Here is a 54,441-nt window from a genome sequence, read left to right on the forward strand (position 1 = left end):
GGCAAACGACCCGATATCAGTCGCTGACCGGTTCCTTGCCGGTCCCCGAAAGCTGGCCTTCATTCCGGCGGCCCCGTCCTTTGGTGAAATAGGGCGGCAAGCAGAAAGATGCGACGGCGCCGCCATATTCGGCAAATGCCTTATAGCCCGATCCGAAATTAAGTTGAGTTTGGTGTCAGCAGCTCCGCGAGAGCCCACCGGTAGACATCTCGACTGTTCATCGAGCGCCCTTGGCCGCCGGCGCTACAGAAGGTGACGATATCTTTTGAATGCCCTGTATCGATCGACGATGACGGCTCATGACGTTTTCTTTCCATATGATTGTCTCTGGATCGACAGATTTCCAGTCGATCCTGGTGCCTTATTCCTGACGCACCCAAATCTGCGAGCGACCGAACATTGAGACACCAATGTAGCCGCGCACGTTGAGCTTCTTGCCGCCGTCCGTCAGTTGGATCTTGCTGCTGTAGACCTTGCCGCTGAAGTGTCTGCCGGCTAACGGTCTGCGGCAGGAGTGCTCTTGTCGAGAGCAATGCGGCTATCGGCGGTGGTTGGGTGACTACCTTGGAGAATACCGCGCCGTAGCGTGCAGTCAGCGGGGTTCGCGAACGGCTAAGGGCGCAGTGAGCGAGATTTTTGAGCGCCGGCCCGGCAAAAGCCATGATCTCCGCTATGTCAGTCGGGCATGACCGTTGCCAAAATCGAAAATTCCGGTGCCCGATCAAGCTTTAACAGGCGAATGCTATTTAGAGCTGCCGGCCTTGCTGCACTGGCCGGGCTCGCTGCCTGCGCCACTGTGCTGCCCACCGGCGAAGGCGCCGGGGTCTCCGCCTCCGCCGTCGGCACACTGGCGGGCATCCGTGCCTCAGCCGGCCTCGGGCCGCTTCTCCCCGACCCTCAGCTCGAACAGGCAGCCCTGCAGCAGTCCGGCTATATGGCGCGCGGCGGCCGCATGACCCATACCACAGGCTGGGGCAAGGGATTCGCCTCGCGCGTCAAGGGCAACGGCATTAGCGGTGCTGCCGCCGAAAACATCGCCGAGGGCCGTTTCGATCAGCAGAAGCTGTTCGACATCTGGATGCATTCGGCCGGCCACCGCCGCAACATGCTCGACCCGCGCTTCACCCGCTTCGGTCTGGCCTATGTGCGGCACGGCCGCGACAGCTCGCTGCGCTACTGGAGCCTTGTTCTGGGCAGATAGGGGGTGTGTCCGGCAAGTCGACAAGCCGTCAGCCCATATGCGCAGCGGGACCGGCGGTCGGACCAGCCTTTGGCTTGCGCAGCAGGAAAACAAACGGGATGGCAAGCGTCATCATCATCAGCAGCTTGAAGTCATTGACGTAGTCTCAGGCTTCATCATCCGATGGACCGAGGTGGTCTATTGCGCCTCACCCGCCGTGGCGTGGCCGAAGATGCTCGGAAGCCCGCGGGAAACGCCGGTGTCCACCGTGACGGTCGCACTCATGCCGGTGCGCAGCGCCATCTTGGCGTCGGCATCGGCCAGTTGCAGGCGTACCGGAATGCGCTGGGTGACCTTGACCCGGTTGCCGGTGCGTTTTGGGCGGGCAACAGCGAGAACTCGGCCCCCGTGCCGGCGCCGATCGCCTTGACCGTAGCTTCGAACGTCTTGCCCGGACAGGTGTCGACCACGATTTCAGCCTTCTGGCCGCGCTTCATATTGGTGAGCTGGATTTCTTTGAAATTGGCATCGATCCGGGTTTCGCCGGTCTCGGCCAGCGAAAACGGCGGCGTACCCGAGCCGACATACCGGCCGACCTTGAACGAGGCAGCCTGGCTGATGATGCCGGCTGCCGGCGCCCTGACCGTAGTCTGCCCCAAATCGTAGGCAGCCTTGTCGCATGCGGCGAGCGTCGCCATCACGGTCGATGCTTTGTCGGTCTCGATATCGGGGATTGCCGCCAAGCGCAGCCCTGGCGCTGAGGATGCCCTGCTCGGCCGCGGCCAGTTGCTGCTTGGCCTTGTCGAGATCGTTCCTGGCCTCCTCCAGCGACGATTTGGCGTTAATGCCCTTGCGGGCAAGGTCGGCGGCCCGGTCATATTGCGACTGCGCGTAGTCGACCTGGCTGGCGTCGAAGTTCTCCTGCGCTACCAGTGTTCTCGTTTTTCCCTGGGCGTCCCATTCGAGGACCTTTCAAAGGGACAGCATGGAAAAGGTCGGTCGCCAAAACATCGGAAAATTTTCAGAATCCGATCGGGATTTCAGCGCCTGAAAAGCCGAATGAAAGCGTGCTGGTGAACGGGCGAATTGACCCTGTTTTCGCGCCAAGGCGTCCCCGTCTCCAGCCAAGGATCATAGCCGGCTTTCGCACCCATTCCGGCGCCGGCCGCAACATGGATAGGAGATAACATGAGTGCCGCATTCCACAGCAGGTTGAAACGTGGCCTCGTCGGCGTATCGATCGCGGCGCTCGCCTGCGCCGCCGCCGTCACCTGGTACGCTGCCAAGGGCGAGGCCGCGAGCGCAAAGCCGGATGTGCCGGAAGCGAAGCTGGTCAAGGCCGTGACGGTGAAGCCGGCACCGCAGGCGGACAGCCGGCTCGCGATCGGCGAAATCCGCCCACAGCGCGAAAGCGACCTTGGGTTCCGGCTCTCCGGCAAGCTCGTGCAGCGCACGGCAGCAGTAGGTCAGATGGTCAGGAAAGGCGAAGTGCTCGCCCGCATCGAGGACCAGGATTATCGCAACCGCTTGCGCAGCGCCCAGGCCGATGTCGCGGCGGCGCAGGCCGTGCTGGTCGAGGCGAGTGCCGCAGAGGTCCGCCTCGGAGCGCTGCTTGCCAAAGGCTTCACGACGCGCGCCAGCTATGATGCGACGTTGAAGAACCTCCGCTCGGCGCAAGCCAAGCTGGACTCGGCAAAGATTGGCTTGGAGATGGCCAGGGATCAGCTCGCTTATACCGAACTGCACGCCGATTTCGACGGCGTGGTGACGGCGACTGGCGCTGAGGAAGGCCAGCTCGTCAATGTCGGGCAGATGGTCGTGCGCATCGCCGATCCGCAAGCCCGCGACGCCGTCTTCTCGATCGCCGAGGCAGCTTTCTCGGACGGCCGCAGGGCCGGGCATCCGCCGGAGATCATGGTCTCGCTGCTGAGCAACCCGGCGATCTCGACATCCGGCGTCATCCGCGAGGTGTCGCCGGTGGCCGATGCCGCCACCCGCACCTTCCAGGTGAAGGTTTCGCTGCGCAACGCCCCGGATGAAATGCGCTTTGGCAGCAGCGTCGCGGGCCGTGTCAACGAATCCAGCGCGCCTGTCGTGGTGCTGCCGGGAAGTGCGCTGTTCGACAAGGACGGTAAGCCGGCCGTGTGGATTGTGAGCGCTTCGTCGGCGGTCGAGCTGAAGCCAGTCGTTATTGATCGCTATGAGACGGAGCGCGTCATCGTCAGCGGCGGCCTGGCCGAAGGCGACGTTGTCGTAACCGCCGGCATCAACCGGCTGCGCGAACACGAAAAGGTTCGCGTCGCGGCAGGAGAATCCAGATGAGCCCGTCACAAACGAAAATCCTGATCGCCGGCGCCGGACCAACCGGGCTGACACTTGCCCTCTGGCTCGCCCGTCTCGGCGTGCCGGTCCGCATCTTCGACAAGGCCGCGGGTCCGGGCGAGACATCGCGCGCGCTCGCCGTCCAGGCCCGCACGCTCGAGTTCCACCGCCAGATCGGCATCGTCGAGGACGTGCTTGCCGCCGGCGTGCGGCTGGAGCAACTCACTTTGCGCACGCCGGCCGGCATTGCCGCAAAGCTGCCGCTCTCCGACTTCGGCCGCGGCATCAGCCCGTACTCCTTTGCATTCGCGCTGCCGCAAGACATTCACGAGCGCATCATGATCACGCATCTCGAGCGCGCCGGGGTTCGGGTCGAGCGCAACACCGAGCTGGTCGCCTTCGAGGACAGGACCAGTTCGGTTGTCGCCACATTGCGCAATGGCGGTGTGACCGAGACAGTCTGTGCCGCCTATCTCGTCGGTTGCGACGGCGCCCGCAGCGCCGTGCGGCATGGGCTAAATATCGGCTTCCCGGGTGGCACTTACGAACAGGCCTTCTACGTCGCCGACGTGACGGGCAGCGGCGCGGTCACCCGCAACGGCATGGACACCACGGTCAGCGCTTACGGTTTCGCGATCGCCATGCCGGTCAGGCAATCCGGTTCACTGCGTCTGATCGGCATCGTGCCGAAGGCGCATGAAGCCGATGAGACGATCACCTTCGAGGCGATCCGCGCCGATGTCGAGCGCGACACCGGCATCAAGGTCAGCGAAGTCAACTGGTTCTCGACCTACCGCGTCCACCACCGCGTTGCCGAACGCTTCCGCGTCGGCCGCGTGTTCCTCTGCGGCGATGCCGGCCACATCCACAGCCCGGCCGGCGGCCAGGGCATGAACACCGGCATCGGCGATGCCGTCAACCTGGGCTGGAAGCTCGCTGCCGTGGTTCAAGGCCGTGCCGATCAGCGCCTGCTCGACAGCTACGAGCCGGAGCGCATCGCCTTTGCCCGGAAGTTGATCGAGAGCACCGACACGGCGTTCCGCTTCATCACCAGCCGCTCGCGCCTGGTCGGCCTGTTTCGCCGCTATCTGATGCCAAAGATCCTGAACGTCCTGTTGCACACGTCGTTCGGCTCGCGCGCCTTCTTCGGCCTAATCTCGCAGGCCGCGATCCAGTACCGTTCCGGGCCGATCAGTTCCGGCACGGCCGGGAAAATCAGCGGCGGCGACCGCCTGCCCTATGTCCTCACCGCCAGCGGCAACAATTTCGAGCCGCTGCGCTCGCTGGACTGGCAGGTGCATGTCTATGGCGCGGCGAATGCCGAGTTCCGGGCGATGCTGGCTCCCACCGGCATCCCGATCCACAGCTTCGCCTGGTCCGACATGGCCAAAGCTACGGGCCTGCATCGCGACGGTGCCTATTTGGTGCGGCCCGACGGCCATGTCGCGCTGGCCTCGCCGGTGCAGGAGGCAGCAGCGTTCCAGCGCTATCTCGCAGCGCTCTCGCTCCGGCCAAGGCTGGCCGAGCGCGCGCCGTACCGCATCCCAGGCACCATGCACAGCCTGGCCTGACAGTTGCTGCGCCCGCCGACCCGCGGGCGCAGCACCGACAGACCCTCAACAGCACAACGTAGCCGGCGTCGGCCGGCCGCGCGCCAGACTGCGCGCGACATCAAGGAGTTGCATCATGACCAGCTTCAACCTTTCCGAATGGGCGCTGCGCCACAAGAGCTTCGTCATCTACCTGATGATCGCGGCCGCGCTCGCCGGCATGTTCGCCTATACGGGCCTCGGCCGCGAAGAGGACCCGCCCTTCACCATCAAGACCATGGTGGTCAAGACTTTATGGCCGGGCGCCACGACCAGCGACACGGTCGAACAGATCACCGATCGCATCGAGAAGAAGCTCGAGGAGCTTCCCAACCTCGACTACGTCAAGAGCTACACCAAGCCCGGCGAATCCGTGGTCTTCGTCAACCTGAAGGACACGGTGGCGGCCGATCAGGTGCAGCCGCTCTGGTACCAGGTGCGCAAGAAGCTCGACGATATAAAATCGACAATGCCTTCAGGCGTCCAAGGCCCCTTCTACAATGACGAGTTCGGCGACACCTATTCGCTTATCTACGCGCTCACCTCCGACGGCATCAGCCATCGTGAGCTGAAGGACCTGGCCAGCAGCCTGCGCGCCGGGCTGCTGACCGTGCCCGACGTCGCCAAGGTCGAGCTGATCGGCCAGCAGGACGAGAAGATCTATCTCGAATTCTCGACGCAGAAGGTCGCCGCACTCGGGCTCGACGTCGGCACGCTGTCGCAGGCGCTGCAGGCGCAGAACGCGCTGACCCCGAGCGGCACGGTCGATGCCGGCCCCGAACGCATCGCCATCCGGGTTTCCGGCAGCTTCACCTCCGAAGAGAGCCTGAAGGCGATCAACTTCTATGCCAACGGCCACTATTTCAGGCTGGGTGATATTGCCGAGGTCAGGCGCGCCTATTCCGACCCGCCACAGCCGATGTTCCGCTTCAACGGCAAGCCGGCTCTCGGCATCGCCATCTCGATGACATCAGGCGGCGACGCGCTTGCGCTCGGCGAGAACGTCAAGGAAAAAATGCACGAGATGGCGGCCGAGCTGCCGCTCGGCGTCGAGCTCGGCCTGGTCGCCGACCAGTCGCATGTGGTCGAAGAATCCGTCGGCGAGTTCACCAAGAGCCTTGGCGAAGCCATCGCCATTGTGCTCGCCGTCAGCTTCCTGGCGCTCGGCTGGCGTCCGGGCATCGTCGTGGCCGTCGCCATCCCACTGGTGCTCGCCATCACCTTCGTCACCATGGAGTATTTCGGCATCTCGCTGCAGCGCATCTCGCTCGGCGCGCTGATCATCGCTCTTGGCCTTCTGGTCGACGACGCCATGATCGCGGTCGAGATGATGATTTCCAAAATGGAGGAAGGCTACGACCGGATCTCGGCCGCCACCTATGCCTACACCTCGACCGCCTTCCCGATGCTCACCGGCACGCTGGTGACGATTGCCGGCTTCGTGCCGGTCGGCTTCGCCAAGAGTGGCGCCGGCGAATATTGCTTCTCGCTGTTCGCGGTCGTTGGCATAGCGCTGATCGTTTCCTGGGTCGTCGCGGTGCTGTTCACGCCACTGACCGGCGTCGTCCTGCTGCCTGAGCGCATCAAGGGCCATGGCAGCCACCAGCCGTCGCGCCTGGCGCGCGGCTTCCGCGTGCTGCTCGAAACGGCAATGCGGGCGAAGTGGCTGGTGCTGTCGGCGACCGCCGGGCTGTTCGCGCTCTCGGTCGTGGCCATGGGCTTTGTCGGTCAGGAGTTCTTCCCGAAATCCGACCGGCCCGAAATCATGGTCGATCTCACCTTGCCGCAAACGGCGTCGATCAAGGCGACCGACGAGGTCGTGGGCCGCGTCGAGAAGCTGCTCGCCGCCGATCCCGACATCGAGCACTGGAGCTTCTATGTCGGCCAGGGCGCGGTCCGCTTCTACCTGCCGCTCGACGCGCAGCTGGCCAACGACTTCTTCGCCCAGGCGGTGGTCGTGACCAAGGGCCACGCCGTGCGCCAGGCCGTGATCGATCGGCTGGAAAAGTCGCTCTCCAGCGGCTTCGACAACGTCATGACCCGTGTCACGCCGCTCGAACTCGGACCGCCAGTCGGCTGGCCGTTGAAGTTCCGCGTCAGCGGACCGAATCCGGACAAGGCGCGCAGCCTGGCACAGCAGTTCGCACAGGTCCTGGGCAGCAATGGTGCCGTGCGCAATATCAACTACGACTGGAACGAGCCTGCCAAGGTCATCAAGGTCGAGGTCGACCAGGACAGGGCGCGCGCGCTGGGCATCTCCTCGCAGCAGCTTGCCGACACGATTAATTCGATCCTGTCGGGGTCGAAGATCACGCAGATGCGCGACGATACCTACCTGGTCGACATCGTGGCCCGTGCCGTGCAGTCGGAACGTGCCGACATCGACACGCTGCGCACGCTTACGGTCAGCGCCTCGGGCGGACGCCGCGTGCCGCTCGACCAGGTCGCCTCGTTCTCCTACCAGACCGAGGCGCCGCTGATCTGGCGCCGAGGCCGTCTGCCGACAGTGACCGTGCAGGCCGACGTCGTGCCGGGCGCCGATCCCTCCTCCGTGGTGCGCAAGCTCGACAGCGCGATCGCTGCTTTCAAAGCGGGACTGCCGGCCCGCTACAGCGTCGAACAGGGCGGCGTCATGGAGGACAGCGCCAAAGCGCAAGCGAGCATCTTCGTCGTCTTCCCGCTGATGCTGTTCATCATGATAACCGTGCTGATGATTCAGCTGATGAGCTTCCAGCGCCTGGTGCTGGTGCTGCTCACCGCTCCGCTGGCGCTGATCGGCGTTGCTGCCGCGCTGCTGATGTCGGGAGCACCGATGGGCTTCGTCGCCATCCTCGGCGTTATGTCGCTGATCGGCATGGTGATCCGCAACTCGGTCATCCTGATCGCGCAGATCGACCAGCACATCGCCTCGGGCGAGGAGCCGTGGTCGGCGGTGATCAGCGCCACCGCGCATCGGCTGCGGCCGATCCTGCTGACGGCAGCCGCGGCCATTCTCGGCATGATCCCGATCGCACCGACGGTGTTCTGGGGCCCGATGGCCTATGCGGTGATGGGCGGCCTCATGGTGGCGACCGCGCTGACGCTGATCTTTCTGCCGACCCTCTACGTCGCCTGGTTCGGCATCAAGGCACCGGCGGAGTCGGCGGCTGAACCCATCGAGTCCGTCGCCGAACCGCAGCCGCTGGCCGCTTAAAGGCGACCCCTCCCAACAAACGCCACGGCGGCGGAACCGCCGTGGCAGCCGCTCGCAAGATTTAAACTGAAAGGACCGAACATGACACCCGTTTTCGGAAACCTTCTCATCCGCGTCAACGCCAGCTTCCTGATTCTCGCATCGGCAGGCGGCCTGATAACCGACATTGCCGGCTCCTTCTTCGGGCGCAGCGCCGAGGCAGCCCTGCTCGCCAATGCACCCGGGACCGGCATCGGCTTCATCGAGGCGCACGGGCTTGCCCTGATCATCGGGCTGACCATGTGGCGCAGCGCCTATTCCCTGAACTGGCACGCTGTCCTGGCGGCCGTCCATGCACTGCTCGGAACCGCAAACCTCTTGTTCTGGCAGTTCTTCATCGCCGCCGACGTGCTCATCGTCGGCTACGCGACGACCGCGGCACATTGGCTGTTCGTGGTTGCCCACCTCGCGGTTCTGGCGGGCACTGCCCGGCCAGTCGCGTCATCGCACTGACCTTCGATCAACATCAGGAGAAACGAAAAAAATGCCTCTGAAATCCGCGAAGAAATTCCGCTCGGCCGCTGCATTGCTCGCGGTCGGCCTCGCCGCCGTCGAGATCATCGGCATCGCCGCGCCGGCGCTGTCGCTGGTCAGCCAGGCCGAGGCCCGAGTCGGCCAGCCCTGGACGCCCCGGAGTGCCGCAGGCGTCGCACGGCGCACCACATGGCGCGTGCTCCGGCACACTACAGCCTGGGTTCCCGCGCTGCCCGGGGGCTGCGTGCGCACCAAGGTCAACGGCTTCGCCGTCTGGCGTTGCGGCGGCACCTACTATCGAGCCTATCAAGGCCGCTATATCGTCGTTGTCGTCGATTAACCGACCCCGGGCGCAGCCTGCCGCCCAAGCGCAAGCATGACGCCTTCGGCGAGATGATCCGCGTCGGCCTGATTCTCGAACGGGACGCCGCGCAGCGCATAGTCGACCGGCGAAAACGGATCGCCCTCGTCGATGAGGGCGATCTGCCGCCTCGCCCGTTCCATCTCGCCCATCTGGGCGTAGCAGGCGGCGAGTCGCGTGCGGATCCACGGCGCCGGGCGTGTGGCAAGCTCCAACGCCTCCGCCGCTGGCCGGTATTCGCCCATCATGTAGAGCGCCAGCGCGCGATCGAACTGGTACCAGTGCGGGTGCAAGGGGTCGATGCGTATGCCGCGCGCCAGCCAGGTCAGCGCCTCGAGCGGTCTACCGCGCATTGTAAGCAGCATGCCCATCTGCTCGATGCTGTCGGCGTCATAAGGGTTGAGCTGCAGCGCGATGCGCATGTGGTGCTCGGCCGCTTCATGGTCGCGCATATAGAGTCGCACCAGCGACTGCACCCGATGGCCGGTCGCCTGGTCCGGCGAGAGCGACAGACCCTTGTCGGCAAGGTCGCGGGCGTTTTCCAGCACCGCGTCGCTGGCACGCCCGAATTCTCCATCCAATGCGCGTGCCAAAGCGAGGTAGGTGTAGGCCAGGCCATAGGTCGGGTCCTTGGCGATGGCCGCCTCGAACAACGCCTCCGCACCCCGCTGATCGGTCTGGGCGGGATCGCGCAGGAGCGCGAAGCCGCGCAGCGCCAACTCATAGGCGGCGAGGCTGGTGATAGGCTTGCGCGAAGCCTGCTCCAGACCGGCATTGGTGACCCGCGTGACCAGCCGGCTGACGATCTGCTCGACGATCTCCCGCTCGATCGCGAACAGGCCCGTGCCGCGCGACTGGTAGCGGTCGCCCCAGAGCTGGCTGGCGCTCGCGGTGTCGATGAGGTTGACGGCCGCCACCACGTGCTCGCCCTGACGACGCACTGACCCTTCGATGAGGAAGTCCGCGCCGATGCGCGAACGGATCTGCGGCCACTCGGTGCGTGCAAAAGAGGCGAAGGAAAAGCTCGAATTGCGCGCCAGGACGGTGACGGTTCCGAAGCGTGCCAGCCCGTTGATGATATCCTCGGCGAAGCCGTCGACAATCGCCTCGTCCGCCAGATCGCCGCTTTCATTGCGGAAACGCAGCACCGCCACGATCGGCTGCCCGCCGATCTCCGGCGATTGCTCGGCTTCGGCCGCCAGCATGTAACCGCGTTTGGAGACGGTGCGAACCATATCCTCGCCGATTGCCTTGCGGATCTCGCGGATCGATTGCGTCAGCGAATCTTCGGTAACGAAAATGCCGGGCCAGGCAACTTCCATCAGCTCTGATTTCGGCACGATGCGGCCCATGTTGCGGGCGAGATGTGTCAACAGGGTATAGGCTTTGGGACGAAGGAATAGCGGCTCATCGGGGCCGCGCAGTGTCCCCCTGGCCAGATCCAGCGTGAATCCGCCAAATCGAAAGGTCTGATCGGCAGTCGCGATCGCCACTGGGATACCCTCCCTGACAAGCTCATTGACATACCGTATGCGCGTCCCGTCAAGAGCCGTGTGGGGCGAGCAGGAATTTGCGCGGAGCGCAATTTCGATCAAACTCTCGATGCCACGAGACGGCACCATCCTCGTGCCAAATGCGAGGCCGTGCCAATGAGGGCATGCCGGATACCAGGACTGCCAATGCGAGGAGTGATATGAACCCGACCGAGAAAGCGCTGTGGTTCGTCGAAAGCCATTTGCCGGAAGCAGTCTCGCTTGACGATGTCGCCAAGAGCAGTGGCGTGTCGCGCTTTCACGTGACGCGAGCTTTCGGTGCGGCGACCGGCAGTTCGGTGATGGGCTACGTCCGTTCTCGCCGGCTGACCGAGGCGGCGCGCAGGCTCGCCGCCGGTGCGCCCGACATCCTCTCGGTCGCGCTCGACGCCGGCTACGCCTCGCATGAGGCCTTCACCCGCGCCTTCCGCGACCAGTTCGGCACCACGCCGGAACTGGTGCGCGCGCAAGGCTCACTCAAAAACCTCGATCTCGTGGAGCCGATCCTGATGGACCAGTCCTTCCTCACCAATCTCGAACCGCCGCGTTTCGAAATCAGCCGGCCGTTTCTCATCGCCGGTCTCGGCGAGCGCTACAGCTGCGAAACCAGCGCCGGCATCCCGATGCAATGGCAGCGGTTCGGCCCCTATATCGGCAACATTCCAGGCGAGGTCGGGGACGCCGCTTATGGCGTCTGCGTCAACGGCGACGATGCAGGCAATTTCGACTATATCGCCGGCGTCGAAGTGTCCGATTTTTCGGACCTGCCGAAGGAGTTTTCGCGCGTACGCGTGCCGGCGCAGATATACGCCGTGTTCGCCCATCGTGACCACATCTCGACCATCCGCCGCACGGTCAACACGATCTGGAACAAATGGCTGCCGGCCTCCGGGCATAAGATCGCCGACGCGCCCGAATTCGAGCGCTACGGCCCCGAATTCGATCCACGCAGCGGCAATGGCGGGTTGGAAATCTGGATACCGGTCAAAGCCTAAGCACCACTACAGTTCCAGGTTCCAGTTCTGGCCGACCAGATCCTTGCCGAAGGCGTGGTGACGCTCCTCGTCGGCCAATTTGAAACCGGCCGCCTCGTAGATGCGGCGCGCTGAGGTGAGCACGTCATTGGTCCACAGCGTCAACGTCTTGTATCCCCTCGCTCGGGCAAAGCCGATGCATTCCTCGACCAGCCGCCTGCCGATGCCGAGACCGCGCGCCGAGGGTTCGACATAGAGCAGGCGCAGCTTCGCCACCGCGTCCGACTGGCGCACGACAAAGACCGAGCCGACGACTTCGCCCTCCCGCTCGGCGATCCAACTGCGTTCCCATTTCGGATCGAAGGATTTGACGAAGGCGCCGAGGATTTCGGCGACCAGCGCCTCGTAGGTTTCGTCCCAGCCATATTCCTGCGCGTAAAGCAGGCCCTGTCGATGGATGATCCAGCCGATGTCGCCGACCTGCAAAGGTCGCAGCATGTAGGGAATTTTGGCCTCCGTGCCTTCGCTGAGCAGGCGCTGCACCGTCTGCATTGCCTTGACCAGCCTGTCCTGTTCTATAGTCGGAAGCCGGTCGAGCAAGGCCGCGACCTGATCGTGCGAACCTTGGTTCAGCGGCGCGAACGCCGCCCTTCCCACCGGCGTCAGCGCGATCGACGAGCGCCGCGCATCGGCTTGCGTCGCGGCGCGCTCGACCAGGCCGCGCTCCTCGAACTTTTTCAGCAACCGGCTTAGGTAGCCGGGGTCGAGACCGAGATCGCGCGCAAGGTCGGTGGCGGTCAGGCCATCGCGATGCGCTAGTTCATAGAGCACACGAGCCTCGGTCAGCGAGAAGGCGCTTTTCAGCAACCCTTCGTCGAGCAGGCCGATCTGGCGGGTGTAGAAGCGGTTGAAGCCCCGCACGGCATCGATCCGCTCCTTGCCGGGTTGATGATGAATTGTCATGGCATCCTCCTACCGCACAAGATCAACCACTTACTTGACTTAGTCAAGTATCTGTTTGAAGCAGGTCATACGCATTGTCCGGCGCGAGTCGTGCCGAGCGGCTGCGATCCGCTGGCGGAACGATGCTCGCTGTTGGTGCTTGCTTCGCCGAGGCGCCAGTACTTCATCGCCGGGCGTTGATTGGCCCACTCAGCGCCTTGACTCTCGCCAGCCGCCGGCTTATCTCACCGCCACGTTAGCACTCGCCATTGGTGAGTGCTAACGTAGGTCCGGCGTCGCCGGACGGAGGAACTGTTCTCACCATTCTCATCGAGGAATAAAAAATGGCAAAGTCGAAGTTCCGCCCGCTTCATGACCGCGTGGTCGTACGCCGGGTTGAATCCGAATCCAAGACTGCCGGCGGGATCATCATCCCGGACACGGCGAAGGAAAAGCCGCAGGAAGGCGAGATCATCGCCGTCGGTTCCGGCGCCCGCGACGAAGCCGGCAAGCTCGTCCCGCTGGACGTCAAGGCCGGCGATCGCATCCTGTTCGGCAAGTGGTCGGGCACCGAAGTCAAGCTCAATGGCGAAGACCTTCTGATCATGAAGGAATCCGACATCATGGGCATCATCGGCTGAATATCGGCCTCACCGTCACTTAAATCTTCGGGCTCAATTCAAGCCCCTGCCAGGAGCTAAAAAATGGCTGCCAAAGACGTAAAATTTTCCCGCGATGCCCGTGAGCGCATGCTGCGCGGCGTCAACATCCTCGCCGACGCAGTGAAGGTCACGCTCGGCCCCAAGGGCCGCAACGTCGTCATAGACAAGTCGTTCGGCGCACCGCGCATCACCAAGGACGGCGTCACCGTCGCCAAGGAAATCGAGCTTGAAGACAAGTTCGAGAACATGGGCGCGCAGATGGTCCGCGAAGTCGCTTCGAAGACCAACGACATCGCCGGCGACGGCACCACGACCGCGACCGTTCTGGCGCAGTCGATCGTCCAGGAAGGCCACAAGGCGGTTGCCGCCGGCATGAACCCGATGGACCTGAAGCGCGGCATCGATCTCGCGGTTAGCGACGTCGTCGCGACGCTGATCAAGAACGCCAAGAAGATCAAGACCTCGGAAGAGGTTGCCCAGGTCGGCACCATCGCCGGCAATGGCGACGCTTCGGTCGGCTCGATGATTGCCGAAGCGATGCAGAAGGTCGGCAACGAGGGCGTCATCACGGTCGAGGAAGCCAAGACCGCAGAGACCGAACTCGAAGTCGTCGAAGGCATGCAGTTCGACCGAGGCTATCTCTCGCCCTACTTCGTCACCAACGCCGACAAGATGGTTGCGGATCTGGAAGACGCCTACATCCTTCTCCACGAGAAGAAGCTCTCCAACCTGCAGGCCATGCTGCCGATCCTCGAGGCTGTCGTGCAGACCTCGAAGCCGCTGGTCATCATCTCGGAAGACGTCGAAGGCGAGGCTCTGGCCACGCTCGTCGTCAACAAGCTGCGTGGCGGCCTGAAGATCGCCGCCGTCAAGGCGCCGGGCTTCGGTGATCGCCGCAAGGCCATGCTGGAAGACATCGCCATCCTCACCGGTGGCCAGGTCATTTCCGAAGACCTCGGCATCAAGCTCGAGAATGTTGGCCTCAACATGCTCGGCCGCGCCAAGAAGGTGTCGATCTCCAAGGAGAACACCACCATCGTCGACGGTGCCGGCAAGAAGGCCGAGATCCAGGGCCGCGTCGCCCAGATCAAGCAGCAGATCGAGGAGACCACCTCGGACTACGACAAGGAGAAGCTGCAGGAACGTCTCGCCAAGCTGGCGGGCGGCGTTGCCGTCATCCGCGTCGGCGGTGCGACCGAGATCGAAGTCAAGGAAAAGAAGGACCGCGTCGATGACGCCCTCAACGCGACCCGCGCGGCCGTCGAAGAAGGCATCGTACCCGGCGGCGGCGTCGCACTCCTGCGCGCTTCGCTGAGCATCAAGGCTGTCGGCGCCAACTCCGACCAGACCGCGGGCATCAGCATCGTGCGTCGCGCGCTGCAGGCTCCGGCTCGCCAGATCGCGTCCAACGCCGGTGCGGAAGCATCGATCGTTGCCGGCAAGATCCTCGAGAACAAGGGCCCGACCTTCGGCTTCAACGCCCAGACCGGCGAATATGGCGACATGATCGCCATGGGTATCGTCGATCCGGTCAAGGTCGTGCGCACGGCTCTCCAGGATGCGGCCTCGGTCGCCGGCCTGCTGGTCACCACCGAAGCCATGATCGCCGAGGCTCCGAAGAAGGAGTCGGCTGGCGGCGGCATGCCTGGCGGAATGGGCGGCGGCGGCATGGGCGGCATGGGCGGCATGGATTTCTAAGGAAATCCATCAGCACGCCCATGAACTGATAATGCTCAAGCCCCCAAGCGGGCTTGAGTGGCGGCATGGATTTCTAAGGAAGTCCATCAGCACGCCCATGAACTGATAATGCTCAAGCCCGCAAGCGGGCTTGAGTGGCGGCATGGATTTCTAAGACTGATAATGCTCAAGCCCGCAAGCGGGCTTGAGTGGCGGCATGGATTTCTAATCCAGCCCATCAGCCTTCAGATACGGAAAAGGGCGGCAGCGATGCCGCCCCTTTTTATTTGTTACGCACCTCAATCGCCGTGCCAGCCGCGATCGGCGGGCGAGACCTCCTGTACCGCTGCACGCTTTGGCAATAGTTACGGCATGATCGCAGGGCTGGAGCCATCTCTTGTTCGGCCTTCGGCGCTTTCGGCAGGGCTCCGCGCCGGCTTCGATGCGATCAAGGCCATAAAATATCAGCCCGCCGTTACCGCGACCTCTTTGGCAGGCAAGGCACCTTCTATCAGCGCGGCGACCTCATCGGCCACCGCCAGCACCGGGGCGCGGTCGCGGGTGGCGCGCGCGATCACCATCAGCCCTTCCAGCGATGATTCGACAAGCAGCGCCAGAGCGCGGGCGCGGCGCTCGGGCACCCCTGCCCTGACGAAGGCCGCCTGCAGCAAGCCTATCCATTGCTCGAAAGCCGACCGGCAAAGTTCGGCCAGCTCCGGCACGTCGGTCGGCGAGTCCAGCACCACGGGCGCGATCGGGCAGCCAAGCGTGAACTGGGTGTCCTCCAGCATGCGCGCGACCGACTGATAGATATGGTGGACGGCCACCGCCGGATCTTTTTCGGCAGCCAGCTCTTCACCAAGCCTTTGAGTCACCTTGTCAACGCTGTCGCGCGTCACTTCGATCACCAGTTGGTCCTTGCCGCCCGGAAAATGAAAATAGAGCGATCCTCGTGGCGCACCGGAGGCGCTCAAAATGTCGTTGAGCGAAGTACCGTGATAGCCGCGCTGCCTCAGCAGCAGCGCCGTCGCCTCGATCATGCGGGTGCGGGTGTCGTTGGCCATGTCAACCTCTGTCAGGAGTCAGCATTATAGACCTTGCACTAGATATGACAATCGGTTTACATAATATGTAGATCAGTCTATATATCTTGACGGCATTCGTGTAAGAGGAGAACGATAAAATGACCATCCGTGAAGCAGAGGCCCAATGGCAGGGGTCGTTAAAAGAAGGTTCGGGCCGCCTGCGGCTTGGCAGCGGCGTCTTCGAAGGCGCCTATTCCTTCCCGTCGCGCTTCGAAAAAGGTCCCGGCACGAATCCGGAGGAACTGATTGCGGCGGCGCATGCCGGCTGCTTTTCAATGGCGCTGAGCGCAATAGCAGGCAGCGGCGGCCATGTCCCCGTACGGATCCACACCGTTGCCAAGGTGCATCTCGGCACCAGCACGGCCGGACCGACGATCACCCGCCTCGACCTTGAAACGGAAGCCGAAGTCCCGGGCCTGGCGCCCGAGGAATTCCAGCGGCTTGCCCAATCCGCGAAGACGACATGCCTGGTCTCCCGGGCTTTGGCCGGCGTGGCGGATATCAGGCTCAAGGCCGACCTCGTAACGGCCGCCGCTGCGGAAAATGACATCAGGAGGTGCCAAGATGGAACAGAATAGCATCATGCTCATCCATCCAGACGACCAATCCAGACGGACGGCCGAGATCATGCGGCGCTTCAACGACGTGTTCCAAAATCATGATCCGTCGGCACTCCCGGGCCTGGTGGCCGAGGACTGCGTCATCGAAAATACCATGCCGGCGCCAAATGGCGCCCGCCATGCCGGGCGGGAGGCGTGCGTCGGCCTATGGTCGGCAATCGCCAGCGAACCCGGCACCCGCTTCGACCTTGAAGAGACGTTCGTCGCCGGTGAACGGGCGACAATCCGCTGGCGTTACTGGCCTGCCGACGGCAACTCCATCCGCGGCGTCAATCTGATGCGCGTAGCGGACGGGCAGATCGTCGAGGCGATGGGATACGTCAAGGGGTAGCCAAAGGGTGCTACCGCTCGGTCAGCGCCAGTTTTGCGCCGAGCGCGACGAAGGCGCCGGCGAAGGTGCGGCGCATCCAGGTCAGTACCATCGGCCGCGACACGACATGGCTGCGGATCGAGGCTGCGAAGATGCCATAGCCGGCAAAGACGACGAAGGTCAAAAACATGAAGACGGTGCTGAGCTCCAGCATCTTCGACAGCGCATGCGGTTCGGTGGTGCTGACGAACTGCGGCAGGAAGGCGAAAAAGAAGATCGACAGCTTCGGATTGAGGATGTTGATGAGGATGCCCGAGGTGATCACCTGGCCGGCCGAGCGCGGCGCGACATCCTGCCCGACGTTCAAGCTGCCGCTCTCTTTCAGCGTGTTCCATGCCATGTAGAGCAGGTAGGCGACGCCCAGATATTTCAGCGTCTCGAAGGCGAGTGCGCTGGTGTGCAGCAGCGCCGCCAGACCGGTGATGGCGGCCGCCATATGCGGAATGATGCCGAGCGTGCAGCCGAAAGCAGCGATGATGCTGGCGCGCGCGCCACGCGAAAGCCCGGCGCTCAGGGTATAGAGAACGCCTGTGCCGGGCGAAGCCACGACAATCAGCGAGGTCAACAAGAATTCGATGCTCACGGATGGCCTCCCGGCGTTGTCCCTGCCGCCCGGCAACGTAGCCAGCGAAACGCGCAGGCACAAGCCAGCCCGAGGACCGTTAGTGCCTCATTCGAATTTCGGCTCACGACGCTTTGCCGACATGCACTACTCAATCAGGTCTCAGCTAAGCGGCCATGCCCGTGACTACTGTCGGCCAAGGTCTCGATAACGCGACATTCCGCCACCCGGCCAGAGGCGCATTCCTCAACCATCCGCCGCAATTCCGCTCGCAGAGCGTTGAGGCTGACAATGCGTTCCTCGACTTCAGCAAGGCGTGCTTTTGCGATCCTGTCGGCAACGCTGCAAGATTGATCCGGGTTGTCCTGCAGCGACAGAAGCGCGCGGATTGCCTCGATATCGAAGCCGAGTTCACGCGCATGCTTGATGAAGGCAAGTCGCGCTATGGCGTTTTTGTCATAGCGCCTTTGCTGCCCTTCGGTGCGAGGTGGCGGCAGCAACAGGCCGATCTGTTCATAGTAGCGTATGGTCGGCACCTTCACTTTGGTGCGCCGCGCGAGTTCGCCAATCGAAAAATCCATGAAAAAGCCTCTTGAACCTCTAGTCACTATAGAGAATACGGTGCCTGCACAAAAGGAGGCACCGCATGGCTGACCATTGCTGCAATGACGAAAAGAACGCTTCCTGCGCACCGACGCCGTTGGTCTTTCCGGTGAGCGCGGCCGCCGCTCGCGAGGAGGTCGAAGACGCTTGCTGCTCTGGGGGCGTGCCAATCTTTGACGGCATGGACCCGCGCTACAAGCGCATGCTCTGGACAGTCATCGGCATCAATGGGGCGATGTTCCTGACGGAGATGGTGGCAGGTCAGCTTGCGGGATCGCAGGCGTTGAAGGCCGATGCATTAGATTTCTTCGCCGATACCGTCACTTACGGGTTGAGCCTCGCCGTGATCGGGGCAAGCCTGCGCACACGAGCGACGGCCGCCCTGTTTAAGGGCCTCTCGCTTTCCGTTATGGCTGTCTGGGTCTTTGGTTCAACCGTCTACCATACCCTTGTCCTTGGACTTCCGAGCGCTGAAGTAATGGGTGTGATCGGCTTTCTTGCGCTGGCGGCAAACCTTGGCTCCGTGCTCCTGCTCCGACCCTACAAGGACGGCGACGCGAATGTGCGATCGGTCTGGCTTTGCTCCCGCAACGATGCGATCGGCAATGTTGTGGTTATGGCAGCGGCATTGGGAGTGTGGGGCACATCGACGGCATGGCCCGATCTGGCGGTGGCGGCGCTGATGGCAGGCATCTTTCTTATGTCTTCAGTGCAAATCCTGCGACAGGCGTGGAGCGAGTATCATGAAGGCCACCGCCCTGATCAGGTTGCCGCAGAATGAAATGCCACCGTCTCCTTCCCACCCGAGGTGGGAGTTCAAACCGAGCCACTATCTGAGGCCCGTTATCACAGCGTCGGCAGCCCGTGCGCCTTGCGCGCCATCAGGCAATCGTCGCCGCCGGGCATGCAGGCGCGGCAGACGTCCGGGCGGACCTCGTAAATGCCACAGGCGGTCGACTTGCCGACCTCGCCGGAAAGCGCCGAGCAACGCACGCCGTCACAGCGCATGCCCGCTTCGTCGGCGGCCACATAGTCTTGCGGGATCCGGTCGAGCTGCGCGTCGTCCTCGGTCGAGAAGCGCGGCCATTCGGATGAATAGGAACAGCAGGCGCCGCAGCTCTGGCAGTCGAAGAGAGGGGCGGCGCGCTCCTCCAGAGGCAAAAAATCTCCGGCACTCGCCAAGGCCAGCAGCCCTGACGCAACCGGATTCAGATCGGCGTTTCGCTGCAAAGGCGCTATTTCTTCTTCCTGGTCTTGCGCGCCGCCGCTTCCGCCGGCGACTTGAACAGATCGGTCGCGGCCTCGCCGGTAACGTCGGCTTTCGGCGCGGCGGCCGGCTTGGCCAGCTTTGCGGTGGCACCGGATGCTGCCGGCTGATCCTTGGCGGAAAATTTTATGGCCATATCAATCCTCGTCGGAGAAAAGCGATGATGGCGCATTCGGGTTGCGAAGGCGGCCGATCAGCGCCGAGACCGCCGTGATGTTCATTTCCTCGGGCGACCAGTTCCTGGTCTCCTCGATATGCCGGGGCGCCAGCTCGCGATGCGTGCTGCCACTATAGGCGGCATCCTGATGGGTGACGCGCTCGTGGGTCTTGGCATTTTCGCGGACATACTCGATCAGATAGTTCGGGCATTCGGAGCGGCCACGCACGCCGAGCCTGACCTGGGCATCGCCATGGGCGCGCTTGCAGCGCTCCAGCTTCTCGAGCACCCGGCGGACATATTCGACCGGCTTGTCGAGCTCTCCCACGACATCGGCGATGGTCGAATCGGCGGCGATCGCCTTTTGCGGGACGCGCTTGGTGGCCATCAGCGTTTGCCCACGCGCTTCGGCAAGACAGGGAGCGCGGCGGCCGCAGCCATCTCGTCGGCTTCCTTTTCCAGGCGCAGTTCGCGCAGCCGTGCGGTCTTGGCTTCCCGGGCCTCGCTGACAGCATCCTGTTCGGAAATGATGCGGTTGAGCGACATGGACTGGGTCTGGGCCTTGCTGAAGATGGATTCGGCCTGGTCGCGGGGTTTCTTTGAAGTGGCGGTCAAGGTCTTTCTCCCGGTTCGGAGCATGATGCCGCAAAATGGCGAGACCGGTCTTTCGACCAGGACCACGCACAGAGCAATACGGCAGTCGGATTCAAATTGCTGAGCATCCTTAACACGTTCAAGCGAACGCGCGGTGCTCTTTTCCAATTTTTGAAGCGCGAAATGCAAAAGGCCAGGCATTGCCTGACCTCCCGCTGAAGCGCCGCGCGTCCAGTTGAACCCGCTGACACTTTCTCATCTGCGCATGATCCTTTCTGGAAAGTGATGTTTCCCGGGTCATGCGCTGGTATTCGCCGTTCACCGGTGCCAGTACATCCGTGGTCACCGGCGAAGCTGAATTCCGTTTTAGGCCGCCTTCAACTGATCGGCGGACATCTTGCCCGACTTGTTGTCGCGGACCATCTCGTAGCCGAGCTTCTGGCCCTCGACGATGTCGCGCATTCCGGCGCGTTCTACGGCCGAGATGTGGACAAATACGTCGGCAGAGCCGTCGTCAGGCTGAATAAAACCAAAACCCTTGGTGGCGTTGAACCATTTAACTGTGCCTGTGCTCATAACGAACCCTTTCCGTGGCAAATATTCGTTCGCCGTCATGCGAATGCACAACAGCGTTTGTCTCGATTTTGATGGGGGAAGTTCGTCAAAGGCGCGCCTGGACACGCGGATAACAAAAGTCGGTCAAACAAATATCGACGAATTGCTTTTAGACTTCTTTTGCCACCGTGTCAATTTTTGCTTTTGCCGCCCGGTGATCTCGCTGCCGCTGTCTGCGCGGAATCGACGGAGCCCGACTGCAAAATCACACCGACATGCGGGAACCGTTTTGGCTCTCGTGCATTTTGCATATGTCGAAAGTTATTTTGAAAGAGCGATCTTGAGAAAGGCTGACGACACCAGGACGCCCCCGCGCAGAAGCACGAGGGGCGTTCTTACATGCGTCGGAGGACTGCGCTCACGTGACGGCGGTGATCAACGGCAGGATCTCGTAGCGGAAGCCCAGCCCGGAGCGCACCGTCGGATCAGCTTCGGTCAGTTCCCTGGCGCCCTGTTCGTCTTCGGCGCGCACGATGCCAAGGCCCCATGGCCCGGCTGGATCGGCGACCGGTCCGAACAAAAGCACCCTGCCCTCGGCGAGTTTGCGGTGCAGATAGTCCGAATGCTGCTTCATCAGCGCCTCTTCCGCAGCGGTCATCGTGAAGGCGAAATCGGGCCGTGGCGGTATGAGCCTGCAGTGGAACACGGCCTGTGGCTTGCCGTGCCCCTCGCTGGTGAGGAAATCGCCCAGCCAACCGAGCACGTGCTCCCAGCCGGAGCCGTGGGCGCGGCACGACTCCTTGCGCGCGCCAAAACCTTGATGGCGCAGGGTCAGCCGGGTTCCTGCCTCGACCGCTTCGAGCATGTATACGACGGTAGTAACATTGTCGCCGTCCCACGGCGCCTTCCACGTCATCACCAGCCTGTGCGGCGGGTCGACCTCCAGATACTCACCCTGGACATGGAATTCCTCGCCGTCGGCGCCCTTGCCTTCCGAACGCCAAGCGCCGCCCGGCCGCACGTCTGCGATATGTCTGGTCGTTCGGTACTGTTCGTCCGAACCCCACCAGAGCGGGATCTGGTCTTCAGCGGTCAGCGCGTGAAACACGCGCTCCGGCGGCACTGCGATCGTCACAGTGGCAAGGATGGTGCCCGACGAAACGTCTGCGATCGCGCGCGGTCTGTCGTTGCTGGTCATCATTCGCTCTCCAGATAGGATTTCAGATTGCCGAGGCTCGCCTGCCAGAAATCGCGATAGGGCAAGATCCAGTCGGCCACGTCCTTGAGCTCGGCCGGCTCCAACCGGTAGAGCCGCTCGCGGCCGATCTTCTGCTCGGAGACGACGCGCAGCTCACGCAGGACCCGCAGATGCTTGGAGATCGCCGGCCGGCTCTGCGAAAAGGCCGAGGCAAGTTCGTTGACGGGCGCCGGCCCCAGGCGCAATCGGTCGAGGATGGCGCGTCGGGTTGGGTCGGCGATGGCCCGGAAAACGGAACGGTCATGATCAGCCTGCGGCATAATACGTATCCATTTGGTTACCTATTATGCCGATCCTCTCCTCTTGTCAATTGCAGCTGGTGTTCAGCGTTCCTGTTCGGATGGCCTGATGACGATTTTGTTGACGCGCGCCGCTGATCGAGGCCTGCTTTAGCAGAATTGGTGATGTGCCAGCCGGGGCCCGGTCGGCACAGAGCCTTCTCGAACGGCGTCTCCAGACCTGCCTTCGCCAGATCGCCCGGCGGGTGAACAAAAAGGCGGCTCGGCCGCCGGCTAGAAACTAAGACGCTTGGAGAAAGCGTTGGTGAAAGCGACCTCGCCGTTGTCGCCGGTGGCTTCGCCAAGCACAACGTCCATGCTGTCGCTGGTCACTCGCGCCAGCGCGAAGCCGCCCATATAGGCGGCCTTCGGCTTGAACAGGTCGAGCCCGTCGCGGCGGTAGATCATTGGTGTCTCGTGCTGGTGGCCGTGGAATATGCCGACGACGTTGTAGCCCTTCAGCGCCGCCAGCAGCGCCTGCCGGTCCGCCTCGCTCCACCAATGCGGCGGACCGGTACCGTCATCGTCGAAGGTGCGTTTGGCGGCATTCCAGCGTTCGGTCGAAAAAACATCCCAGCCATAGTGCTGGTACAGGATGACGGGGCGGCGATCCGCTGCATAGGTCGCCAGATCCTGCTCCAGCCATGGTAGGCTGGATACCGCGCCGTGGCCGGCGTCGCCGGCAAAACGGTGCGTCTGGACGAGATGCAGGCCGCCCCAGTCCCATGAGTAGCAGTCGGTGTCGACATCGTAACTGGTGGCCGGCACCGGCGGCTTGAAGAACACGCCGGCACGATGGTTGATCTCGACATAATCGCGCATTTCGCGGCGATACCAGTCGACGTGGTTCGGCGGACCGTTCTGGTCGAGATCGTGGTTGCCGAGCCCGACATAGACCGGCATATGTACGCGATCGGGGCCGACACCCTGCTGGTAACGCTGGCTGAACTGGAGCAGCTGCGTGCCTTCGCTGGGCTGGGTGACCTGGCCGCCGCCGTCGTCGGTCATGTCGCCGCCGACGACGAGGCCGAGCGGCGCGCCGATGCGGCTGCCGGCCGAGCGCAGTCCGGTGGCGATGCCGTTGATTTCGGCCGGCCAGTCCTTCTCGCCGATGGCGTTCAACGCGGCGACACTGCGCAGCAAGGCGGCGTCGGTCTTGCCTTCCTGCTGACAATTGGGGCTCAGCCCGCTGGCCATGCGGCAGGCATGGACATCGGCGACGAACAGGAAGGTGGCGTCGACAGGCGGAATGCCCTGCCCGGTCCCTCCGAGCGCCGGTCGCGCAAGGGAGCCGGCTGCAGCCAACGCTGCCGCCTGTGCCAGGAAGCTGCGCCGGGAGAGTGATCCTGCCGAGATGCGATTCATGACGCGAGATTCAGCACAGCCGGCGCCTCTTCGTCCAGTTGGCTCGAACGGTATGTCGACACGATGCCGCAGGTCTGCCATTCCTTCAGTGTCAGGACTCAACTTGCCGGGCAGACGAGGACGCTATGAAGACTATATCCATCGGCACGGCACTCACCATCCTGGCGAGCGCCGCTCATGGCGCCGAGTGTATCGACGCCAAAGGCGCCAAGGCCGGCTTCATTCTCGAAAGGCCCGGCATCCGCAGCGAGTTTCGACCGGCGGCGGCTGGAATGGTGTCGGTTGCCAACGAATACCAATCCCAATCGCCGCAGACGCAGTTTCTGTTCGGTGGCCTGATCGAGGTGTTTCGCGACAGCGAGACCGGTCAGCTTGCCATGATCCCGTTTTTCGATCTCAGAAAGCTGTTTCCGCTCAAGGCCGGGGCGAAGAGCGAGACGGTATTCGTCCGTCTCGCAGCAAACAAACAACCGAAGGGCACCGAGACGCTCGAGATCAACGTCAAGGGCAAGGAGACCTTCAGCCTGGGCGACTGCAAATACAACGTGCTCGCCGTGAGGCAGACGATCAAGAACGAGGCCGGCAAGACACAGGATGAATTCACCGCGCTGTACGCGCCCGACCTGCAGGCCGTTCTGGCCAAGCGCTATGACGAGGGCACCAGCGGCGAAAGTGTGGTCGGCTACGAGGTGATCAAACCGCTGCCGAATTAAGTCCCGGCAGGGCAGAGGGCGACTGGCGCTCCGGCATCAAAAGGCTTTGTGCTGCCGCAGCATCCTGCGACGTCGATTCGCTCCTGCTCCCTTGGATGACGAAACTGAGGAAGCTCCCTGCTCAAGCGCGTTCAGGCAATCGCGCAGCACACCAGAATCCTGCGTCGTCTTGGCCATCGACATGGCGCCGGAATAGGTCGCGACCGCAAGCGCGGCGAAGCGCTGCGGATCGGTGTCCTGCTCCCTGCCCGCCTGCTGGTCGGCCCGAACCTTGTCGGCGATTGCCTGGCGCCATGCCGAAAAGATGCCGGCAAGGGCAGCGCGAAAATCCGCATCGGCGAGCGACAGTTCATGCGCCAGATTGTTGAGCGGGCAGCCGCGCACGAAACCCTGTTGCTCCAGTTCCGCCGCCACGGCCTCGAACACGCCGCGCACGCCCTCGCGCGCCGAGCCTGCCGCCTGCACCGGCGCGATCCATGTTTCTTCGACGGCCGCGGAGACCCGCTCCTCGATCACCGCCAGCGCCAGCGCCTTCTTGGTCGGGAAATGATGATGCAGCGCGCCGCCGGTGACGCCCGCCGCCGCCATCAGGTCGCCGAGGCTGGAAGCGTGGTAGCCGCGCGCCTGAAAGGAGGCTTCGGCGACATCGAGCACGCGTTTGCGCAGGCCGTCCGGGTCGTTGGTGCGTTTCCCGGGCCGCATCTTCAGGCGAGCGATCATCTCTGCTGACATTTCCATACGATAGCAGATTGACAAAACAGGACAACCGGTCTGTTTATAAACAGGATGAACACCCTGTTTTGGAGATTGTGCGATGAGCCTGCCCCCGAATGCCCCGCCGAAATCCAGCCTCAACGCCTCGCCGGTCGTCGAGCTCAGGCAATACACACTGAAACCTGGCCGGCGCGACACGCTGATCGACATCTTCGACGGTCACCTGATCGATGGTCAGGAAGCGGCGGGGATGACGATCATCGGTCAGTTCCGCGATCTCGACCGGCCTGACATGTTCGTCTGGCTGCGCGGCTTCGACGGTATGGAAGCGCGGAAAAATGCGCTGATCGCTTTCTACGAGGGACCCGTATGGGCGGCCTGGCGCGATGCCGCCAACGCCACGATGATTTCCTCCGACGACGTGCTGTTGCTGAAACCGGCATGGCCGGACGCTGGTTTCCAGCTGACAGGCTCACAACGGACAGCCGTGCCGGCTTACGAAAAGCCAAGCGGAGACAATCGCTTGTCGGATAGTGTTGTCATCAAGATTCATCACCTGCGACCCGGCGCCGGGGCCGACTTCGCCAGCCGCTTCGAAACCGACGCCATTCCCACGCTGGCGGAATTTGGCGCACGGCCACTTGCTGCGTTTGTTACCGAACATGCCGAAAACAGCTTTCCCCGCCTGCCGGTGAGATCAGGTGAAAACGTCTTCATCAGTGTCACCGCCTTCGACAGCGCGGACGCCCATGCCCGCCACGAGGCAGCCCTTGCCAGTTCCCCGGAGTGGCAGGCACTCGAGCGGGAGGCCCAGTCATGTCTGGCTAGATCGACCGAGACCTTGCGCCTATCTGCAACCTCACAGTCGCTGCTTGGTCGGTGAGAGGCGAGCCTCTTCCTTCTCTCCCTGCGGTTGAAGGAAGTGAGGTTCCTTCAACCGATTTGCATCCTTGCGGCTCGCAATCTCCGCTTGAAGCAATTTGTGCAACGCGATACGCCGGTGCCGAATTCGACAGACTGGAGACACAAGTGAGCGCGCCAGAGACCAGAACCGAAACCGACACGTTCGGTCCCATCGACGTCGCCGCCGACCGTTATTGGGGCGCGCAGGCGCAGCGTTCGCTGGGCAATTTCAAGATCGGCTGGGAAAAGCAGCCGGCGTCGATCGTTCGCGCGCTCGGCATCGTCAAGCGGGCGGCGGCCGAAACCAATATGGAGCTGAAGCGGCTCGACCCGGCCATCGGCAAGGCGATCGTCGAAGCCGCTCAGGAAGTCATCGACGGCAAGCTCGACGGTCATTTCCCGCTGGTCGTCTGGCAGACCGGCTCGGGCACGCAATCCAACATGAACGCCAACGAGGTGATCTCCAATCGGGCGATCGAACTGCTGGGCGGCGTCATGGGCTCCAAGAAACCGGTGCACCCCAACGACCACGTCAATATGAGCCAGTCGTCGAACGATACCTATCCGACGGCCATGCACATCGCCTGCGCCGAGCGCATCGTGCACGACCTGTTGCCGGCGCTGAAGCATTTGCATGCGGCGCTCGAAGCCAAGACCAAAGCTTTCGCCCACATCATCAAGATCGGCCGCACGCATACGCAGGACGCGACGCCCCTCACCCTTGGCCAGGAATTCTCAGGCTATGCCGCGCAGGTCGCCTCGTCGATCAAACGCATCGAGATGACGCTGCCCGGCCTGCAGGAACTGGCGCAAGGCGGCACGGCCGTCGGCACCGGCCTCAACGCGCCGATCGGCTTTGCCGAGAAGGTCGCGGCGCGAATCGCTGACATCACCGGCATCGGCTTCGTCACCGCGCCGAACAAGTTCGAGGCCCTGGCCGCGCACGATTCCATGGTGTTTTCGCATGGCGCCATCAACGCCTGCGCCGGCGCCCTGTTCAAGATTGCCAACGACATTCGTCTGCTCGGCTCCGGCCCGCGCTCCGGCCTCGGTGAACTGTCGCTGCCGGAAAACGAGCCGGGTTCATCGATCATGCCGGGCAAGGTCAACCCCACCCAGTGCGAGGCGTTGACGCAGGTCTGCATCCAGGTGTTCGGCAACAATGCCGCACTGACCTTCGCCGGCAGCCAGGGTCATTTCGAGCTCAACGTCTATAACCCGCTGATGGCCTATAATTTCCTGCAATCGGTGCAGCTGCTCGCCGACGCCTCCATCTCGTTCACCGACAATTGCGTCGCGGGTATTGAGGCGCGGGAAGAGAACATCAAGGCCGCACTCGACCGCTCGCTGATGCTGGTGACGGCGCTGGCGCCGACCATCGGCTACGACAACGCCGCCAAAATTGCCAAGACCGCGCACAAGAAGGGTACAACCTTGCGCGAGGAAGCGCTGGCCACCGGGTTGGTCAGCGAGGCCGACTACGACCGCCTGGTGCGCCCGGAGGATATGACGCATCCGGGATGATTTTGAGCTGATCGCAAAAACGTTACTGCGGTGAACAATCTGTAACCAAATCTGCATCTTCGGTGAACAGTCGCCCTGCTCTATGTGGATAGGCAACGCAACCCTTCCGGAGAGAGCCCATCATGTCTACCAATACATCCGTTGCCGGTTCCGGCACCGTTTCCAACGCCTCGGCCACCATCCTGCTTGGCCGCGTTCTGCTTTCAGTCATTTTCGTGCTTTCCGGTTTCGGCAAGCTCACTGCGATCGCCGGCACCGCCGGTTACTTCGGCAGCATGGGCCTGCCGATGCCGACCGTAACGGCGATTGCCGTCGGCCTGGTCGAGCTGCTTGGCGGTCTCGCCATCCTCGTCGGCTTTCAGACCCGGATCACCGCCTGGGTGCTCGCAATCTTCACCGTCGCCACGGGACTGGTCGCCCACACCGGCTGGGCCGATCAGATGCAGATGATCAGCTTCATGAAGAACCTGGCGATTGCCGGCGGCTTCCTCGTGCTGGCTTCCTCAGGCGCCGGCGCCTATTCGGTCGACGCCAAGCGCGGCTGACGCAGGCTAATGACTAGTGCAGCAAGGGCGCGGAATTTATCGCGCCCTTTTTCGTTGTCGATCTAACGACCTTCGATTGGCCGGGCCGAGTGGCCTGGCTCGAATTTCTGCTAAGATCGAACGTCGGGGTGAGCCAACCGGCTGGCCGACCTCGGAGGTGACCAAATGCCCCGCAATGCGCTGCTACTGCTTTCCCGACTGCTGCTCGCCGCGCTATTCGTTCCGTCCGGCTTTCACGCGCTTAGCGACATCGCCGGCACATCGGGCTATTTCGCCGGCCTCGGCCTACCGCTGCCGACGCTTGCTGCCTGGGGCACGGGGCTGTTCGAGCTGATCGCCGGGCTGCTCATCCTCGTCGGCTTCAAGACACCTGTCTTTGCGCTTCTGCTTGCCGCCTTCTGCATCGCGGCAGGCTTCATCGGCCATTATGGCCAGGGCGGCGACGATCCGACGCTGACCTTCATGCATTCACAGATGCTGATGAAGGACATCGCCTTATCAGGCGGTTTTCTGGCATTGGCGATGGCTGGCGCCGGCGCCTATTCGTTTGATGGGCGGATACTTCGGATCGGCCCTGAAACGACTTGACCGGCACAAGCTGTTTGTCTCAGCCAGATTACTTGGCTGGCATATTGGGGCCGCCCTCGACCGCCAGCACCAGCCGGCGGTTGGTAACCCTCGCCAGCTGTGCCAGCCGGCCGGCCGGCCGCTCGCCGTAAAGGTCGGCCAGCGACGCCGGCAGCACCAGCGCAAGCACGCCATTGCCGCGGCTCTCCCATTTCAACCGCGGCATGACGCCCGGCATCGCCGCCGTCAGCAGATAGACGACGCGCATCACGGCGGCCAGCACGCGGGCGCGCTCGATATAGCGTGGCGTCGCCAGTGCCTTGATTTCCGGCGCGATCGATTCGTTGAAGATGCCCTCATGACGGTAGGCGTTGGCCAGCGCCAGGAAGGCGCGGCCGGGATGGTCGACGCCGATGAAGGAGGCGTGGGCAATGATGTTGAGCGATTGCTTGCCGCGATATTCGGGATGTGCGCGCCAGCCGATGTCGGCAAGCAGACAGGCGGCCTGGCGGTAACGCGCCTCGTCGACCGTCTCCTCGATGCCGAAGGCGGCGAAGGTCTTGCCCGTCCACTCGACAAGCTCATGCGCGTGGGTGACCGAGCGCGAACGCAGCCGGGCGAGTTCCTCCGAGGCCGAGATCAACGGATCTGCCTTCTGCTCGGCTTTGTCGAGCAGCGAATAGAGGAAGCCCTCGCGCACGCCCAGCGCCGAGACGATGATCTTGGACGGCTGCATCGCCGTCATGATCTCCTGCAGCACGATGGCGCCATAGGGCAGCAGCGAGCGGCGGTTCTTTGAGACGCCCTCGATCCCCCTTACCTTCTCGATCTCGCCCTTGGCGACCTGCTTGAGGAAGTTCGTAGCGCTGTCGATGCCGATCTCGTAATGGTGCATGACGCTCAGCGGATAGCTGGTCATTTCCATGTACAGCCGGGCGAGGTTTCGCCAGGTGCCGCCGACCGCATAGAACGGCCTGCCCTGCCCGCCTTTGAGCAGCTTTGCCCGTTCCAGTTCGTCGCGCGCTATCTTTGCCGCCTGGGCCAGTGAGTTCTTGGCCATGTCCTGCAGACGCAGGCCGCCCAGCGGCAGCGTGATGCCGTCGCCGATTGCCTCGCCATCGACGTCGACCAGTTCGAGGCTGCCGCCGCCGAGGTCGCCGGCGATGCCGTTGGCCGGGTGGAAGCCGGAAATGACGCCAAGCGCGGAATAGTGGGCTTCCTGGCGCCCGCTCAGCACCTGGACCTCGGTCTTGAGTACATCTTCGGCGCGCTGGATGAAATCGGGACCGTTGACCGCCTCGCGGGCGGCGGCGGTCGCCAGCACGTACATTTGCTCGGCGCCGACCTGCTCGGACAGCGCGCGGAAACGCCGAAACTCCTCCATCGAGCGGGTCACCGCCTCGGGATCGAGCTTTCCGGTCGAAACGATGCCGCGACCGAGGCCGGCCAGCATCTTTTCGTTGAACAGCGTGGTCGGCGAGCGCGCCAGCCCCTCATAGACGACAAGACGGATCGAGTTCGACCCGATGTCGATGATGGACAGCGGTCGGCGGTCCTGAAGCCGGCCCTGGGACGTTGAAATCATCAGCCGGTCGCTGTGGCGTTTTTCTTGCGGCGCTTGAACTGCGCGATGCGCTTGGGCGCATGCGATTTCAGCGCATCACCGCGTCCGGAAAGGCTCGGATTGGTCATGAAATATTCCTGCGCGTTGAACGGTTCCTCGCCCTCCTCAAGCGTGGCGCGCCGGGAGGTTCCGTCAGCCAATACGTCGAAACTTTGCTGGTTGTCCATGATGTTGCCCAGCATGATCTGGCCGAGGACTTGTTCATGCACCGTTGGATTGATGATCGGCACCATGGTTTCGACGCGACGGTCGAGATTGCGCGGCATCAAATCGGCCGATGAGATGTAGACGACCGCCCCGTCCGACGGCAGTCCATGGCCGTTGCCGAAACAATAGATGCGGCTGTGTTCGAGGAAGCGGCCGACGATCGACTTGACCCTTATGTTTTCCGACAGGCCCGGCACCTGGGGCCTCAGACAGCAGATGCCGCGCACGACAAGATCGATCTCGACGCCGGCGCGGCTGGCGTCATAAAGCGCGTCGATGATGATCGGATCCACCAGCGCATTCATCTTCATCCAGATGCGGGCCGGCCGGCCTTCCAGCGCATGGGTAATCTCGTCTGAAATATGCTTGAGAATCCGGCTTCTCAGCGTGAAGGGTGAGATAGCCAGCCGCATCTCATCGGTCGGCTCGGCGTAGCCGGTGATGAAATTGAACAGCTGGGCGACGTCGCGGGCGATCGTCGGAGCGGTGGTGAAGAAGGACAGGTCGGTGTAGATGCGAGCGGTGACGGGATGGTAGTTGCCGGTGCCGAGATGCACATAGTTGCGCAGCTTGCCGTCCTCGCGCCGCACCACCAGCGACATTTTCGCGTGTGTCTTCAGTTCGAGGAAGCCGAACACGACCTGAACGCCGGCGCGCTCGAGGTCGCGCGCCCAGCGGATGTTGGCTTCCTCGTCGAAACGCGCCTTGAGCTCGACCAGCGCGGTAACCGACTTGCCGGCCTCCGCCGCGTCGACCAAAGCGCGCACGATCGGGCTGTCGTTCGAGGTTCGATAGAGCGTCTGCTTGATCGCCACGACTTCCGGGTCGGCCATCGCCTGGCGCAGGAACTGCACCACAACGTCGAAGGATTCGTAGGGGTGATGAACGATGATGTCCTTCTCGCGGATGGCGGCGAAACAGTCGCCGCCATGCTCGCGGATGCGCTCGGGAAAGCGCGGATTATAGGGCGTGAACTTGAGGTCGTCGCGGGCGATGGCGACGATCTCGGAAATCTGGCTGAGCGCCAGCGGACCGGTGAGCACACTGATGCGGCTCGACGAGACGCCAAGCTCGCCGGCGACGAACTCGCGCAGTTCGGCTGGCATCAGCTTATCGAATTCGATGCGGATGACCGAGCCACGGCGGCGGCGCTTCAGCGCCGTCTCGAACAGGCGCACGAGATCCTCGGACTCCTCCTCGACCTCGATGTCACTGTCGCGGATGATGCGGAACGTGCCGGAGCCCTTGACTTCGTAGCCGGGGAACAGCTTGCCGATATAGAGGCCGACCGCTTCTTCCAGCGGAATGAAGCGGACATGATGCTTGCGGTCGGGCAAGCGAATGAAGCGTTTCAGCGCCACCGGCAGACGCAACAGCGCGCTCATCTCCTCGCCATTCCTGCGATGGCGCAATTGCAGGGCCATCGAGAAGCCGAGATTGGGAATGAACGGGAATGGATGCGCCGGGTCGATCGACAGCGGTGTGAGCACCGGAAAGACCTGCTCCTGGAAATGATCCTCGAGCCAGGCCTTCTCGTCCTTGGTCAGCCCATCGCGGCTGATGCTCTCGATGCCTTCCTTGTCGAGCAGCAGCATCAGCGCGGAAAGGCTTTTCTGCTGGTCCTCCTGCAGACGCTCGACCTCGCGCAGCAACTGTTCCAGCTGTTGTTCGGGGGTGCGACCGTCCGGGCTCTTCAGCGTGATGCCTTCGCGAACCTGGCCGGCGAGACCGGCGACGCGGACCATGAAGAACTCGTCGAGATTGGCGGCCGAAATCGACAGGAAGCGGACACGCTCGAGCAGCGGATGATTGGCGTTTAGCGATTCCTCGAGGACGCGGCGGTTGAATTGCAGCCAGGAAAACTCGCGGTTGACGAAGCGGTCCGGGTTGCCGCCCTCTGGGCTCGCCACCTCGACAGTGGTGAATTCGCTCTGCACCGGCTTTAGTTCGTTCATGGTTCCTGCCCGTTTCGCACCCGCTGGCCACAGCGTCGCGCGTCTTTGCGGACGCGCAAAGGACGCTCTACCACTCTTAAGCTAGGCATGATCCCCAGCGAAACCGAATTCGGTTTTCGGGGCCATGCCTTAACCGGCTTAGCTTATCCTGTGACAGGCTTTTACGACAGTTTGATTTCATCGATCTTGCAAAGAGACAGCTTATGATCCAGATGCAATCCAGGCTACAGCGCGGCGCGCCCTTGGACGCGCAAAGGACGCGGTGGAATTTTGATTTGCGCTTGATCCGGGGTCATGCGGCAGATGTAGGAGACGACGATGGCAGGCGGTTCCATTCCCCATTTCCAGAACGATGCGGGCTATGCGGCGATCGACATCGGCGTCAAGGAATTCATGTGCACCGGCGCCAACCCGCCTTTCGACCATCCCCATGTGTTTCTCGACATGGGCGACGACAATGAAAAGGTCTGCCCCTATTGCTCGACGCTTTTTCGCTATTCGCCAAAGCTGAAGGCGACGGAAACGCAGCCTGCGGGATGCCTCTATATCCATCAGGCAGCCTGAGGCGCACGCCATCCCCATGGACGACACCCGGTCCCGGCAGGTCGTTATCGCCGGAGCCGGCGTCGCCGGACTGACTGCGTCGCTGGCATTTTCCGAACGCGGCTATCTGGTGCGGCTGTTCGAACAGGCGCCGCGCCTCGAAGCAGCCGGCGCCGGCATCCAGCTGTCACCCAACGCAACGCGCATCCTTCGCCAGCTCGGCGTGCTCGACCGGCTGTTGCCGGCGGCGGTGCGGCCGGAGGCGGTCGTGCTCAAGGACGCCGCCACACTGCGCGAGCTGGCGCGGGTGCCGCTTGGCGAAGAAGCCGAAAGGCGCTGGCACGCGCCCTATCTCGTCGCTCATCGGGCCGATCTGCAAGACGCGCTGATGGCGCGCCTTGCCGAACAGCCGGACATCAGTCTCGTCACCGGCGCGCGCGTCGGCGGCATCGCCGCAGGACCGCGCCATACCACGGCAACAGTCGAGATTGCCGGCAAGACGGTCGAAGCCGACGGCTTTCTGCTGATCGGCGCCGACGGCGTGTGGTCGGCTATCCGTGCTCTTGGCGGGTTTGCGGCCAAAAGCCGGTTTTCGGGCGAGCTTGCCTGGCGCGCTACGATCAGTGCAGACAGTGTCGCGGGAGAAGCGCTTGCGGCGGTCGGCGCCGCCAATTGCGTGACCGCCTTCCTGCATCCCGGTTTTCACCTCGTCACCTATCCCGTCAGCAACGGCACGGCGTTCAACCTGGCCGCCTTCACCAGGGGCGAGATCATCGCCGAGGGCTGGTCGGGCCACGCCGACCCCAACATCCTCGTCGGCGCGATGCGTGGCACGGCGGCAGCACTGGCCCGGCTTGGCGAGGATGCCGGCCCGTGGACCGCATGGCCGATCCATACGGTCGACCAGGCACAGCCATGGACAACGCCCGCCGGCATCGCGCTGATCGGCGACGCCGCGCATGCGATGACGCCGTTTGCGGCGCAAGGCGCGGCGATGGCGATCGAGGATGTCGCAACCCTTGCAGGTTTTGTCGCCGCCTCGCCTGCCGACCCCTGGAGCGCCCTTGCCGCCTGGGAAAAGGTGCGGCGCCCGCGCATCGCCAAGGTCGCCCGCCGCGGTGCTGTCAACCGTCTCGCCTGGCACGCTTCCGGGCCGGTGGCGGTCGCGCGCAACCTGTTTCTGAGATTGCACTCTCCGGAAAGGCTCGCCGCCGATCTCGATTGGCTTTATGGCTGGCAGGTGCCGGAAACCGTCGGACACTAGTGCCAAGCATCAATTATAAATCCGCATCGACAGGTCGAGCGAGGCCGGCAGCGGATTCCACCAGCCTGTCCGCAGGCCGGCGATACGCAGAGCCGCCGCTGTCCAGGTGTTGCAGCCAACCAGCGCGTTGAAATGGCCGTTGGCTTCGTAGAAGCGGTCGAACCTGGAATAGGCGGCATTCTCGACTGGGATGGGACCGTTCGGCCCTTGCTGGAAACTCGCGGTGATGAAGTCGAGCAGCGCCGAAAAACGCTCCTCGCTGATGTCGAAGCCGGCGACGTCGGGGTGCGGCTCGACAATGTTGGCGGCGACATCGATATGCATCACCGATGCGTCCAGTGTCAGCGCCTTCATCACCGGCACCGCCTTCAGTTCCGACCAGGTCGGCGTCTCCAGATAGAAGGCGCGGCCTCCCCAGCCGAAGACGATGTAGCGGACCCCAGCCATGTCGTCCGGAATGCCGCCATCGACCAGGAAATGGAAGCGCTTGCGCACGTCGTCATCGACCGGAACGGCGATATCGGTGTGGATCGGATTTTTCAGCACCAGGATGTGCCTGGTGGCTACGGGATCGGCGGCGGCCGCCGGCAAGAGCGGCCGTGGAATGAATGTCCCAAAACCACGGCAAGCACGATTGCCACCACCAGAATGGCGAGAAAACGCCCAAGCTTTTTCACGAGGGACGGCTTTTTCATGTGGGACGGCCTCGCAATCGGGGCGCAATCGCCGGCTGACGGCCCAGACGCAAAAGAGCCCGGCAGGATTTCGGCCGGGCTCTTTTGATTCGCGTGAGAGCGATCAGTGCAGGATCTGCGACAGGAACAGTTTTGTGCGCTCGTGGCGCGGATTGTCGAAGAACTCGGCCGGCGTGTTCTGCTCGACGATCTGGCCCTGATCCATGAAGATCACCCGGTTGGCGACCTTGCGGGCAAAGCCCATCTCGTGGGTGACGCAGAGCATGGTCATGCCCTCTTCGGCGAGGCCGACCATTGTCTCCAGCACTTCCTTGATCATTTCGGGATCGAGCGCAGAGGTCGGCTCGTCGAACAGCATGATGCGAGGGTTCATGCATAACGAGCGGGCGATGGCGACACGCTGCTGTTGGCCGCCGGAAAGCTGGCCGGGATATTTGTTGGCCTGTTCCGGGATCTTGACGCGCGTGAGGAAGTGCATGGCGATTTCCTCGGCCTGCTTCTTCGGCGTCTTGCGCACCCAGATCGGCGCCAGCGTGCAGTTTTCCAGGATGGTCAAATGCGGGAACAGGTTGAAGTGCTGGAAAACCATGCCGACCTCGCGGCGCACTTCGTCGATCTTCTTGAGGTCGTTGGTCAATTCCTTGCCATCGACGATGATCTTGCCCTTCTGGTGCTCTTCCAGCCGGTTGATGCAGCGGATCATCGTCGATTTGCCGGAGCCCGAAGGGCCGCAAATGACGATGCGCTCGCCGCGCATCACCTTCAGATTGATATCCTTCAGCACGTGGAATTCGCCGTACCATTTGTGCATAGCGATGATGTCGATGGCGACGTCGGTGGTGGATACCTGCATCTTGGCGGCATTGACCTTGATCTCTTCCGCGCTGACTGCATTTTCTGTGGCCATGGAAGGTTCCCTTTTTTGTTCTTAGCGTTTGTAGCTGGTATCGAGCCGGCGTTCCGTGAACATCGAATAACGCGACATGCCGAAACAGAACATCCAGAAGACGAAGGCAGCGAACACCAGGCCGGACCTTGCCGTCTGCGGCGTTGCCCAGTTGGCGTCGGAAAAATTCTGTTTGACGACGCCGAGCAGGTCGAACATCGAGATGATTGAGACCAGGCTGGTGTCCTTGAACATGCCGATGAAGGTATTGACTATGCCGGGAATGACCAGCTTCAACGCCTGCGGCAGCACTATCAGGCCCATCTTCTGCCAGTAGCCGAGGCCGAGCGAATCCGCACCCTCATACTGGCCCTTGGGGATCGCCTGCAGGCCGCCGCGCACCACTTCGGCCATATAGGCAGCGGCAAACAGCGAGACACCGATCAGCGCCCTCAGGAACTTGTCGAAGGTGACGCCGGCCGGCAGGAACAGCGGCAGCATGACGCTGGCCATGAACAGGACGGTGATCAGCGGGATGCCCCGCACCGTCTCGATGAAGATGACGCACAGCATCTTGACGATCGGCATCTTCGATCGCCGCCCCAGCGCCAGCACAATGCCGATCGGCAGCGACACGGCAATGCCGACGAAGGACAGGGTGAGCGTCACCAGAAGCCCGCCCCATAGCGGGGTTTCGACATGCGGCAGGCCGAACACGCCGCCAACCAGCAGGATGAAAGCAACGATCGGCAGCGCCCCGAAGAATAAGATTGCGTTCAGCCCCTTGCGCGGCACCTTCGGGATGAGCAGCGGCACCAGAAGCGCCACGAACAGGATGGCGACGAGGATCGGCCGCCAGCGCTCATCGATCGGATAGCGGCCGAACATGAACTGGCCGAATTTGGCGTTGACGAAGGCCCAGCAGGCGCCCGACCAACCATCCGGCTGGATGCCGCCCTGCGCCACCGTGGCGCAGAACGTACGGTCGGTGCCGGTCCATTGGGCGTTGATGAGAGCCCAGCTGATCAGTTGCGGCAGGATCATCGCGACCAGCACGATGCCGATGATGGTCAGGATCGTGTCGCCGGTCGACGCAATCAGGTTTTTGCGTATCCAGGCGCCCAGACCGCGCTCACTTGCTGGCGCCGACTGTGCCAGCGCCATTTCGACGCGGACGAAGGAAAGGTCGTGCTCCTGCATGTCGCTACCTCTCCACCAGCGCCATTCTGGCGTTGACCACGTTCATGATCGCCGACGTCAACAGGCTGAGCGCGAGATAGACCACCATCATGATCAGCACGCACTCGATCGCCTGGCCGGTCTGGTTCAGCACCGTGCCGGTCGTCGCCGTCAGGTCCGGGTAGCCGATGGCGATGGCCAGCGACGAGTTCTTGGTCAGGTTCAGATACTGGCTGGTCAGCGGCGGAATGACGATGCGCATGGCTTGCGGAATGACGACAAGCCGCAGAATCGAGCCCGGCCGCAGCCCGAGGGCACCGGCTGCCTCGGTCTGCCCCTTACTGACGCCCATGATGCCGGCCCGCACGATTTCGGCGATGAAGGCGGCCGTATAGAAGGACAGCGCCAAATAGAGCGACAGGAACTCCGGCTTGACCTGAAAGCCGCCGGTCAGGTTGAAGGTCGATTGCTTTGGATAATCGAAGCTCAGCGGGAAGCCGCTCAGCGCATAGGCCAGCAACGGCAAGCCGATGATCAAAGCCGCCGATGTCCAGAACACAGGGAATTGCTGGCCGGTCGCCATCTGCCGCTGACGCGCCTTGCGGGCGACGAACCACGCCATGGCGATGCCGAGAAGCAGAGCAACCAGGATCAGCCAGGAGCCTTCGCCCCACACGGCGCGCGGAAAATAAAAGCCACGTTGGTTGAGAAAGGAACTGAACGGCAAATTGATGCTCTCGCGCGGCGCCGGCAGCACCGAAAGCACGCCTGAATACCAGAAGAAGATGACCAGCAGCGGCGGGATGTTGCGGAAGACCTCGACATAGACCGTGCAGATCTTGCGGATCAGCCAGTTGTGCGAAAGTCGGCCGACGCCGAGGATAAAGCCGATTATGGTCGCGGTGATGATGCCGGAGACGGCAACGATGAGCGTGTTGATGAAGCCGACCAGAATGGCGCGGCCATAGGTGGAATCCGACGAGTAGGCGATGGCGCTGTCACTAATGTCGAAGCCGGCGCGGCCCCTGAGGAAACCGAAGCCTGATGCAATGCGCAGGCGCGTCAGATTGTCGATGGTGTTTTGGACGATCCACCAAACCAACGCCACCAGCACGATGACGACCACCGCCTGGAAGAATATGCCGCGGACCTTCGGATCGTTGATGAAGGAGCCGCTTCTTGGCTCCTCGCGAAGAATTTCCTGCGATGCCATTCGACCATCCCCTGGAAAGAGAAACCGGAAGGCAGACGATCTGCCTTCCGGATCACATTTCGGTCAGCGGATCGGCGGAGAGTACTGCAGGCCGCCCTTGGTCCACAACGCGTTGATGCCGCGCGCGATCTTGAGCGGGCTGCCCGAACCGACATTGCGTTCGAACATTTCGCCATAGTTGCCGACAGCCTTGACGATGTTGACCACCCAGTCATTGGAGACACCGAGATCGGTGCCGATCTTGGTGTCGGGCTCAGTTCCGAGCACGCGCTTGATCTCCGGGTTGTCCGAGTTCTTCATCTCGTCGACATTGGCCTTGGTGATGCCGAGTTCCTCGGCCTGGAGCAACGCGAAATAAGTCCACTTGACGATGTGGTACCACTGGTCGTCACCCTGACGCACGGCCGGTCCAAGCGGTTCTTTTGAGATGATCTCGGGCAGCACAACGTGGTCGGCCGGGGCGCCAAGCGTCAGGCGGATACCGTAGAGACCCGACTGGTCGGTGGTGTAGACATCGCAGCGGCCGGCGTCATAGGCGGCGTTGACCTCTTCCAGCTTTTCGAAGACGACCGGGTTGTACTCCATCTTGTTCGACTTGAAGTAGTCGGCGAGGTTGAGCTCGGTCGTGGTCCCGCTCTGCACGCAGACCGCCGCGCCTGAAAGCTGCAGCGCGGAGTTCACGCCCGGCAGCTTCTTGGCGTTGATCATGAAGCCCTGGCCGTCATAGTAGGTGATACCGACAAAGTTCAGGCCGAGCGCTGTGTCGCGGTTGATGGTCCAGGTGGTGTTGCGCGACAGGACGTCGATCTCGCCGGACTGCAACGCGGTGAAGCGTTCCTTGGCGCTGAGCGGCGTGAACTTGACCTTGGTGCCATCGCCGAAAACGGCGGCCGCGACAGCGCGGCAGAAATCCGCATCGATGCCTTGCCAGTCGCCCTTGTCGTCCGGCGCCGAGAAGCCGGCCAGACCGGTCGAGACGCCGCATTGGATGAAGCCCTTGGCCTTGACGTCGTCGAGCGTGGCCGCCGACGCGGCCGAAGCCACCAACCCAAGCGCGGCGGCGCCCAGAATGCCGATTGCAATGTGTTTCATAACCCACAGACCCTTTTCTGTTTTTTTCAGGCGAACCTGACTTTTTCCGTGTGAACGCAGCTTCCCGTTCCGGCCCATTCCCGGAACCCCGCATCGCAACCGACGCGCTGCCTCCCATTCACGAACTGCATCGAAGGCGATTATTTCAGTGAGGTCAAGGGAAATGACCTAAACCGAAAGAGTTTGAAAACCAATTGCCGCAAATGCCTGAATTGCAGACAAACGCGCTTGGAAACTAGCCAGCCGTGCGAACAAAGCCGGCAAAGCCCGGTCAACGCAAATCGGGGGCTGGGCCGGCAAAACCCGTCGCTCGGATTTACGGCCCATGACTGACTTGTCGTGCGATAATTGGCATATCCAAAGTCCGCCGGCTGGCGGGTGGCGAACGGTTGCGCGGCCAATGCCGCCGCACTATGGCTAGCGCTTCATCAGAGGCGAAGCGCAATGGCAAAAGACGGCAACGAAATGGGCATCAACACGCGGCTTGCCCATTCGGGCAACAATCCGCACGACTATTTCGGCTTCGTCAATCCGCCGGTCGTGCATGCCTCGACCGTGCTCTATCCCAACGCGGCGACGATGGCGGCACGCAGCCAGAAATACACCTACGGAACGCGCGGCACGCCGACCACCGACGCGCTTGCCGGCGCGATCGACGCGCTCGAAGGCTCGGCCGGCACGATCCTGGTGCCCTCGGGCCTGGCGGCGGTGACGGTGCCGCTGCTCGCCTTCCTGTCGGCGGGCGACCATGTCCTGATCGTCGATTCCGTCTATCACCCGACCCGCAATTTCGCCGACACGATGCTGAAACGGCTGGGCGTCGAGGTTGAGTACTACGATCCGCATGTCGGTGCCGGTATAGCGGCGCTGATCAAGCCCAACACCAGGGTCGTGTTCACCGAATCGCCGGCCTCCAACACGTTCGAGGTGCAGGACATACCGGCCATCGCCAGCGCGGCACACGCCGCAGGCGCGATCGTCATGATGGATAACACCTGGGCGACGCCGCTCTACTTCCGCCCGCTCGACTACGGCGTCGACATCTCGATCCATGCGGCGACAAAATACCCGGCTGGCCATTCCGATGTGCTGCTCGGCACCGCGTCGGCCAACAAGGCCTGCTGGAAACAGCTTTGCGAGACGTTCTACACGATGGGCTGCTGCGCCGGGCCCGACGATGTCTATCAGGTGCTGCGCGGCCTGCGCACCATGGGCGTGCGCCTCGACCACCATCAGCGCAGCGCACTGGCCATAGGCGCCTGGCTGGAGGGCCAGCCGGGCGTGGCGCGCGTGCTGCATCCAGCGCTTGCCAGCCACCCCGATCACGCTCTCTGGAAGCGCGACTTCTGCGGCTCGAGCGGCATTTTTTCGATCGTCCTCAAGGGCGGCGGCCAGAAACAGCAGCATGCCTTCCTCGATGCGCTCAGGATATTCGGCCTTGGCTATTCCTGGGGCGGCTATGAGAGCCTTGCCGTGCCGGTGTTCCTCGGCGACCGCGTCGTCGCCAAGGGCCCTTATGACGGCCCGCTCGTCCGCTTGCAGATCGGGCTTGAAGACGTCGACGACCTGAAAGCCGATCTGGCGCGCGGCCTCGCTGCGGCGGCGGCTGCTTGAGCGACGGCAGGGTCTTCCAACAGGCGCATCCTCGGCCTGATCACGCAGACCGATCTGCTGGCCGCAACGGCGCGCGCAAGCTGCAGACAAGCTGCTGGTCGAAGCGGTAGCGTAGTCGGGCCGCCGGGAAAAATGTTCGGGAACCTTTTCTCGGTTAGCCCGTCCAATGTTTCGATCGGAGGATTTGCTTCCGGTCAGGAGATTGGGCTCGCGATGAGGAAACCGCTCACGGCTGCGACCGTCATGCCCGCCGCATCTGGCGAGATGCAGCTTGTCAGCCGCGCCCTGGCACGCGAGGGCGGAGCCTTCCGCACGATTATCAAGACGCACAACCAGCGGCTCTATCGTATCGCCCGCAGCGTCGTCCGCAACGACAGCGAGGCTGAGGACATCGTGCAGGAGGCCTATGTCAGGGCCTTTGCCCAGCTCGGGGATTTTCGCGGCGAATCCTCTCTCGCCACATGGCTGTCGCGCATCGTCATCAATGAGGCGCTTGGGCGTTTGCGCAAAAGGCGGCGAACGGTAGCGATGCCGCAAAGTCTACAAGCCGAAATCATCAAGTTTCCCCTTAATCCCAGCGACGATCCGGAGCGGACGATGGCGCAACGGCAGATCCTCGAGCTCGTCGAACGGGCGACCGATCGCCTTCCCGATGTCTACCGGACAGTATTCGTGGCGCGGGTGATCGAGGGTCTCAGCATAGACGAGACCGCAGCATTGCTTGATGTGCGGCCCGAAACCGTCAAGACCCGGCTGCACCGCGCCCGCGCCCTCGTCCGCAAGGCGCTGGACGATCAGATCGGCCCGGTGCTGCTCGATGCCTTCCCCTTCGCCGGCCGCCGGTGTGAACGGCTGACCGCCGCGGTGATGCAGCGGCTTGGCTTTAGAGACTGATTTTTCCCGAATTCCCGGGAACGTTTGCCCCCGCCCGGCATCCAATCATCGTCAACTGGAAATGCCCGGAGCCATTCGCATCCGGCGAAGGAGAACGTCATGCTTATTCGATCGACCACCGCACTGGCAGCGCTTTTCCTGCTCAGCACAGCAATGTTGGCGCAAGCCTCCGATAAGCCGAGCGACCCGCAGATCGCCCACATCGCCTACACAGCCGGCGTGCTTGACGTCGAGGCGGCCATGCAAGCGCTGAAGAAATCGAAAAACAAAGAGATTCTCGACTTCGCCAAAGACATGGTGCGAGACCATGAAGCCGTAAACAAACAAGCGCTTGACCTGGTCAAGAAGCTCAACGTGACGCCAGAGGACAACGCCACCAGCAAGGCGCTGACCAAGGCGGCGGACGAGGAACGGGCGAAGCTCGCCAAGCTCGACGGCGCCGCGTTCGACAAGGCCTATGTTGACAACGAGGTCGCCTATCACAAGCAGGTCAACGGCGCGCTCGAAACCCTGCTGATCCCCTCGGCCGAGAATGCCGAACTGAAGAGCCTGCTGGAGACCGGCCTGAAGCTATTCCAGGGCCATGAACAGCATGCCGAACATGTCGCCGGCATGCTGAAATGAGTACAGCACCGACGGTGTCGAAACGGCATCTGTGGATTGCAATGGCGCTAACTATTGCTGCCGCATCTGCCAAGGCCGAAACGATTGAGGTGACGATCGAGAAGCTGGTGTTTTCGCCCGCAAGCATCGAGGCGAAGGTCGGCGACACTATCGAGTGGGTCAACAAAGACGTGTTCGCCCACACGGCGACCGTCACAGGCGGCTGGGAGGTGATGATCCCGCCGAAGACATCGGCGAGCCTGACGCTGAAGAGGGCAGGTTCGTTCGATTATTTCTGCCGCTTCCACCCGAACATGAAAGGCCAAATGACGGTGACGTCGCCCTAGCCAAGCCAGCAGAGACCGCCCTGCACGCGCAGGGCGGTCGGGCGGCATCAAGCCGCCTGGTAGCGAGGCGCCGGCTCGCCGGTCTGCGTCGCGGCGAACAGGGTAGCGCGAACAGGGTGGCGCGGGCAGCGTCGTAGGCTTCCCACAGCGCGCGGTCTGGTAGAGGTCCGCCAGGATGCCAACGACCGGCGAACGAAACATGCTGTGCTGACGCCACTCGGAAAAGCGATACCAGCAGGCATATCGTGTCGGTCGAGGCCAACCGGCGCTTCGAGGCGATTTTGGGGCGGCCGCGGCCGAAAAGCTGAGGAGCCTCGCCGACGATGTCGCCTCGCAGGACTTTCCCGACGCCTATGTTTCGAAGCCGGCGAGCAGCACCGAATCGTCGGAGCGATAGAGCACCGCGCATCCTTTGGGACGCGCCACGGACGGTGCGGTCCAGTCTTTCTACGACCAGCGACCGCCGCTCGAATGCAGGCGGACGACAATCTGTGCTAAAGTAGCCCTATGAAAGCATGGCTGGAAGCGGCAAAGAGCCGGGCGCGCGACATCAAGCTTGATGTCGTCGCCCTGTGGTTCGCCGCACGCGATCCTCGGGTGCCCTGGTCCGCGAAACTCGTGGCGGGGATGGTGGCCGCCTGTGCGCTTTCCCCAATCGACCTGATCCCGGATTTCGTTCCGGTGCTCGGCTATCTTGACGACCTGATCATCGTACCGCTCGGCGTAATCCTGGCGATAAGGCTTGTTCCGCCGCCGCTGATGGACGAGTTTCGAGCGCAGGCTGCCGCGCTCGAAACACGTCCGCAAAGCAGGACGGGAATGTTCTTTATCGTGGCGCTCTGGCTGGCTTTGGCAGCTTTGCTGATCTGGGCCTTTTGGCCCACCCACGCCAGATAGTCCGGAGGCTTGCTTGCACTTGAAACCGCCCTTGCCTGCTGCCCCGGCGGCCTAAAACCCAAGCGCCAGCCACGCAGTCCCAGCAAGCAGCGTGATCAGCGTCAGCGGCAGTCCGACCCTGAAGAAGGCTCCGAAAGACAGCGCCTTGCCGGCGGCGCGCGCCTGCTCAGCGACAATCAAATTGGCGATCGAGCCGAGCAGCGTGAAATTGCCGGCCAGAGTCGAGCTCATGGCGACGACCAGCCAGGCGCGCTCGGGGCTCTCCAGGCCGGGTATGAACGGCCGCAGCGCAAGCACGGCCGGAACGTTGCTCATGATGTTGGACAGCACTGCGGTGAAGCCGGACAGCCGCCAGACATCGTCCAGCCCGAGGTCCTTTGCCGAGGCGATGATCTCGGGGGTGAGAAGCGCCTTCTCGGCGCCGGCGACGACGATGAAAAGGCCGGCGAACATGAACAGCAGCGGCCCGTCTATCTCGCGGTAGATGCGCGCCGGCTTGATAGCGCGGGTCACAAGAAGGATGGCGCCGCCGATCAGTGCGGCCTTGGCAACCGGAACGCCGGCAAAGAAGGCGATTGCCAGTCCGATGCAGACGACCACGGCCTTGAGCACCTGTCCCGGCAGCATGCGGCCGCGATAGACCTCGGGGCTGAGCTCGGTCTTGCGCGCAAATTCGGCGCGATAGACGATGCGCACGATGACGACGACGGCGACGAGGCCAAACAGCGCGACCGGCGCCAGGGCCGCCGAGAAGGCCGGATAGGAAATCCCCGACAGCGCGCCGATGACCATGTTCTGCGGGTTTCCGGTGATGGTGGCGACGCTGCCGCAATTCGACGCCGTGGCGGTGGCGATCAGATAGGGAATTGGGTTGCGGTTGATGACCCGGGTGACGTGGACGACGATCGGCGCCATGACCAGGCAGATCGCGTCGTTGACCAGGAACGCTGACAGGACGCCGGTCAGCAGCGTCACCATCAGCAGCAGCATAAACGGCGCATGTGCGTGCTCGATGGCAACGGCGCCGAGTGCGCGAAAGGCGCCCGATACCTTCAGATGCGCGACGACGATCATCATGCCGAGCAGCAGCGTGATGGTGTCGAAATTGATGGCGCGGTACGCGTCCTCCAGGCTGAGCGCGCCGATGGCGATCATCGCCGCACCGCCGAGCAGCGCAACGCCTGCCCGGTCAAGGCGTAAGCCGGGGATCCTGCCGATGGCAACGCCGGCATAGGTCAGGATCAGGATCAGCAGTGCCGCCGCACCCATCAATGTCATTCGTGGGAAAGCCCCGTTCAGATCCGCCCTGCCCTGCCGGCCGGCGCAAGCTATGATTCCTGCCGCCATACTCACCCGAGCTCAATCCGATCGGGCAAGCCCTGGCAATATCAAACATTGATGCGACGCGCACAGCGTAGAACCATCGAAGAGACTGGCGCACCATCGGCCAACTCATCCAGACAATCACACCAGCAGATTTTCTGGTAAAACGCTGGGTATGCTTCCGTCGAAGATGAAGGTTTAGAAGAAGCCCAGGCTCATTGAAATCGTGGCTCGATCATGGCGAGGATAGAGACTGTCCCCACCTTTGGGCCGGCCGACCAGCAAAGCGAAGAACGCGCCTTCGGCATGGCAAGGCGAGCGCTGAACACCCGACTGACGCTGGAACAAGCAGCCGATTGCGGAGTTGAAACGGCGGTAGAGGTTTGCCGGAATGAGTTCCACTCCCGTGCTGCGATACATCTATTGGGTAATTGTTCTCGACGTTTCGGTCGTGCTTACTCCTTACGCTCTTAGCGCGGCGTGGCTGCAATGACGCAGCGCGATCCTAACGCCACTTCACCACAGGAAGACAAGAAAGACGGCATAGGACGAGCACTTGGACTCGGCCTTATCACCGGCGCTGCTGACGACGACTGCTCGGCCATCGGTACCTATGCGAGTGCCGGCGCGCGCTTTGGCCCAGACCTGCTTTGGACCGCTCCTGTAACGCTGCCGATGATGTACACTGTCGTGTATCTCTCGTCGAAGCTTGGACAGGTTTCGGGCCGCGGCCTCTTTCATGCGATCAAGGACTTCTACCCACGGTGGCTGCTCTGGGCTGTTCTTGTGGGCGTGCTGATCGGCAACACGATCGAAGCAGCCGCCGATCTCGGCGGCATGGCTGCATCCATCAACATCTTCCTTCCTGTTCCGATCCCCCTCATTGTGATCGTAGTCGCGGCCGCGATCTTTGCTCTCCAGCTTTGGGGCTCCTACACGCTCATTCGTAACATCTTTCGCTGGCTCGCGCTGGCCCTGCTTGCCTATGTCGGCTCAGCCATCATGGCGAAGCCGGATGCGGCAGCCGTGCTGTGGGGCACCCTTGTTCCGAAGATCGAGTTCAGCCGCGAGTTCCTGTCCATCCTGGTGGCCATCATCGGCACCACCCTTTCAGCGTATCTCTATACCTGGCAGTCGAATGAGGAGGTGGAGGAAGAGATTGCCGAGGGGAGAACGACGCTGAAGGAGCGCAAGGGTGCCACGGACGGTGAACTGCGCCGCTCCCGCCGCGATATCCTGATCGGCATGATTTTTTCCAATCTCATCATGTACTTCATCATCCTGTCGACAGGGTCTACGCTCTATGAAGCCGGCGAGCACGACGTAGAGACCGCCGCTCAAGCAGCCGAAGCTCTCAAGCCGCTCGCTGGTGGAGCCGCTGGCGTACTGTTCGCTGCCGGCGTGATCGGGGTCGGGTTCCTTGCCGTTCCGGTCATGACGACAGGTGCGGCATACGATCTGGCGCAGGCAGTTGGATGGAAGCACAGTCTCCATGCCAAGCCGCGTGAGGCGCCAAAGTTCTACATCGCGATCGGCGCCTTCACGCTGATTGCTGTCGGCCTGAATTTCCTGGGTTTCAACCCGATTAAGGCGCTCGTCTGGTCCGGCATCGTGCAGGGCTTTTCTACGCCGCCACTGCTTCTTCTTATCATGCTAATGACGAACAACCCCCGGATCATGGGAGACAAGGTCAACAGCCGCACCACCAACGCTCTGGGATGGGCTACTACGATCGCAATTTTTTCCGCCTCTTTAGGGCTGGTAGCGACCTGGTTTATCTAGGTCACCATGACGCTCGTGCCATACCCCGGCAATCGAGCTCACTTTCCATGAAGGATTCGGTGCGCACATCTCTACCGCGATCCTGGCGGGGTCGTGGCCAAGTGCGCGTGCTTCTGGAAGATCGCAATCTTGTCGGGATAGGTAATCCGGATTTCGCGTCCGCATCCGTCGCACTTGTAATGGGAAACGACCTGAAACCAGCTGCCGTTCTTGATGACGGTGAAGTTGCACTGCGGGCAGTGGAAAGTCAGGCCAACAGAGAACAGGCTGGGAGAGAGAGACATTGCACTTCACATTGTGGAGAGTTTTGAGGCGGCTTGTTAGTCCAGCGTCTCCACGACGAAGGATGCGGCAATCAAATCGTCGGCATCGATTCTGCCCTTGCCGTCCTCCATGACGGCTGCGACTTTTCCAAAGATCTTCAGTTCATCCTCGGTAATCCGGGCGCCGCGCATCCTCTCATTGAGGTCGGCCACGCGCATTCGCAGCGCCTGGGACGCTCCAATCTCACGGTTCGACATAATGATCACATTCCTCCCTTGCTGGCTTCCCACCGCACCTTTCGGCACGGCGGGCTGTCCTCCCAGTCGCTTTGGTCATTCGATGATTTTGATGATCTTGCGTGTACCAGGGTCAACGACAACGGTCCGGTTGTCGACGACCACGTAGCGGTATTCGGTGTCAGGAACTTCATGAAGCTCGACCGTCTCGGGCAGAGTTGAGCCGATATTGAGCTCCACTCCAGGGATTTTCACTGAGGCGAGCGGCTGCTTCTTCACATACTCTCTGATGACCGTCTCCTGTTCAGGCGCGATAACAACGTCCTGAGCGGCAGCGGCACCGATACCTGCCAGCAGCAGAAACCCCGCGGCTGCAGTGGAAAGACGCATTCTCATAAGTGCCTCCTTTATACGAGCTCTGTTGCGCTGAACGGCATCGTCTTCGCGCCAGCCTCACCAAACCTCGGGCAGCTGCAAACGTTCCTTACCTGGGCTTCGGTCTGATAGGAGACAGGACCTAAGTCTCACCTGTTTTCGCGTAATAGCCCCTGACATTGCGCCACCCGGAACTGCGGCTGCTCGTAGTAGTTGCTCGCCGTGAGTTCACGGGAGGAGTCCAATGGAGAATAGCGTCCACCAAGCCCGCTGGTTGCTCGCTCCGGTCTTCGCCGTCTCCATCGCGTTCCTCGCGATTGGAATGGTCGTTAGCTAGGGGACAATCGGACTGTGACGATTGGACCGAAGAACGAAATTGAGATCTGCGCAGCTAAGTCCCTTCCTGCGCTGATAAAGGACCACCCGCCATTCCTCGATTTGGCGGGTGGTCCGAGCGAGCGCGACTGAGGCGTCCTCGTCGCTGGAGCCCAGCACCGAGGCGGGCGCAGCTCTTCCTCACCCCGGAGATGCCTGATGTGGAGCCTCATGCCGGGGCACAGCGCGGTTCGTCGCGTATGGCACTATAAATTAAGAAAGGGATATTACGGGCCACGAGTTCTTCAGCAACCGAAGAGCTGATGCAGTCCTGCAAGAGCACGTCCAGGATGACGACGTCAGGCTTAACAAGGGCCAAAATTTGTCGTGCACACGATTGCAACTTGGCTCTGAGGCCACCGCAAAGCCAGCCTCTCTGAGTGACGTCTCGATATTCGATGACGATCATCGGCTCGTCCTCAAAGATGAGCGCTAGAGGCTTCTCATGTCCTCCTCCTTGATGGGCAGGAGCACGATGTGCGCTGACCTCCCGGCAACGGCGCCCGGATAGTCGCGTCGCACCTAGTCTTCCCAAAGCCTTGGAAGCGAGCGTGCCGAAGATCGTCCTTGCCGCGCAAGTGCTTCACCCCGGTCTTGATCGGAAGGGGACATCGATCTCGCAGCTTGGTTCACAGGAGATGCCGCAGAAGCCGAAGGCCCTTCCCGAGCCGGGTGTTCCATGCGGAAGTCAAAAAGCCCGCCGCACCTTTCGGCACGGCGGGAGATCAGTCGTTCACCAGGCACAGGGTGGGCGGGGGTGGGTGTGCCCGGATCGTAGGGAATCCTACGCGCGCCGGCTGCGTCTCGTCTACCAACCGGCGGTTGGGAGCGTCAACTCGGTTAGCTTGCTTTACCCGGGCCTACCGCCCCAGAGCTTGTTTCGAAGCCGACAGAAGTTCTTCCTCGTCCACCACTCCCGCCATGTAATTGGCAATAATTCGGGAGGCGAGCGACTCGCGCTGTTGTTCCGATTGGCCGTCAATCTTCAAACGATCGAACACGCGGCCAAGTAGCGCCAGCTCTGACGGGTTGAAAACACCCGAATCCTCTGCTCTTCCACGAGCGGCATGACAAACCCCCTTCGCCCAGAGATTTTGTTCGTGCAGCATTATCATACACAAAAAACCCACCCCGTTGCAGAATCGCAGACGCGAGATGCGCCCTCGCGGAAGATCTGCGAGCGGGCGAGGACGACCTCACATCAGATCTTCAGCAACCCCGTCGAATTTCTTGAGGCCTACGCTTGGAGGCTTCTGCTTAAGCAGTCCCTGTGCAGTTGCAGCCGCCTCGAAAGCGGCGAACGCAGCTTGGTGACTGCAATGTCCGGCCAGGCATTCCTCGATCATTCGGATTGCTTCAAGTCGGGACGGCTTGTCCATGAATGGCCATGGTTGCTGAAGCGCTTTCGCAGCGTCGGCTATCGAGGCGACCACCATCGGCCTGTGATTCAGGTAGATTGTAATCGGGATGAATGCCGTCATTTTGTCGCTCCGCAGGATTGAAGGCGGTTAAACGCAAAGACATGGCGGTGGTTGCATGAACGGGCATCATCGCGAATTCAGAGCGCCGCCGCCCGAGCCTTTAGACACGACGCAATCGGAACTGGCCGAGCGATCAAGGGTATCGGTTCCCATGAGAAGGCCGTCACCGTCACCACCTGCGGGCGCATCTGTTTCGACCTTCATGGACTATGATCTGGGATACTTCGACGATGAGATGCAGACTGGAACCACTGGACAACCCGTTCGGGCCGAAAGGGTTGCCCATGCCTCCGGTATAAACCGTAACCTATGTGTCCAGAACGGACCCTGAAAATGCTGGCGATCCCGACAGGATTCGAACCTGTGACCATCGGCTTAGAAGGCCGGTGCTCTATCCAGCTGAGCTACGGGACCGCTGGGCCGACGCCAAGGGCCGGCTGAATCATGCGCTGGGACGGCTGCCCGGCATTGCCGGTTAATGCGTCCAGGGCGTCCTGCGGTCATAGCGGAAATTCTCCGCATAGGAAATCTGGCGGCGCTTGGATTCTTTCGGCTCCTCGACACGGAAGGCCAGCCCCTCTTTCTCGGCATAGGCCACCGCCTCTTCCCGGGTGTCGAAGGTGAGCCTGATCTGGCTCCGCATGTCACCCGAAGTGGTGTAGCCCATCAGCGGATCGATTTTCTTGCGCATCTCGGGATCGAATTCCAGCACCCAGTGGCCGGTCTTGGCCTTGCCGGACTGCATCGCGGTTCTGGCTGGGCTGAAAATGCGCGCGGACATGGACACCTCGTTGCTACGGGCAAGCGGCACCGCCGCTGTATTCCCGTCATTACAGCGCAATGCCGCTGGCGGCAAGGCCGATGCCTGCCGTACCCTTCGACACGGCGGGCCACCGACGGTGACCGCGCGCCGGTCACGGCAAAAGACCCTGCCGTTTGTTCCGTTTTCGTCTCTTAGTTTCGCGCAGCCAAGCCCGGAACCTATAGCCCGCCAGGACTCGGGCCGCGGTAATCAGCAGCGGGAGCCGTTGACGAGCACGTTGTGCCGGCGCCCAGGGCGCTTGGCGAATCCCGATGCAAATCGTTCTCGTCTCGCTTTGGCACAATGGGATTGGCATCTGAATTGCTACATCTGACTTGCTAATTGAGACTCGCCAGAGTGTAGCCACAGCGCTTGCAAAGGGGGACGGAAATGGGCTTAGCCGAAGACTTGTCTGATGTTTCGCTCACATTCGAATGTCCGGATTGCTCGCATCCGGCGGTAAGGAAGGGCTCTGCGCTAAGGACGATCGCGCACTTCAGATGTGACGGGTGCAACGCCAAGGTGCGGATCACTTATCCGCAGAAGCTAGCGATCTTCGAAAAGCACAAGCTATTGGCCGCCCGAGGGGCGTTGCAATTGGCTAGTTAAGCCTTTTCCAGATCGTCGGTCGGGCGGATTTCGATGAGCACAAGATTGCAGAATCCTGGAGGTGGTATCGTTGGTGACGGGCTGAGGATCGCTCAATTCAAGCAGCTTCCTTGCTGGCGAAGCGATTGAGGTTCCAAGCACCGCCGCCGGTTGACGCCCCGGTAGCGCCGGAGGGCGACAAGGCGCGGCTACTTCATTTTTCTATCCATGAGGAGCGCGATGAACAGCCGCGGGACGTTTGGGGACTTTTCGTGCAACTCGCTGCCACTGTATGGCGCTCGTTCCGTTTTTGTCGTTTCGGGGGTTGCCTTCCAAAGCCCGGAACCCTATAGCCCGCAAGGACTCGGAGTGTAGCGCAGCCTGGTAGCGCATCTGGTTTGGGACCAGAGGGTCGGGAGTTCGAATCTCTCCACTCCGACCACCTTGCGCACAGGAACGCGCACAGCTTCCCCCGAAAATGCCCATTTGTTCCCCTGCCGTCCACCCCAAAGAAGGAACGCCAGATGAGCGAGATGATCGATCGGGTTGATTATCAGGATGGCGAACTAGACGAGGTTGTCGCGGCGCGCGGCGCCCATTTGGAACGCTTGGACAAAAACCGATGGTTCCTGCTTCTCTATCATGCAGATGGGACTGAGACGCCCATATGGTTCTCATCCAGGAACTTGAAGAAGGGCCACTCTTTCAGCGTGAGGCGACCTCCGATCGACGCCGCCCTCGCCTCCCCGTCACCTATCGAGCCGCAGAAGGAGAGTTAGATGAGCGACGAAGCGTCGAAACGATACCCGCCGGTACTAAGCCAAGACCTCGATGCTATCCTAAGCAAGGTCACCGAGGCCAACCGGCATGGAGAGATCGGCTTGGAATGCGACCATACCGAATATGACTTCGGCAAGCATGGGCGGCGCTGCCTGTGCGGTAAACTCATGGCAGATTGGGGCGACTAGATGAGAATCCGCCCTGATGCAAGGTTCATCCTCTCCCTATGGTGGCTTGCGATTCCGTTGGGAGTGGTGATGTACTTTGCGAGATGGATGGGCTGGGTGAGCTTTTGAACCTGGAGCCGAGGAATCGAACCTCGTCTTGCTTTATCATAAAGGGAAAACGCGCTTCCCAACCTTGAAGGTGCCGTGCAGCCAATACACTAGATCCATTGCCGATTTGTATAGCGCAGAAGCCGCAGAAATGATAGGGGTTTCGGATGGATATGAGCGACATCGACATACCGAAAGACTCGGTTATAACCGACCTAGAGCCAGGCAACTATTACGGCAACCTCGCTGTGGCGGCACGTCCTGACGGAAAATTCTACTGGTCAGTAGAAAACTACAATGGACACGATTGGTCCATCATTCCCGAGTACCTGTATCAAGCCATCATGCGCCACCACTCTGAGCAGTAGCGTGATCGCCTACCTTGTCACCGCACCACCTCATAGCGTAGCGAGCTTGTCGCCTGCATCACGAATTCAATCAGATCGACGTAGCTGATGTCGCCTACTTTCAAACCGTCGTACATCAGTTCCCGAACTGGCGTCTTGCCGTCTTTGCCGAGGGTCACTCTTATCGCCAGTTTTTGTGTCATCTGATAATCCTTAACGTCGTTGCTAGCGCATATAGCGCGGGGTGAAGTAGAAGCAGGGCAGCGAGATGCCAACGCCAGATCATGAAGCGAAATGCCAGCCGCGCCATCATTTGTAGCGTTCCTCGAGCTCGAGCATCGAAATGAACTGGTCACTCTCGACGCGGCCTCCCCTTAGACGCAGCAAATGGATGCCGTAGGTGTATCCGGTCGTCGCCCCATCGGTGTATTTCGGGGTGTAGCCGTGGGGCATCGCAGACCCGAGATTGGTGATCGTGATCGAATTGTTGATGCCGATCTTCGGGACCGTGACATTGTTGTTGCGATGGGTATGGCCGAAAACGATTGAATGCGTGGCCTGGTTGCCGATGGTGTTCTCGGGATAGCGTCCACCGATCGGCTTTTGCATGATCGACATGGGGACGTGGGTAAAGCCGACCCCTTCGAAGAACAGCCAATGCCGGTAAGGTGTCGTCTTCCACCGATAGCGGGCAAAGAACTGGTCAACCTGAAGGGTTAACGTGCCGGCGAGGTTAGGCGCCAGTTCCTCCAATCTGTTCACTCTATATTCGTGGTTTCCATAGATGACATCGTGCGGGATTTCCCCTGCCCCGATTTCGGAATGATAGATGTCGAAGGCGTCTTGCCCTGCCTCGATCTCGTCAATGAAGGCTGGCCGCTTCATCTGGCTTGCCGAACCTGCAGCGCTATGCATTTCGCAGGATTCGAAGTCGAAGCAATCGCCGATCTGAAGCACATTGTCAGGGCGCGTCTCAGCCACATAGCGGCCTATCCAGCGCATGTGCTCAAAATCCATGCCAGGCTTTAGGTGGAGATCCCCGATCGCCACCATGCGCCGGACAGGAAGGTCTTTGGTGACTGAGACATTGTAGGCCCTTACGCGAACGCGGGGCTTGACTTCCTCGATGCCGTCTATGTCGGGGGTGTAGTTGATTTGCGCGGCCTGCGCGTCTTCCACGTCGATTTTGGCAAGGTAGCGGGTGATGGTGGCGCGGGAAAGGCCGAAGGTTGCTGCTAGACCGCGGATATTTCTTGAACCGTCGAGCCGTGTGAATTCAGGGACATGCTGCCTCACCCTAAGCAGCAAATCCGGCGAGGTGCTCGTGGCGCCTTCGGCGTTCATGCTATCACCCTGAGTTGTTACGGGAATCGCGAGAGCGGTAACAACTAGATGGCGCGCCCCATGATGTGACAGATTGCCGTCGATGGGACCATGTAGGAATAGCCGAACGTGCCGCGCATGCTGATAGCGCCCGCAACGAGGATGCCGACAACGTTGTCCTGATCGTCGTAGACAGGACCACCAGACACGCCGGGTGCTGCCGTGACGTCGAGCGTTACCAGGCTTCGCCACAGACCGCGTTTGTCGAGGTTTTCAAGGCCGGTCTTTCCGAACCCGGACACGCGGCCCCAGGATTGGGCAAAGTCCGTATCGAGCGGATTGCCAATGATGGTGACGGACTGCCCGACTGTCGTTTTCTCGCAAGAGAGCGGTGCGCCGGACTCGTCCTTCATGTCATCGACATAGACCAGCGACACGTCAAAGGCATGGTTCAGCCACAGGACTTCAGCCTTGTGGACTTGTCCGCCATCGGTCTTGACGACAAGACCTTCGGCGTTTTCGGTGACGTGGCCTGCCGTGAGGATGAAGCCATTGCCGATGTGTACCCCAGAGCCATGCCAGCCATTGGCTTGGACGCGAACTGCGGCCTTATGGGCATCGGGCGGCGTGGGCGTAAACCCGAATAGAATGAAGGCGCAGACGAGCAGGATAAGCCCCGTGAGCCAGTAGGCCGGATTGCTGAAGTTTTTCATGCGACTGGTCCTTGTATGGCTAGATAGACCGACATCACGCCGGCCAGGGAACATGCGAGACACAGGATGCCGAACGCTATCCAGAAGCGCGGATTTTCGCCCATGATGGGCCTCCTATTTGCTTGGAAGATTTGTCAGC

58 protein-coding genes, 2 tRNA genes and 3 pseudogenes (1 of these 63 only partly in view) are annotated in these 54,441 nt (G+C 62.0%); 29 read left to right on the forward strand and 34 right to left on the reverse strand.

The window, feature by feature from the left end:
• Window positions 1–361 precede the first annotated feature (361 nt).
• Window positions 362–469 (reverse strand): annotated as a pseudogene (locus CIT31_RS16270) (DUF2147 domain-containing protein); the annotation flags it as partial.
• A gap of 216 nt (window positions 470–685) precedes the next feature.
• On the opposite strand from CIT31_RS16270, the gene CIT31_RS16275 reads away from it, so the two are divergent.
• Complete coding sequence (locus CIT31_RS16275; protein WP_095519461.1) at window positions 686–1,201, forward strand: CAP domain-containing protein; 516 nt, start codon at window positions 686–688, stop codon at window positions 1,199–1,201.
• Between the two features lie 177 nt (window positions 1,202–1,378).
• Here CIT31_RS16275 and CIT31_RS16280 read toward each other — a convergent pair.
• A pseudogene (locus tag CIT31_RS16280) lies at window positions 1,379–2,107 on the reverse strand (HlyD family secretion protein); the annotation flags it as partial.
• A 261-nt stretch (window positions 2,108–2,368) separates the two neighbouring features.
• Here CIT31_RS16280 and CIT31_RS16285 point away from each other — a divergent pair.
• From CIT31_RS16285 to CIT31_RS16305, 5 genes are all read left to right on the forward strand, one after another.
• A complete protein-coding gene (locus tag CIT31_RS16285; RefSeq protein ID WP_095519462.1) occupies window positions 2,369–3,502 on the forward strand; it encodes an efflux RND transporter periplasmic adaptor subunit in 1,134 nt (377 codons plus the stop codon).
• Window positions 3,499–5,073, forward strand: coding sequence for an FAD-dependent monooxygenase (locus tag CIT31_RS16290; protein WP_095519463.1), 1,575 nt, complete (start codon window positions 3,499–3,501; stop codon window positions 5,071–5,073). Before CIT31_RS16285 ends, CIT31_RS16290 begins: the two co-directional genes overlap by 4 nt.
• A 115-nt stretch (window positions 5,074–5,188) precedes the next feature.
• Complete coding sequence (locus tag CIT31_RS16295) at window positions 5,189–8,284, forward strand: efflux RND transporter permease subunit (RefSeq protein WP_095519464.1); 3,096 nt, start codon at window positions 5,189–5,191, stop codon at window positions 8,282–8,284.
• Window positions 8,285–8,365: 81 nt separating this feature from the next.
• Window positions 8,366–8,776 carry a hypothetical protein gene (locus CIT31_RS16300; RefSeq protein ID WP_095519465.1) on the forward strand — a complete coding sequence of 137 codons (411 nt, stop codon included), beginning with the start codon at window positions 8,366–8,368 and terminating at the stop codon, window positions 8,774–8,776.
• A 31-nt stretch (window positions 8,777–8,807) separates the two neighbouring features.
• Window positions 8,808–9,137, forward strand: a complete 330-nt coding sequence (locus CIT31_RS16305; protein WP_245316335.1) for a hypothetical protein — start codon at window positions 8,808–8,810, stop codon at window positions 9,135–9,137.
• Here CIT31_RS16305 and CIT31_RS16310 read toward each other — a convergent pair.
• Entirely contained in the window at window positions 9,134–10,651 is a 1,518-nt protein-coding gene (locus tag CIT31_RS16310; protein ID WP_095519896.1) for a winged helix-turn-helix domain-containing tetratricopeptide repeat protein, read from the reverse strand. The two genes, CIT31_RS16305 and CIT31_RS16310, sit on opposite strands and share 4 nt — an antisense overlap.
• A gap of 200 nt (window positions 10,652–10,851) precedes the next feature.
• Between CIT31_RS16310 and CIT31_RS16315 the strand changes: the two genes are divergently transcribed.
• Entirely contained in the window at window positions 10,852–11,685 is an 834-nt protein-coding gene (locus tag CIT31_RS16315; RefSeq protein WP_095519466.1) for an AraC family transcriptional regulator, read from the forward strand.
• A gap of 6 nt (window positions 11,686–11,691) precedes the next feature.
• On the opposite strand, the gene CIT31_RS16320 is transcribed toward CIT31_RS16315, so the two are convergent.
• Window positions 11,692–12,627: a bifunctional helix-turn-helix transcriptional regulator/GNAT family N-acetyltransferase gene (locus tag CIT31_RS16320; protein ID WP_095519467.1), complete on the reverse strand. Its 936-nt coding sequence runs from the start codon at window positions 12,625–12,627 to the stop codon at window positions 11,692–11,694.
• 323 nt (window positions 12,628–12,950) lie between these two features.
• On the opposite strand from CIT31_RS16320, the gene groES reads away from it, so the two are divergent.
• Together groES and groL are read left to right on the forward strand one after the other, a co-directional pair.
• Window positions 12,951–13,247 carry a co-chaperone GroES gene (gene groES / locus CIT31_RS16325; RefSeq protein WP_006203049.1) on the forward strand — a complete coding sequence of 99 codons (297 nt, stop codon included), beginning with the start codon at window positions 12,951–12,953 and terminating at the stop codon, window positions 13,245–13,247.
• A gap of 63 nt (window positions 13,248–13,310) precedes the next feature.
• The gene (groL, locus tag CIT31_RS16330) at window positions 13,311–14,966 is read left to right on the forward strand and encodes a chaperonin GroEL (RefSeq protein ID WP_029354200.1); all 1,656 of its coding nucleotides are present in this window, start codon (window positions 13,311–13,313) and stop codon (window positions 14,964–14,966) included.
• Between the two features lie 443 nt (window positions 14,967–15,409).
• On the opposite strand, the gene CIT31_RS16335 is transcribed toward groL, so the two are convergent.
• Window positions 15,410–16,009 carry a TetR/AcrR family transcriptional regulator gene (locus CIT31_RS16335; protein WP_095519468.1) on the reverse strand — a complete coding sequence of 200 codons (600 nt, stop codon included), beginning with the start codon at window positions 16,007–16,009 and terminating at the stop codon, window positions 15,410–15,412.
• Window positions 16,010–16,128: 119 nt separating this feature from the next.
• Here CIT31_RS16335 and CIT31_RS16340 point away from each other — a divergent pair, with 119 nt between their 5' ends.
• Window positions 16,129–16,608 (forward strand): OsmC family protein, encoded by a 480-nt coding sequence (locus CIT31_RS16340; RefSeq protein ID WP_095519469.1) that lies wholly within the window; start codon window positions 16,129–16,131, stop codon window positions 16,606–16,608.
• Window positions 16,595–16,981 (forward strand): nuclear transport factor 2 family protein, encoded by a 387-nt coding sequence (locus CIT31_RS16345; protein WP_095519470.1) that lies wholly within the window; start codon window positions 16,595–16,597, stop codon window positions 16,979–16,981. Before CIT31_RS16340 ends, CIT31_RS16345 begins: the two co-directional genes overlap by 14 nt.
• Before the next feature lie 10 nt (window positions 16,982–16,991).
• On the opposite strand, the gene CIT31_RS16350 is transcribed toward CIT31_RS16345, so the two are convergent.
• Window positions 16,992–17,603: a LysE family translocator gene (locus CIT31_RS16350; protein WP_095519898.1), complete on the reverse strand. Its 612-nt coding sequence runs from the start codon at window positions 17,601–17,603 to the stop codon at window positions 16,992–16,994.
• A 134-nt stretch (window positions 17,604–17,737) separates the two neighbouring features.
• Entirely contained in the window at window positions 17,738–18,163 is a 426-nt protein-coding gene (locus CIT31_RS16355) for a MerR family transcriptional regulator (RefSeq protein WP_095519471.1), read from the reverse strand.
• 65 nt (window positions 18,164–18,228) lie between these two features.
• Here CIT31_RS16355 and CIT31_RS16360 point away from each other — a divergent pair, with 65 nt between their 5' ends.
• Window positions 18,229–18,966: a cation efflux transmembrane domain-containing protein gene (locus CIT31_RS16360; protein WP_095519472.1), complete on the forward strand. Its 738-nt coding sequence runs from the start codon at window positions 18,229–18,231 to the stop codon at window positions 18,964–18,966.
• Window positions 18,967–19,031: 65 nt separating this feature from the next.
• Here CIT31_RS16360 and CIT31_RS16365 read toward each other — a convergent pair whose 3' ends face one another.
• From CIT31_RS16365 to CIT31_RS16400, 8 genes are all read right to left on the reverse strand, one after another.
• Window positions 19,032–19,415 (reverse strand): YkgJ family cysteine cluster protein, encoded by a 384-nt coding sequence (locus tag CIT31_RS16365; RefSeq protein WP_095519473.1) that lies wholly within the window; start codon window positions 19,413–19,415, stop codon window positions 19,032–19,034.
• Window positions 19,416–19,420: 5 nt separating this feature from the next.
• Window positions 19,421–19,588, reverse strand: coding sequence for a hypothetical protein (locus tag CIT31_RS34255; RefSeq protein WP_095519474.1), 168 nt, complete (start codon window positions 19,586–19,588; stop codon window positions 19,421–19,423).
• A 1-nt stretch (window position 19,589) separates the two neighbouring features.
• Entirely contained in the window at window positions 19,590–19,997 is a 408-nt protein-coding gene (locus tag CIT31_RS16375; protein ID WP_095519475.1) for a hypothetical protein, read from the reverse strand.
• Complete coding sequence (locus tag CIT31_RS16380; RefSeq protein ID WP_095519899.1) at window positions 19,997–20,224, reverse strand: hypothetical protein; 228 nt, start codon at window positions 20,222–20,224, stop codon at window positions 19,997–19,999. The genes CIT31_RS16375 and CIT31_RS16380 overlap by 1 nt, the downstream gene beginning before the upstream one ends.
• Window positions 20,225–20,569: 345 nt before the next feature.
• On the reverse strand, window positions 20,570–20,779 hold the full coding sequence (locus CIT31_RS16385) for a cold-shock protein (protein WP_010915421.1): 210 nt from the start codon (window positions 20,777–20,779) through the stop codon (window positions 20,570–20,572).
• A gap of 397 nt (window positions 20,780–21,176) precedes the next feature.
• Entirely contained in the window at window positions 21,177–21,959 is a 783-nt protein-coding gene (locus CIT31_RS16390) for an SRPBCC domain-containing protein (RefSeq protein WP_245316339.1), read from the reverse strand.
• Window positions 21,956–22,276 carry an ArsR/SmtB family transcription factor gene (locus CIT31_RS16395; RefSeq protein ID WP_095519476.1) on the reverse strand — a complete coding sequence of 107 codons (321 nt, stop codon included), beginning with the start codon at window positions 22,274–22,276 and terminating at the stop codon, window positions 21,956–21,958. Before CIT31_RS16395 ends, CIT31_RS16390 begins: the two co-directional genes overlap by 4 nt.
• Before the next feature lie 252 nt (window positions 22,277–22,528).
• Entirely contained in the window at window positions 22,529–23,659 is a 1,131-nt protein-coding gene (locus CIT31_RS16400) for a metallophosphoesterase (RefSeq protein WP_165778473.1), read from the reverse strand.
• 125 nt (window positions 23,660–23,784) lie between these two features.
• Between CIT31_RS16400 and CIT31_RS16405 the strand changes: the two genes are divergently transcribed.
• Window positions 23,785–24,372 (forward strand): hypothetical protein, encoded by a 588-nt coding sequence (locus CIT31_RS16405; RefSeq protein WP_095519478.1) that lies wholly within the window; start codon window positions 23,785–23,787, stop codon window positions 24,370–24,372.
• Between the two features lie 36 nt (window positions 24,373–24,408).
• Here the strand turns inward: CIT31_RS16405 and CIT31_RS16410 are convergent, their stop codons facing one another.
• Window positions 24,409–25,092: a TetR/AcrR family transcriptional regulator gene (locus tag CIT31_RS16410; protein ID WP_095519901.1), complete on the reverse strand. Its 684-nt coding sequence runs from the start codon at window positions 25,090–25,092 to the stop codon at window positions 24,409–24,411.
• A 94-nt stretch (window positions 25,093–25,186) separates the two neighbouring features.
• On the opposite strand from CIT31_RS16410, the gene CIT31_RS16415 reads away from it, so the two are divergent.
• The 4 genes from CIT31_RS16415 to CIT31_RS16430 all read left to right on the forward strand — a co-directional run bounded on the left by CIT31_RS16415 (window position 25,187) and on the right by CIT31_RS16430 (window position 28,646).
• Window positions 25,187–25,969 (forward strand): NIPSNAP family protein, encoded by a 783-nt coding sequence (locus CIT31_RS16415; protein WP_095519479.1) that lies wholly within the window; start codon window positions 25,187–25,189, stop codon window positions 25,967–25,969.
• A gap of 146 nt (window positions 25,970–26,115) precedes the next feature.
• Complete coding sequence (gene fumC / locus CIT31_RS16420) at window positions 26,116–27,513, forward strand: class II fumarate hydratase (protein ID WP_095519480.1); 1,398 nt, start codon at window positions 26,116–26,118, stop codon at window positions 27,511–27,513.
• A gap of 122 nt (window positions 27,514–27,635) precedes the next feature.
• Window positions 27,636–28,058 (forward strand): DoxX family protein, encoded by a 423-nt coding sequence (locus tag CIT31_RS16425; protein ID WP_095519481.1) that lies wholly within the window; start codon window positions 27,636–27,638, stop codon window positions 28,056–28,058.
• Between the two features lie 165 nt (window positions 28,059–28,223).
• Window positions 28,224–28,646, forward strand: a complete 423-nt coding sequence (locus CIT31_RS16430) for a DoxX family protein (protein WP_095519482.1) — start codon at window positions 28,224–28,226, stop codon at window positions 28,644–28,646.
• 28 nt (window positions 28,647–28,674) lie between these two features.
• On the opposite strand, the gene ppx is transcribed toward CIT31_RS16430, so the two are convergent.
• Entirely contained in the window at window positions 28,675–30,210 is a 1,536-nt protein-coding gene (gene ppx, locus CIT31_RS16435) for an exopolyphosphatase (protein WP_095519483.1), read from the reverse strand.
• Window positions 30,210–32,411 (reverse strand): RNA degradosome polyphosphate kinase, encoded by a 2,202-nt coding sequence (locus CIT31_RS16440; protein ID WP_095519484.1) that lies wholly within the window; start codon window positions 32,409–32,411, stop codon window positions 30,210–30,212. The genes ppx and CIT31_RS16440 overlap by 1 nt, the downstream gene beginning before the upstream one ends.
• A 318-nt stretch (window positions 32,412–32,729) precedes the next feature.
• Here CIT31_RS16440 and CIT31_RS16445 point away from each other — a divergent pair, with 318 nt between their 5' ends.
• On the forward strand, window positions 32,730–32,975 hold the full coding sequence (locus CIT31_RS16445) for a zinc-finger domain-containing protein (RefSeq protein WP_095519485.1): 246 nt from the start codon (window positions 32,730–32,732) through the stop codon (window positions 32,973–32,975).
• 16 nt (window positions 32,976–32,991) lie between these two features.
• Window positions 32,992–34,218, forward strand: coding sequence for an FAD-dependent monooxygenase (locus tag CIT31_RS16450; RefSeq protein ID WP_095519486.1), 1,227 nt, complete (start codon window positions 32,992–32,994; stop codon window positions 34,216–34,218).
• 9 nt (window positions 34,219–34,227) lie between these two features.
• Here CIT31_RS16450 and CIT31_RS16455 read toward each other — a convergent pair.
• The 5 genes and pseudogenes from CIT31_RS16455 to CIT31_RS16475 form a co-directional block, all read right to left on the reverse strand.
• Window positions 34,228–34,913 (reverse strand): annotated as a pseudogene (locus CIT31_RS16455) (TIGR02117 family protein).
• A 103-nt stretch (window positions 34,914–35,016) separates the two neighbouring features.
• Entirely contained in the window at window positions 35,017–35,820 is an 804-nt protein-coding gene (locus CIT31_RS16460; protein WP_065008990.1) for an amino acid ABC transporter ATP-binding protein, read from the reverse strand.
• A gap of 21 nt (window positions 35,821–35,841) precedes the next feature.
• Window positions 35,842–36,999: an amino acid ABC transporter permease gene (locus tag CIT31_RS16465; RefSeq protein ID WP_095519487.1), complete on the reverse strand. Its 1,158-nt coding sequence runs from the start codon at window positions 36,997–36,999 to the stop codon at window positions 35,842–35,844.
• Between the two features lie 4 nt (window positions 37,000–37,003).
• The gene (locus tag CIT31_RS16470; protein ID WP_095519488.1) at window positions 37,004–38,191 is read right to left on the reverse strand and encodes an amino acid ABC transporter permease; all 1,188 of its coding nucleotides are present in this window, start codon (window positions 38,189–38,191) and stop codon (window positions 37,004–37,006) included.
• A 63-nt stretch (window positions 38,192–38,254) separates the two neighbouring features.
• Window positions 38,255–39,283, reverse strand: a complete 1,029-nt coding sequence (locus CIT31_RS16475) for an amino acid ABC transporter substrate-binding protein (protein WP_095519489.1) — start codon at window positions 39,281–39,283, stop codon at window positions 38,255–38,257.
• Window positions 39,284–39,727: 444 nt separating this feature from the next.
• Between CIT31_RS16475 and CIT31_RS16480 the strand changes: the two genes are divergently transcribed.
• From CIT31_RS16480 to CIT31_RS16500, 5 genes are all read left to right on the forward strand, one after another.
• A complete protein-coding gene (locus CIT31_RS16480) occupies window positions 39,728–40,897 on the forward strand; it encodes a cystathionine beta-lyase (RefSeq protein WP_095519490.1) in 1,170 nt (389 codons plus the stop codon).
• Window positions 40,898–41,110: 213 nt separating this feature from the next.
• Window positions 41,111–41,791 carry an RNA polymerase sigma factor gene (locus CIT31_RS16485; RefSeq protein ID WP_165778474.1) on the forward strand — a complete coding sequence of 227 codons (681 nt, stop codon included), beginning with the start codon at window positions 41,111–41,113 and terminating at the stop codon, window positions 41,789–41,791.
• 99 nt (window positions 41,792–41,890) lie between these two features.
• Window positions 41,891–42,415, forward strand: a complete 525-nt coding sequence (locus CIT31_RS16490; protein WP_095519491.1) for a DUF4142 domain-containing protein — start codon at window positions 41,891–41,893, stop codon at window positions 42,413–42,415.
• Window positions 42,412–42,741 carry a cupredoxin domain-containing protein gene (locus CIT31_RS16495; protein ID WP_165778475.1) on the forward strand — a complete coding sequence of 110 codons (330 nt, stop codon included), beginning with the start codon at window positions 42,412–42,414 and terminating at the stop codon, window positions 42,739–42,741. The genes CIT31_RS16490 and CIT31_RS16495 overlap by 4 nt, the downstream gene beginning before the upstream one ends.
• 507 nt (window positions 42,742–43,248) lie before the next feature.
• Window positions 43,249–43,638: a YkvA family protein gene (locus CIT31_RS16500; RefSeq protein WP_095519493.1), complete on the forward strand. Its 390-nt coding sequence runs from the start codon at window positions 43,249–43,251 to the stop codon at window positions 43,636–43,638.
• A 51-nt stretch (window positions 43,639–43,689) separates the two neighbouring features.
• Here CIT31_RS16500 and CIT31_RS16505 read toward each other — a convergent pair whose 3' ends face one another.
• A complete protein-coding gene (locus CIT31_RS16505; protein ID WP_095519494.1) occupies window positions 43,690–44,916 on the reverse strand; it encodes an anion transporter in 1,227 nt (408 codons plus the stop codon).
• Window positions 44,917–45,450: 534 nt separating this feature from the next.
• Between CIT31_RS16505 and CIT31_RS16515 the strand changes: the two genes are divergently transcribed.
• On the forward strand, window positions 45,451–46,743 hold the full coding sequence (locus CIT31_RS16515; protein ID WP_095519496.1) for an Nramp family divalent metal transporter: 1,293 nt from the start codon (window positions 45,451–45,453) through the stop codon (window positions 46,741–46,743).
• A 320-nt stretch (window positions 46,744–47,063) separates the two neighbouring features.
• On the opposite strand, the gene CIT31_RS16525 is transcribed toward CIT31_RS16515, so the two are convergent.
• From CIT31_RS16525 to CIT31_RS16555, 6 genes are all read right to left on the reverse strand, one after another.
• Window positions 47,064–47,264 (reverse strand): hypothetical protein, encoded by a 201-nt coding sequence (locus CIT31_RS16525; protein WP_095519498.1) that lies wholly within the window; start codon window positions 47,262–47,264, stop codon window positions 47,064–47,066.
• Window positions 47,265–47,339: 75 nt separating this feature from the next.
• A complete protein-coding gene (locus CIT31_RS16530) occupies window positions 47,340–47,639 on the reverse strand; it encodes a DUF1236 domain-containing protein (protein WP_095519499.1) in 300 nt (99 codons plus the stop codon).
• 1,214 nt (window positions 47,640–48,853) lie between these two features.
• Entirely contained in the window at window positions 48,854–49,102 is a 249-nt protein-coding gene (locus tag CIT31_RS16540; RefSeq protein WP_095519903.1) for a hypothetical protein, read from the reverse strand.
• Window positions 49,103–49,189: 87 nt separating this feature from the next.
• Window positions 49,190–49,474 carry a DUF982 domain-containing protein gene (locus CIT31_RS16545; RefSeq protein WP_095519501.1) on the reverse strand — a complete coding sequence of 95 codons (285 nt, stop codon included), beginning with the start codon at window positions 49,472–49,474 and terminating at the stop codon, window positions 49,190–49,192.
• Between the two features lie 337 nt (window positions 49,475–49,811).
• Window positions 49,812–49,888: transfer RNA gene (locus CIT31_RS16550), tRNA-Arg, on the reverse strand.
• A gap of 61 nt (window positions 49,889–49,949) precedes the next feature.
• Entirely contained in the window at window positions 49,950–50,255 is a 306-nt protein-coding gene (locus tag CIT31_RS16555) for an ETC complex I subunit (protein WP_029354278.1), read from the reverse strand.
• Window positions 50,256–51,229: 974 nt separating this feature from the next.
• On the opposite strand from CIT31_RS16555, the gene CIT31_RS16565 reads away from it, so the two are divergent.
• From CIT31_RS16565 to CIT31_RS16580, 4 genes are all read left to right on the forward strand, one after another.
• Window positions 51,230–51,306, forward strand: a tRNA-Pro gene (locus CIT31_RS16565).
• A gap of 82 nt (window positions 51,307–51,388) precedes the next feature.
• Window positions 51,389–51,643: a hypothetical protein gene (locus tag CIT31_RS16570; RefSeq protein WP_095519503.1), complete on the forward strand. Its 255-nt coding sequence runs from the start codon at window positions 51,389–51,391 to the stop codon at window positions 51,641–51,643.
• Entirely contained in the window at window positions 51,644–51,832 is a 189-nt protein-coding gene (locus tag CIT31_RS16575; RefSeq protein WP_095519504.1) for a hypothetical protein, read from the forward strand.
• Window positions 51,833–52,092: 260 nt separating this feature from the next.
• On the forward strand, window positions 52,093–52,287 hold the full coding sequence (locus CIT31_RS16580) for a hypothetical protein (RefSeq protein ID WP_133116167.1): 195 nt from the start codon (window positions 52,093–52,095) through the stop codon (window positions 52,285–52,287).
• Between the two features lie 17 nt (window positions 52,288–52,304).
• Here the strand turns inward: CIT31_RS16580 and CIT31_RS34265 are convergent, their stop codons facing one another.
• From CIT31_RS34265 to CIT31_RS16595, 4 genes are all read right to left on the reverse strand, one after another.
• Complete coding sequence (locus CIT31_RS34265; RefSeq protein WP_165778476.1) at window positions 52,305–52,469, reverse strand: hypothetical protein; 165 nt, start codon at window positions 52,467–52,469, stop codon at window positions 52,305–52,307.
• 106 nt (window positions 52,470–52,575) lie between these two features.
• Complete coding sequence (locus tag CIT31_RS16585; RefSeq protein ID WP_095519506.1) at window positions 52,576–53,610, reverse strand: hypothetical protein; 1,035 nt, start codon at window positions 53,608–53,610, stop codon at window positions 52,576–52,578.
• A gap of 44 nt (window positions 53,611–53,654) precedes the next feature.
• Window positions 53,655–54,302, reverse strand: coding sequence for a S1 family peptidase (locus CIT31_RS16590; protein WP_165778477.1), 648 nt, complete (start codon window positions 54,300–54,302; stop codon window positions 53,655–53,657).
• A 114-nt stretch (window positions 54,303–54,416) separates the two neighbouring features.
• Window positions 54,417–54,441, reverse strand: partial view of a hypothetical protein gene (locus tag CIT31_RS16595; RefSeq protein ID WP_095519508.1) — the 3' portion only. 206 nt of this gene lie beyond the right edge of the window; only the last 25 of its 231 coding nucleotides appear in the window; its start codon lies off the right edge, out of view; the stop codon is at window positions 54,417–54,419.

The sequence above is a fragment of the Mesorhizobium wenxiniae genome, assembly GCF_002284535.1.
GTDB classification, from domain to species: domain Bacteria; phylum Pseudomonadota; class Alphaproteobacteria; order Rhizobiales; family Rhizobiaceae; genus Mesorhizobium; species Mesorhizobium wenxiniae.

Excerpts from the sequence above, each read along its gene's own strand:
- CIT31_RS16480 (WP_095519490.1), top strand. The coding sequence starts at position 39,728 with ATGGCAAAAGACGGCAACGAAATGGGCATCAACACGCGGCTTGCCCAT.
- CIT31_RS16345 (WP_095519470.1), top strand. The coding sequence starts at position 16,595 with ATGGAACAGAATAGCATCATGCTCATCCATCCAGACGACCAATCCAGA.
- CIT31_RS16585 (WP_095519506.1), bottom strand. The coding sequence starts at position 53,610 with ATGAACGCCGAAGGCGCCACGAGCACCTCGCCGGATTTGCTGCTTAGG.
- CIT31_RS16285 (WP_095519462.1), top strand. The coding sequence starts at position 2,369 with ATGAGTGCCGCATTCCACAGCAGGTTGAAACGTGGCCTCGTCGGCGTA.
- CIT31_RS16450 (WP_095519486.1), top strand. The coding sequence starts at position 32,992 with ATGGACGACACCCGGTCCCGGCAGGTCGTTATCGCCGGAGCCGGCGTC.
- CIT31_RS16320 (WP_095519467.1), bottom strand. The coding sequence starts at position 12,627 with ATGACAATTCATCATCAACCCGGCAAGGAGCGGATCGATGCCGTGCGG.
- CIT31_RS16425 (WP_095519481.1), top strand. The coding sequence starts at position 27,636 with ATGTCTACCAATACATCCGTTGCCGGTTCCGGCACCGTTTCCAACGCC.
- CIT31_RS16515 (WP_095519496.1), top strand. The coding sequence starts at position 45,451 with ATGACGCAGCGCGATCCTAACGCCACTTCACCACAGGAAGACAAGAAA.
- CIT31_RS16485 (WP_165778474.1), top strand. The coding sequence starts at position 41,111 with ATGAGGAAACCGCTCACGGCTGCGACCGTCATGCCCGCCGCATCTGGC.
- CIT31_RS16360 (WP_095519472.1), top strand. The coding sequence starts at position 18,229 with ATGGCTGACCATTGCTGCAATGACGAAAAGAACGCTTCCTGCGCACCG.
- CIT31_RS16415 (WP_095519479.1), top strand. The coding sequence starts at position 25,187 with ATGAGCCTGCCCCCGAATGCCCCGCCGAAATCCAGCCTCAACGCCTCG.
- CIT31_RS16395 (WP_095519476.1), bottom strand. The coding sequence starts at position 22,276 with ATGCCGCAGGCTGATCATGACCGTTCCGTTTTCCGGGCCATCGCCGAC.
- CIT31_RS16570 (WP_095519503.1), top strand. The coding sequence starts at position 51,389 with ATGAGCGAGATGATCGATCGGGTTGATTATCAGGATGGCGAACTAGAC.
- CIT31_RS16410 (WP_095519901.1), bottom strand. The coding sequence starts at position 25,092 with ATGATCGCTCGCCTGAAGATGCGGCCCGGGAAACGCACCAACGACCCG.
- CIT31_RS16355 (WP_095519471.1), bottom strand. The coding sequence starts at position 18,163 with ATGGATTTTTCGATTGGCGAACTCGCGCGGCGCACCAAAGTGAAGGTG.
- CIT31_RS16315 (WP_095519466.1), top strand. The coding sequence starts at position 10,852 with ATGAACCCGACCGAGAAAGCGCTGTGGTTCGTCGAAAGCCATTTGCCG.
- CIT31_RS16545 (WP_095519501.1), bottom strand. The coding sequence starts at position 49,474 with ATGACGGCATTCATCCCGATTACAATCTACCTGAATCACAGGCCGATG.
- ppx (WP_095519483.1), bottom strand. The coding sequence starts at position 30,210 with ATGATTTCAACGTCCCAGGGCCGGCTTCAGGACCGCCGACCGCTGTCC.
- CIT31_RS16465 (WP_095519487.1), bottom strand. The coding sequence starts at position 36,999 with ATGCAGGAGCACGACCTTTCCTTCGTCCGCGTCGAAATGGCGCTGGCA.
- CIT31_RS16300 (WP_095519465.1), top strand. The coding sequence starts at position 8,366 with ATGACACCCGTTTTCGGAAACCTTCTCATCCGCGTCAACGCCAGCTTC.
- CIT31_RS16430 (WP_095519482.1), top strand. The coding sequence starts at position 28,224 with ATGCCCCGCAATGCGCTGCTACTGCTTTCCCGACTGCTGCTCGCCGCG.
- CIT31_RS16375 (WP_095519475.1), bottom strand. The coding sequence starts at position 19,997 with ATGGCCACCAAGCGCGTCCCGCAAAAGGCGATCGCCGCCGATTCGACC.
- CIT31_RS16275 (WP_095519461.1), top strand. The coding sequence starts at position 686 with ATGACCGTTGCCAAAATCGAAAATTCCGGTGCCCGATCAAGCTTTAAC.
- CIT31_RS16460 (WP_065008990.1), bottom strand. The coding sequence starts at position 35,820 with ATGGCCACAGAAAATGCAGTCAGCGCGGAAGAGATCAAGGTCAATGCC.
- CIT31_RS16540 (WP_095519903.1), bottom strand. The coding sequence starts at position 49,102 with ATGCTGCACGAACAAAATCTCTGGGCGAAGGGGGTTTGTCATGCCGCT.
- CIT31_RS16340 (WP_095519469.1), top strand. The coding sequence starts at position 16,129 with ATGACCATCCGTGAAGCAGAGGCCCAATGGCAGGGGTCGTTAAAAGAA.
- CIT31_RS16290 (WP_095519463.1), top strand. The coding sequence starts at position 3,499 with ATGAGCCCGTCACAAACGAAAATCCTGATCGCCGGCGCCGGACCAACC.
- CIT31_RS34265 (WP_165778476.1), bottom strand. The coding sequence starts at position 52,469 with ATGACACAAAAACTGGCGATAAGAGTGACCCTCGGCAAAGACGGCAAG.
- CIT31_RS16475 (WP_095519489.1), bottom strand. The coding sequence starts at position 39,283 with ATGAAACACATTGCAATCGGCATTCTGGGCGCCGCCGCGCTTGGGTTG.
- CIT31_RS16390 (WP_245316339.1), bottom strand. The coding sequence starts at position 21,959 with ATGATGACCAGCAACGACAGACCGCGCGCGATCGCAGACGTTTCGTCG.
- CIT31_RS16500 (WP_095519493.1), top strand. The coding sequence starts at position 43,249 with ATGAAAGCATGGCTGGAAGCGGCAAAGAGCCGGGCGCGCGACATCAAG.
- CIT31_RS16530 (WP_095519499.1), bottom strand. The coding sequence starts at position 47,639 with ATGAGAATGCGTCTTTCCACTGCAGCCGCGGGGTTTCTGCTGCTGGCA.
- CIT31_RS16305 (WP_245316335.1), top strand. The coding sequence starts at position 8,808 with ATGCCTCTGAAATCCGCGAAGAAATTCCGCTCGGCCGCTGCATTGCTC.
- groES (WP_006203049.1), top strand. The coding sequence starts at position 12,951 with ATGGCAAAGTCGAAGTTCCGCCCGCTTCATGACCGCGTGGTCGTACGC.
- CIT31_RS16590 (WP_165778477.1), bottom strand. The coding sequence starts at position 54,302 with ATGAAAAACTTCAGCAATCCGGCCTACTGGCTCACGGGGCTTATCCTG.
- CIT31_RS16335 (WP_095519468.1), bottom strand. The coding sequence starts at position 16,009 with ATGGCCAACGACACCCGCACCCGCATGATCGAGGCGACGGCGCTGCTG.
- CIT31_RS16505 (WP_095519494.1), bottom strand. The coding sequence starts at position 44,916 with ATGACATTGATGGGTGCGGCGGCACTGCTGATCCTGATCCTGACCTAT.
- CIT31_RS16385 (WP_010915421.1), bottom strand. The coding sequence starts at position 20,779 with ATGAGCACAGGCACAGTTAAATGGTTCAACGCCACCAAGGGTTTTGGT.
- CIT31_RS16295 (WP_095519464.1), top strand. The coding sequence starts at position 5,189 with ATGACCAGCTTCAACCTTTCCGAATGGGCGCTGCGCCACAAGAGCTTC.
- CIT31_RS16495 (WP_165778475.1), top strand. The coding sequence starts at position 42,412 with ATGAGTACAGCACCGACGGTGTCGAAACGGCATCTGTGGATTGCAATG.
- CIT31_RS16580 (WP_133116167.1), top strand. The coding sequence starts at position 52,093 with ATGAGCGACATCGACATACCGAAAGACTCGGTTATAACCGACCTAGAG.
- CIT31_RS16555 (WP_029354278.1), bottom strand. The coding sequence starts at position 50,255 with ATGTCCGCGCGCATTTTCAGCCCAGCCAGAACCGCGATGCAGTCCGGC.
- CIT31_RS16575 (WP_095519504.1), top strand. The coding sequence starts at position 51,644 with ATGAGCGACGAAGCGTCGAAACGATACCCGCCGGTACTAAGCCAAGAC.
- CIT31_RS16490 (WP_095519491.1), top strand. The coding sequence starts at position 41,891 with ATGCTTATTCGATCGACCACCGCACTGGCAGCGCTTTTCCTGCTCAGC.
- groL (WP_029354200.1), top strand. The coding sequence starts at position 13,311 with ATGGCTGCCAAAGACGTAAAATTTTCCCGCGATGCCCGTGAGCGCATG.
- CIT31_RS16400 (WP_165778473.1), bottom strand. The coding sequence starts at position 23,659 with ATGAATCGCATCTCGGCAGGATCACTCTCCCGGCGCAGCTTCCTGGCA.
- CIT31_RS16445 (WP_095519485.1), top strand. The coding sequence starts at position 32,730 with ATGGCAGGCGGTTCCATTCCCCATTTCCAGAACGATGCGGGCTATGCG.
- CIT31_RS16440 (WP_095519484.1), bottom strand. The coding sequence starts at position 32,411 with ATGAACGAACTAAAGCCGGTGCAGAGCGAATTCACCACTGTCGAGGTG.
- CIT31_RS16470 (WP_095519488.1), bottom strand. The coding sequence starts at position 38,191 with ATGGCATCGCAGGAAATTCTTCGCGAGGAGCCAAGAAGCGGCTCCTTC.
- CIT31_RS16405 (WP_095519478.1), top strand. The coding sequence starts at position 23,785 with ATGAAGACTATATCCATCGGCACGGCACTCACCATCCTGGCGAGCGCC.
- CIT31_RS34255 (WP_095519474.1), bottom strand. The coding sequence starts at position 19,588 with ATGGCCATAAAATTTTCCGCCAAGGATCAGCCGGCAGCATCCGGTGCC.
- CIT31_RS16525 (WP_095519498.1), bottom strand. The coding sequence starts at position 47,264 with ATGTCGAACCGTGAGATTGGAGCGTCCCAGGCGCTGCGAATGCGCGTG.